This window comes from Acinetobacter sp. AOR34_HL (genome assembly GCF_027854795.1).
GTDB lineage: Bacteria > Pseudomonadota > Gammaproteobacteria > Pseudomonadales > Moraxellaceae > Acinetobacter > Acinetobacter junii.
In genome coordinates this window covers 115,344-157,873 of the sequence record NZ_JAKTID010000077.1, presented here as the reverse complement: position 1 = coordinate 157,873, position 42,530 = coordinate 115,344, and the positions used below count along the sequence as shown (strand labels likewise).

Here is a 42,530-nt window from a genome sequence, read left to right as displayed (position 1 = left end):
CGACACATCGTTTTAATCTTAAATTGATGGCTGTACTCAAGGATAAACTGATACTTTACTCGGGCAGGCTTGCAAAGTACCTTGCGGCCTTTTTTAAGATATCTCGCTCTTCTTCAGTTTGCTTAAGCTGACTTTTAAGACGAAGGATCTCTTTCTTTGCTTCGAGTAGTTCATGTTCATCAGGGTTGTTGCGTAAAGGCTGTACGGCCTTTAGCCATTTATAAATGCTGTGCTGTGATACACCTAAACGTTCAGCCACATCAGTGACAGAATATCCACGTTCGGTAATCAATTTAACAGCTTCATCTTTAAATTCTGGGGTGTATCGTTGTCCACTCATAATGTTCTCTCCTATGCAAAAAGAATAGACGAAATTTGTCTAGGAGAGTGGTGGCAGTCCACTTTGTGAAAACTTGGAACTATGTTTTAGATATTCGTCAGCCAAATAGCCAAGCCTATTTCCGTTGCCAACTTCGTGTAGATTTTGACAAGCAAAGACTTTCTGAGCGTTTATCTTGGAAGGGTGAAGCCTGTGAAGGTTTGATGGCATGGGGCGCAAACAATCAAGTTCCAGCAAATACGAACTTAAATAATGCACGTTCAGGAAGTGTTTTCTTTACTTTTGATCGTTCAAATGCCAATGCAATTGAGCGCGGGAGTGATTCTGTTACTTCAATTGCACAACGTATTAAACAGAGTAACGCGACTGGACCTGTGATTGTGGCTGGATTTGCAGATCCACTTGGCAAATTTGCTTACAATCAACAGTTGTCATCACAACGTGCAAACACCGTTGCAAAGCTATTGGTCAATGAAGGAATCGACGTGAATCGTATTCAAATTCAAGCCAACAGCCAAACAGATTTATATCAACAATGTGCAGGTCATAAAGCAAATAATCAACTTGTAAATTGTTTGGCACCAAATCGTCGAGTTAATATTATTTGGTAATTGAGTTTAAATGCAGAATGGCTACTTTGAAGTAGCCATTTTTTTTATCAAAAAACTGGTGCGACAATAAATGTCGTGCATGTCTCATCCTGCGATTAACTCTCAGTAATATTTCTTTATAATCAAAACATCAGAAAATAGTCGTTGGATGAAGATGAATTGTTATAGAATCTTGGAATTAAAAGAAATCTTATATTGATTTTTAAACCAAAAAATCAAAAGTAATTAAAAAATTGGGGAAAATAAGAGGTTATTTTATGTTTGAAAGTATTAAGAATAAAGTCGCTGAATTAATCAATCCACAGAGTCAAAACTCACTAGATTCTGAAAGTTTGGCGTTACTCACTACCATTGTTGAACCTTTATCTGAAGTAGAGGCGACGTTACCAAATCAAGTTTTAAACTTTATCGTGAATGGTCAAAAACCAGAGGTTTTATTGGCATTACAGCAGCAAGCGACAGATAAAGTATGCGCCTTACTAGGTAGCCCTGGAACTTATGGATGGTATTGGCCATCAACTGAGCTTACTAAAGCACAAGAAAAACTATGTAAAGCCTCACAAAATGCGCGTTATAAACTATATATCAATATCTTTTCAAAACTGAGTAGTGATCAGATTATTCGCTATGGAAAATTCTTAGAAGCCGCAACTCAGCAACGTAATTATTCTCAACTTTCTAAACAAACTCCAGTTTGGTTTAGCTATGTACTGGTAGATGGATTATTAACAAGTTTTAATCATCAAAGTTTTGATGATCGTCAGAAAAAATCACATCGCGATCTTTGGTCACTTACCGCATTAAAGCAACTTTATTCATATGAACCTGAAAATAATATTGAAGGGTTTATTACGACTTTATTTGAGCGTAATGGCGTAAATAGTTATCACTATGATCAATTAAATTTCTTGTTTAAGCTTTCGGATAGCGTCCAGTTCTTCACTGATTATGCACAAGAAATTCGTGAGACTTTACCTAAACTTTCTGCCGCAGCGCAGGGGATTTTCCTAGAGTTTATTGCTCAGCATCACGACTTATTACAACAGCAAACTGAACTTATCATCATGCTTGCATTAAGTTCGAGCAAAGGTGTTCGCGAGCAAGCGACTGTTTTACTTACACATCTTGACGATTGTCAAAGCCAGCAATATTTGCAACATTTCTTGATCAATGGCGAGAGCAAACAACGTAGTTTTGCTGCTGATTTGCTAGCACGTTTAGGTGAGCAAAATCGGGAAATCTTGCAGCAAGCAGCAGAAAATGAAAAATTAAAATCTGTACAGGCGAATATCCTTTCCGCTTTACAACGACTCGAATCTTTGGGTCAAGTGGTCGAGCTTGAATATACCTTACCTGATATTGAAGTGATTGAGGCTCAAGACATTCCTGAAAGTTTTGTTCAGGTTCTACAGGATAATTATTTGGCAGTAAAAGAAAAATATCGTCAAGCTGCAGAACAGGAAGTTGAAGATAATAAAGCTGTTGAGAAAGGTGGATACAAAAGCCATTGGAGACAGAATAACTACCGAGACTTCTGCAAATCATATGACAAAGTTGAAAATGTTGGGCAATTAATTCTTGGTCATCTAAATGGTCAAAAAAACTATCGTTCCTATATTGAAGAAATTGCCAATTATCAAAAAAAATTACAGCAGTTACCTGAGTTTAGTTTGATTCATGCAGCGCGTTTGGTGCTAGGGCATCGAAACAATGATTGGATCAACTGGTATCAGTTTTTCCAGTTTTTAGAGACTAAGAGTTGGGAAACAATTGAGTTACGTCAGTTAGCCCAAGTTTTGCAACAAGTCGGTATTTCAGAAGAGAGTAGTAAACGTTGTATTGCAAATGAATACCTAGAAAACTATAGCGGTGATGAACTAAATACTCGAATTGCTGATGATGAAAAAGTCATTCCTTTTTTTATTGAGAACATTGATTTAATTGCTGAAGCTTTAGGGCTACTACCAAGTAAAAATCAAAATTCATGGCGCTATTATGATCCAATCAAGGCATTAGCTCTATTACAACGTTTTCCACAAGTACCTAAACAGTTTATTCCTCGATTACTTGAGTTTGCTTTGGGGGATGGAAAACGTTTACGTTTTGACGCTCAGGAAGTATTAAAAAAACTCCCTGATATTCATTTAAGAGCGATTGAAGCTTTAGAAAATGGTAAACAAGAAATTCGTATTACAGCAGTCGAATGGTTAGCGCGTTTACAACATCCCTCTGCGGTCACAGCGCTTTATGATTTATTAAAAAAAGAGAAAAAAGAAGTTGTTATTGCTGCAATTCTGACGGCTTTAGAGCAGTTAGGTGAGGATATTAATATTTATCTTTCGCCAAAAGCATTGCTCAAAGATGCTGAAAAGGGTTTGAAAGCTAAGATTGCTAGTAGTTTTACTTGGTTTGATTTACAGCATTTACCTCAAGCGCAGTGGCAAGATGGTACAACAGTTGATCCTCAAATTATTCAATGGTGGGTCGTTTTAGCAGACAAATTGAAAGACCCTGTGCCCAATGCATTGTTACAGCGTTATATGGGACTGTTAAATGATAAAAGCCAACAAACGCTTGCATTGTATTTACTGCAAAGCTTTATATATCAAGACACTCGTAATCCAACCTTAGAAGAGGCGATGGAGGTTGCAACGAAAGAAGCACCGAGTCGTTTAGCATCTTATCAAGATTCATTTAAACGCTGGGGACAAAAGTACCCTGAATATTATGGACGTTATGAACACATCACATTGGAAGAAGTGGTTGAAGAAATTAAACGTGAGCGTTTAGCAATTTATTTAGGTTCTGCAATTAAAAGTAAAGGAATGTTGGCACTTACTTTTAAAACGCAAGGTAGTGTTGCGGTGAAATTATTGCAAGATTATATGAAGCAACATTATCAACGTCGTGCACAAATCGAAGCGATGTTGAGTTGTTTTTCAATCAGTGATGATCCATTGATTATTCAATTACTTCTGAGTTTGTCACGTCGTTACCGCACAGCATCTGTTCAGAATCTAGCGAAACAATTGGTTGAACAAATCGCAGAGCGCAATCAATGGAGTAGTGATGAATTGGCAGATCGCACAATTCCGACCGCAGGCTTAGATGATGCAGGTGTATTGAGTCTAGAGTACGGTTCTCGAGTCTTAACTGCCTATGTAGACGATAAAGATAAGTTCGTACTTAAAAATGAAGATGGAAAAATAATTAAAGCCTTACCTGCTGCACGACAAGGTGATGACGAAGGCTTAATTAAAGAAGCTAAATCATTATTCAGCAGTAGTAAGAAAGAGTTTAAACAAGTGATTGATCTACAAACACAACGCTTATATGAAGCGATGTGTAGTGAGAGAGCTTGGAGCGGTACGGATTGGCAAGAATACCTGTTTGCACACCCAATTATGAAACGTTTGATTCAACGTTTAGTTTGGTTGGAGCTTTCTTCAGAAGGTATTATTTTACAAAGTTTCCGTCCTAGTGATGACGGCAGTTTATTAAATCTTGAAGATGATGAAATTGAATTAGCACAAGATAGCCAAATCAAAGTTGCACATGGTGTTTTGATCAGCGCTGAAGATGCAGAAGCATGGCAAGCACATTTTAAAGATTATAAAGTGAAATTCCTATTTGAGCAGATGTCTCACCAACTTCCTGTTTTTGAAGCACATGCGGAAATTATTGAGGATCGTAAAGGCTGGTTAACCGATACATTTACTTTACGCGGAGTGATTACCAAGCTTGGTTATCAACGTGCTTCAATTGAAGATGGTGGTTCTTTTGATAGTTACTTTAAACCATTTAGCCAAATTGGTTTATCTGCGGTGATTCGTTTTAGTGGCAGTTATGTGCCTGAGGAAAATCTTGCAGCTGTATTGTACGACCTCAGTTTTGAGAAAAAGAATGTACGTTCTTGGCGTGACAGTGGAATGAATTTAGCAGATGTACCGCCAGTGTTATTAGCTGAAACTTATGCTGATTATTTAAAAGTTGCTGAGGCATGTTCTGGTTTTGATCCTGAATGGCAGAAGAAAACACCTTGGTAAAATGGTAAAGATATGAATCCACAAGACATTATTAAATTAAGTGCTGAACAACGTTTTGCAGAAGAACTTGCAATAATCAGTGAGCATGACCATGCGCCTAAACCACAAGGTTGGTTACGTTCACCACGTGCGGTACGCCAATTTATTCTCGGTGATGAGAAATTAGCGATTAGCCGTAAATTTTATGGTGATGATGCTTTAGTCGACAGAGCAATTGTGACTTTACTGGGTAAACAAGGTCTCATGTTAGTAGGTGAACCAGGTACAGCAAAATCTATGCTGTCCGAATTATTAGCAGCAGCGATTAGTGGTGACTCAGGACTTACCATTCAAGGAACAGCAGGCACGACTGAAGATCATCTCAAATATTCATGGAACTATGCTTTATTGCTGGCTGAAGGTCCCAATGAAAAGTCTTTAGTTGCATCACCTGTTTATCAAGCGATGCAGCTTGGCAAGATCATTCGTTTCGAGGAAATCACGCGTTGTCCACCTGAAATTCAGGATGTCTTAGTTTCATTAATGTCTGAAAAGACCATGATGATTCCTGAGCTTGGGGATCAAGGTCGTGTTTATGCCAAAGCAGGATTTAATATTATTGCTACCGCCAATTTAAGAGATCGCGGTGTGCATGAGATGTCATCGGCATTGAAACGTCGTTTTAATTTTGAAACTGTACGACCGATTGCTGATCCTGTTTTTGAACGTGAGCTTGTACTGACTCAGTTGAAACGCGAGTTAGGAGAGTTATCTGATCAGATTCAAATGTCTGAATCTGTGGTTGATCTACTGGTCACAGTTTTTCAAGAGTTACGTCAAGGCACAACCAAAGACGGTACATCTATTAAAACACCTGATGCTGTGATGTCGACTGCTGAAGCGGTCAATATCGCTTATGCAGCTGCTTTAGAAGGCTATTATTTAGGTGATCAATCTTTGAGTAGTGCTGCGATTGCGCGTCAGTTGATTGGCGTGGTGTTAAAAGATAATGCTGACGATGCCAAGCGGATGCGTTTTTATATGGATAATGTTGCCCGTGAACGTGCCAAACAGGATGTAACTTGGAAGGCTTTTTTTGATGCTGGAAAAACGTTTTGGCAGTAGATTTTTTGAGTCTTAACTGAGTCGTGCCGAGTTCTCATCTTATTTGAGGATAAGCCTTCGGCTCGACCTACTTTTGTTTCGACAAAAGTAGGCAAAACCATTTGTCATTCACAGAACCTGTTGACTTCTTACATTTAGTTAATCGAGTCGCAGAAACAACATTTGACAGATACCACGCAGGCTGTGAATGACGTTCCGAGTATCAGATGTTGTATGTAGTTTATATAAAAAGTGAAAATTTATTGAAATAAAGAATATGACGATACCACAACGCTTACAACTAGCATTACAACAGCAAAAGGCTTTGGCAGATAAAGGTATTCATTTTTTACCGATTCGCCATCATAGCCCAGCGTGTGCTTATGCTGCTTTACAATCGTTGCAGCAATTACAGCCTAAACACATATTGATTGAAGCACCACGTTCATTTAATCGTTTAATTGCAGATTTACAGCATCCAGATAGTCAGCCACCACTAGCTGTACTGTGTCAAACCGAAATCATGGAAGCAAATAATAATGCTGCTGATGATGAAAAGACGGAACAGAAACAAACGCGTACTGCTTATTATCCATTTTGCGATTATTCACCTGAATGGGTTGCGCTGCGATATGCGCCAGAAATTAATGCTGAGATTGAGTTTATTGATTTAGCATGGACAAGTCAGATTGATCATGAATTAAAGACGATCACCAAACAAACTTGGCAAAGTCGAAGCTTACAGCAAGAGCGCTATTTGGCTCATAGTCAGTATTTACAAACCCTAGCACAGAAGTTGCACTGTCGAAATCATGATGAACTTTGGGATCACTTATTTGAGTTAAAGCCAAAGCTGGAGATGCATGATTGGCAAAGCTTTTTCCATGAGGTGCTCGTTTGGTGTGCTATGTCTCGTTTAGATTACGAGGATAGTGTTTTAGAAGCCGATGCTTCTTTAATCCGAGAACAATGCATGCTGCAAAGCATCTTAGAATGTTATGCAAATAAAAAGGGTAAAATCTGTATCCTCACAGGTGGTTTTCATACCTTAGCCTTAATTGAGCAATTGGCAGCACATTTACTGGTTGAGAAACCTAAGAAAATTAAAAAAATGAAGTCAGCAGATCAAGATGACCAAGCATGGTTGATTCGTTATAGTTTTGATCGTCTTGATGCTTTAAATGGTTATGCTTCTGGTATGCCATCGCCTGCATTTTATCAACGTTGCTGGCAACATATGATGGAGAAATCCTTTGATGATGCTGAACAGCGACAAGCCTTAATCGTTGAGTTACTGTCTGATTTTTCTACGCAATTACGCGACCAGCAGATTTTAGAAAGCAGTTTTATTACGGTTAAAAATGCGACTGAACAGGCGATTAGATTAGCGACTTTAAGAGGACATCATTTAATTAGTCGTTTTGATTTGATTGATGCCTGTCAAAGTAGTTTTGTCAAAGGCAGTTTAGATGAGGGACAACAAGCATTTCAAAGCCTATTGAAGCAAATTCTGGGTGGTGCGCGTCTAGGACAAGTGGTGCAATCCACGCAAACACCGCCACTGTTAGCTCAAGTTTATGATTTAGCAAAAGTTCATCGTTTTAAATTGGATGAAACGACCACCAAACGCGCAAAACTGGATGTCTTTCGAAATCAGAAACATCGTTTGCGCAGTCGTTTTCTACATTTACTTGATTTCTTGCAAGTGGGATTTGCCAAGTCTGTGACTGGCCCAGATTTCTTAGGTGGTGGGCGCTTACATTTATTATTTGAAGAATGGGATTATGCATGGACACCCCATGTTGAAGCTCAGTTGATTGAATTATCCGAGTTAGGAAGTGAGTTAAATACTGTTGCAGTACAAAAACTCTTGCATATCAAACAGACTTTTTCTCAGGCAGGACAAGGAAGGTCATCACATCTTGCAGTACAGCTTTTAATTCGAGCAGCATTGATGGGATTGCACAAACAAATTCCAATTCTGTTTACTGAAGTTCAACAATTCTTACCCACTGATCCTGATTTGGATTCGGTGATTCAATGTGGACAAAAATTATTAAATTTATGGACAGGCAAAGATTTTTTAGCTTTTCAGCAACAACCTGAACTTAAAGCACTGATGCAGCAAATCATTCCCACAGCATTATTTTTACTGTCTCAGTTGGCAACGCCACCAGCAGACCAACAACAGCAAATTCTGAATCAAGTTTTGCAATTACGCAATTTGTCTAAGCAGATAAATCGTGTAGTAAGTGGTGAGCTAAATTTTCTAGCGCAATTTTATAATGCTTTAGCACGATTAAATACGGACTGGCAAAAGCTAGATGTGTTGGCGGGTGCGGTTGATGCCTTACGTTTTATTGATGGTGATTTGACTGAACAGGATTTACAGCAATCAGTTCAGCGACATTTTGGTTTGGGTGCTAACCCTGAACATGCGGTCGCTTATCTATCTGGAATGATGCAAAGCGCACCTGAATTATTATTGCGTTATCCTGCAATGGCACAACTACTGAATCAACTGTTATTAAAATGGGACGAGGCTGCCTTTGTGGCGATTCTGCCTGATTTACGCCAAGCATTTACTCATTTTAAACCGAAGGAAACAGCGGCTTTTGCTGAGCAGATTGCGCAGCTGAATGATGTTTCAAGTTTGGATATCTCTCAATATATCAGTGAGGTTTCACAAGCTGAAATGCTACAAGGTGTTCAATTAAATCAACAACTACAAGAATTTTTGATCGAGCGAAATTTACAAGGTTGGTTAGTATAATGAATGATGCAAACTCTAATAACCTTGCAGCACGTTGGCGCTTAATTCTGGGTCGCTATAGTGATCGAGCTTTGGATCAGGTACAGCTTGATGCAGAACAATTACGTTTGGAACGTACTCTCGATTATTTATACAACCGTGAGTATGAACAACGTGGTCATGTTGCAGGGGGGTCTCGTCATGGCTCATTAGATGACTCACAGCTCACTGCAATTAATTGGCTCAATCAAGCGCGAAAATTATTTCCGCAAAGTACCTTTGAACGTATTCAAACTCAAGCAGTTGAACGCTACCAATTAGATGCATTACTCAAAAATCCGCAAAGCTTAAAAAGTTTAGAGCCTACACCTCAGCTTGCTAAAGCCTTGTTGACGATGCGTGGGCGAATGAATGCGCAAACTCGAGATGCTGTCCGAGAGATTATTCAAACCGTAGTAGAGCAAATCGTTGCACGATTAAAACCTAACTTTATCAATGCGATTCATGGTCGACGCAATCGTTTTCGCCGTTCTTTGATTGCGAATAGTCAGAACTTTGACTGGCGACGTACGATTCGAGAAAATCTAAAACACTATAATGCTGATTTAAATAAGCTCATTATTCAACAACCATTCTTCAATGCGCGGGTACAACGTCATTTACCTTGGACTGTCGTGTTGTGCGTGGACCAAAGTGGTTCAATGATTAACTCTGTCATGTACAGTGCGATTTGTGCAAGCATCCTCGCAAGTTTACCTGCTGTAAAAGTACATCTCGTATTATTTGATACCAATATTGTTGATTTATCTCATATGGCACATGACCCCGTTGAAGTGCTATTGACTGTTCAGCTTGGTGGTGGCACAGACATTGCCAAAGCGGTGAATTATTGCGAACGTTTTATCACACAACCAAATCGCACGATTTTTACGTTAATCAGTGATTTTGAAGAAGGTGGTTCTGTAGCACATTTACTCAATGCAATTAGTCGCTTGCAAAGTCAACACGTAAAGTTATTGGGCTTAGCTGCTTTAGATGAACAAGCTAACCCTGTCTATGATATTCAAATGGCACAGAAGCTGAATGAGAGGGGCATGTCTGTTGCAGCGCTCACCCCTGAACATTTTGCTGAATGGATGGCGGAGGTGATGCAATGAGCTGGCAACACCAATATTTGGCTTATGATCAAGACAGCCTTTCCACTTATGCAAATGCAGGTTTAGTTCGTCGTGCCTTAAAAGATATTGAGGCAGGAAAGGTTATTTTACAAACGAAGCGATCTGAACACATCACCATTGAGAGTGATGGTCAACAGGTTGGTTTATCATCGGCAGGTTTAGTCAATGCATCATGTAGTTGCCCTGCAACAGGTGCTTGTAAGCACATTGTCGCAGCCGTTTTATATCTGCAACAACATTTACAAAATTCAGTTCAGCAACCAATCGAAAATCTAACAACAGACTCAGCTGAGGATATTCAAAGTACGACTGTTGAATTGGTTGAACAACTTGAAAATAATTTCCAACCCAATCTGATCGAAGAAATATTGAGAGTTGATCTCAACCAAATCGCAAAGAAAATAGGTAAAGCTCAGACTCAAAAAGCCATCAAACTCGCTCGGCTTTGGCAAAAAGAACAACAAACGGAATTACTGGAAGAAGAATACAGTTTAAAAATTCGTATCAAGAGTCTAGCTGAAGACATTATTTATGTGGCAGGGGCTGGTTTTGCTGGAATGCTGTCCAATTTAGAAAAGGATCAGTCTGCATATTATCTAGCTGCTTTAAGTGAAGTACAGCGACTTCAAGGAAAATTCTGGACTAAGTTGGAACTCAATGAGACAGAGAATCCCGCGGTTCTGAGTGAGAGTGAAGGTCAATTTATTATTGAATTAAAAGATGATCTTGCTCAGTTGATTGAGTTTGGTTTATCGCATGTAAATGAAATGACTGCACGACAACTACATCTACTGAATATGTCTGCTAGAAGTGAGTCATTAGCTCGTTTGGCTGCAATGTTAAGGCAACTGAGCGGTCAGGTTACTCGACTTTTAAATCGTGACGAACATAGTTCTGAACACGAAACATTATTATATTTAGCTCAAATCAATGCATATCTTTACCAGTTAGAACATGCTAAGGGTGAGGTTTTAGTTCGCTTAAGAGGTAAGTCGCGTCGTCAATATGAAGTAGATCAAGAACAAGTTGATTTAGAGCTTTTACCTTTAGGCGCACGTTGGTGGCGAACATTGGGTGGTGCTAGAGGAATAACTTTATATTTCTCAGAGCAAGAAAACCCTCAAATTTTTGAGGTGACACTAGCGCGTACTGAAAATAATGACCCGAACTTTAATCGTTACAATGCATGGTCTCAGCAAAGCATTTGGATGATGACAGCTCAACAACTCATGCAAAAAAAAGTACGATTACAACAGCCACGATTTTCTGAGGATGATCGTTTATCTGCTTCAGGACAAAGTCGAGCCTTACCACTTAATAACTTAAAAGATCTTCAGGATTTTAGTATTTATCAACACATCGGATTTGATAATTGGCACAAACTACAGCAACGTTGGCAGCAACAATTACAAAGTATTGAAGGTATTGATCAAACAGTAATGCTTAATATTTCTAGCTATGACAATCCTCAAGTTGATGAAATTGAGCAATGTTTGTGGTGGACGGTCTATGATCAGAATCAATCAGCGATACATTTACGTTTAGATTGGAAAACGTCAGAAATAGAAAAAATTCGTCAGCTCGAACGCTTGTGTAATCAAAAAACTCAAATTAACTCTGTTTTTGTATATTGCCAGATTAAAGGACATACCTTGGTGTTATCGCCAATTAGTTTATTGATCACGCAAAATGAAAAAACACGCTTGTTTAACCTAGATTTTGATCAATTAAATGAACCAAAAAAGACTTTGAAAGAAAGTATCGTTGGACGGATTGAACAACTCTTAATGATGAAGCAACAACAGAGAGCAAAATTTTCATCTATTCAAATGAGTTTAAGTCAAAAAGTGTGTGAACCAATTTTTGATGTATTACTTAGTCTGAGTTGCTCTGGGCGTATGATGCTGAGTTCATCACAGATCGAAACATTGCAACAACAACGTCAGTTGGCATTAGATGCAGGAATGAACATACTTGCAAAGCAAATCACATCACTTTTAGCCGAGTCTAAAATCAATGTTGAGTCAATTTTACGGCTTATTTATCTCTGTGATTTAATTCTACGAATGCAAGTGGAGTTACCAATTCAACTGAATCAAAACTTGTAATATGTTTGATATTTGATTGTAGTTAAAGAAAACTCGTTGGATTAATTCTAGATTTTTCATACTTTATGTTGTTTGGATAAGCAGATTTGGGTTTTACTAAGGTATAGACGCTGGTTTTAGATTGTTTTAGTCGGATAAATATTGTCTCTCGTATTCTATAAACTTCGAGAAAATATAGACTATTATCAAATAATGAGAGTTTTTATACTTTTCTTGACTTAATTGACATCATCTAAGTAAAAGCAGTCAATTCTATTTTGATTTAATGACCTTAACTTGAATAAAAACTATTGGGAAATAGCTAAAAATGGATCGTTTAATCCATAAAAATAAGTGCAGGATGTCAATTAAATCAATTCTTATCTCAGGAATGTTGGTCTCGTCATTCGTGATGATGAGTCCAATCTATGCTGCTCCTGAAGGGAAGTTAGATCTAACGCTTTCAACTCATTCGCAGAATAAAGTTAAAAAACTACTCAATGACCCTAAAACTTGGCAGCAGATTCCTAAACAGGTCACTTTATGTGTGTATTCGCCTAATGGTGAGCATAGTGAAGCATTTGAACAAGCAACTAGCTATATCACTGAAATTCCAAGAATGGTAAACGTCGCCAAGCAGTTTGGTGTCAATATGAAAGTTGCTCGTCCTTCGCATTTACAATTTAAACTGGATTTTGATTATCCTAAACTTAAAAAGACAGCATCTACATTGGTGAACCTAAAGGTTTATACCAATGAAGCTGTCTTAACCGAAGATTTTCGCAGTAAACGCTGTGATGGCGCAGGTATTAGTAATCTACGAGCGAAACAATTTAATAAATTTGTTGGAAGTATTGATGCAATTGGTGCACTACAAACATACAAACAATTGAGCGCAGTGATCCAAGTCTTAGCAAATCCAAAGTTTGATGAAAAGATGGTGAACAAAGACTATGAGGTTGTCGGAGTTGTACCATTAGGTGCTGCTTATATTATGGTCAATGATCGAAATATTAATACTCTAGCTAAAGCAGCAGGTAAAAAGATTGCTGTATTCCAATTCGATGAAACTCAAAAGAAATTAGTTCAAAATGTAGGTGCTCAACCTATTTCGGTAGATTTAGTAAGTGTCGGTGGGAAATTCAACAATAGAGAAGTCGATATTATGGCTGGACCTGCGATATTGTTTGAACCACTAGAGTTACATAAAGGGATGAGTGATAAGTCTGGCAAAGTTGTTGGTGGGATTATCAAGTTCCCTGTCATTCAAGTGACAGGCACATTGATCATGCATCGCAATAAATTCCCAGCAGGAATGGGATCAATTGCGCGTGAGGTCATTTCTAAACAGCTCAATCCAGCATTTGAATTTGTCGATAAATTGGAAGCTAAAATTCCAAGTAAATATTGGTTAACACTAAATGAAAGTGATAAGCCTGGTTATGTTCGTCTCATGCGTGAAGCACGTATCCAAATGACTAAAGAAGGCTATTACGATCCAGAGATGATGAAGTTGCTGAAACAGGTTCGTTGTTCGCAAGCGCCAAGTCACTATGAATGTGCCTTGAACGATGAATAGATCTTAAAATTTTGAACTGATAACGCCATAGTGCATATCACATGTGCTATGGTTTTTTTATTTGAAATGTACTAAAAATAAGCAGAGTTTAAGAGGTAATAAAAACAAAGAACGATTTGATTTAAAGGGAATTATAAATTGAATTTTCTTTTGGTGAGAACCATTAGAAAAGTAATGCTCCAGAGGTGCCGCTGCATGGTCGTTACCCTGAACCCGATGAGTTCAAGGTGGAGGTGACGTACACTTACTGGGTTTCCTACTCGAGGCAGGCATACACTCAAAATGTACAGGACACATCCATAAATTTAAGTATCGGCAGGGGACTAGACGTACTGGCGAACACCCTAGAGACAGTTTTAGTATAACTGATCTTTACACGATGACAATCCTTGCAGATCACATATCTGTAAAGATACTTACTAATTGATGGGGCTTTGTGCAATTTTACTCAACAGTTTGTTCGACATCTTCCAAGATGGTTTGAAGTAGGCGTTCACAGTGAGCATATTCCTGCAAAGATTTATTCAAACTAAACACATCTTGTGCCATCTGTAAGGCAACCATAATGACTAACTTATTGTGTTCTACACGAGGAGCGTTACGTCGCATATCCTGAAACTTTTGATTCAGTAGTTCAGCTGCACGCTCTAATTCTTCACGTTTATCTTCAGTGGTATTTAAGCGAAAAGTCTGTTCAATTAAACGAAGTTCTACTGTCACTTGTTCACTCATGATCAGTTTTCCTCTTGTAGTTCAGCATTCGGGTGAGCAAGTTGCTGAATTTCTTGTGCATGATGATCTTGCGCAGTACCTAGGATGGCAAGACGCTGAATAATTGCTTCAACTTTTGATTTTGCAAGCTCATTTTTTTGCAATAAACGATCACGATCTTGCTGAAGATCTTGGATTTCTTGCTGGCTATGACGTTGTTGCGCTTGGAGCTTCTCTTTAGTCACACGTAAATCATTACGCTCTGCCAAAATCTCTTGAAAGCGATTTTTTAAGTCAGTGGTACTTTTTTCCAAGCGGCTATAGCGTTCAGCAAGTGTTGTTGCATCTTGATTTAGCTGCTTAAATTGATCTTGTAACTGAGTTAATTGTTCAGTTAAGTTATCAACTTCGTCCTGCTTTTGCGTGATGATGCTATTTTTTTGCACGATTTGTGCATGATGGTCTGTTTCAGCTAAAGCTTTAGCTTCAGTGAGCGAAGTGTTTTCGCGCTCTAAATGATGTAAACGTGTTTTTAAAACACCAATATGCGCTTGTAGACGCTGTAATTGTTCTAACATAACGAGGTCGCACAGAGTTGCAATCAAAGGTAATATATACAGCAGTATAGAGATTGGATAAACGAATGCAAGACGATATTTCAGGTTGGACGGATTGGAATGCCCATTTTGATGGGATTGAAGAGATTTCAAGTCCAAGTGAGTTACATGGATTACTCACAGGTATAGTTTGTGTCACACAAGCACCAACCAAAGACGAATGGTCACAAATTTTAAATACTTTAAATGTTCCTGCATTATCGGAAGAGGCATTAGAAAGCTTAACTGACGAAAGCGAAGATGTTTCTCATGCCTTGTCTGACGATGAGTTAGATTATTTGCCGATGTTGCCAGATGATAGTCATCTACTTGTTGATCGAGTTCAAGCTTTGGCAGATTGGTGTGCTGGTGTGGTTCTAGGCTTTGGTTTAGCATCGGGACATATTCGTGCTGATGAACAAGAACTCATTGAACACTTACAAGATGTTGCAGCAGTAGAGTTTGAAGATTCAGATAATGATGACGAAGGTGAAGCAAGCTATGAAGAGTTATACGAGTTTGTTCGTTTAATTCCAGTGAGCTTATCGATTGGTCGCAAAAAGATTTCTGTTAGTGAAAGTTCACTCTTAAAAAACTTTCATGCCAAAAGCAGAAATCAAGAAAGCACAGCTGATCCACAAACTATTGTAGAAATGTTTACACCGCATCGTCCGAGTTAATGCGGTATTAAATCTCCCTAATAAATCCCTCTTACTTTTTAGAGGGACTTTCAAGCTGCAGGATAATATGAAACTAACTCAAGCTGATTTTAAACAACGCCGTGATCATTTAGCTCAGAAAATGGGTGCAAATAGTGTTGCTATTATTGCGACACGTGCAGAAATGTACCGCAATCGCGATGCAGACTATAAATATCGAGCTGACAGTAGTTTTTATTATTTAACTGGTTTTGCTGAACCTGAAGCAGTTGCGGTTTTGGAAACCTTCGCTGAAGGTGAAACGTATCGTTATTCCTTATTTTGCCGAGAGCGTAATCGCGAAATGGAGATTTGGAATGGTTACCGTGCTGGTGTGGAAGGAGCTGTTGAAATCTATGGTGCAGATGAAGCATTTGCAATAGATTTATTGGATCAGGAAATTATTGCTAAGCTCTTAAATAAAGATCGTCTGTATTTTCGAATTGGTCATCAAGCTGAGTTTGATGCCAGAGTAAGTCAATGGATTCAAAAAGCTGATGCTCAACAACGTCGTGGATCAACCTCTCCAGCAGAGGTCATTCAACTTGATCGCCTTATAGATGAGATGCGTCTGAAAAAATCAGCGCAAGAAATCGAGCTAATGCAGATCGCATCAAATATTAGTGCAGATGCACATACACGTGCTATGCAATCAGTGAAACCAGAAATGATGGAGTATGCACTTGAAGCAGAACTCAATTATATTTTTGGTAAAAATGGTTGTGTACCAGCCTACAATAGTATTGTCGGTGGTGGAGAGAATGCGTGCATTTTGCATTACGTAGAAAACAATAAACCATTAAAAGATGGTGATTTGGTTTTAATAGATGCTGCTTGTGAATATGAATTCTATGCATCTGATATCACTCGCACTTTCCCAGTCAATGGTAAGTTCAGTCCTGAGCAAAAAGCACTTTACAATATTGTATTAGATGCACAACTAGCTGCGATTGATGCAACACGTATCGGCAATCACTACAAATATCCACATGAAGTCGCTGTAAAAATTTTAACTCAAGGTTTGGTTGATCTTGGCTTACTTAGCGGTAATGTAGATGAGTTGGTTGAAAGTGAAGCATTCCGTCAATTCTTTATGCATGGCACTGGGCATTGGCTTGGTATGGATGTGCATGATGTCGGTGCTTATAAGCATGGCGAAGACTGGCGTACTTATGAAGCAGGAATGGTAGTCACCGTTGAGCCAGGTTTATATATCGCACCTGATGATGAAACGGTTGATGTGAAATGGCGTGGTATTGGTATTCGTATTGAAGATGATATTGTAGTCACTGAAAATGGACCGTTGGTTTTGACTAAGAATGTAGTGAAAACTGTTGAAGAAATTGAGCAATTAATGGCTAGTTAAGTCTGAAATATTGATCTAAAGGCTTATTCTAGGATAAGCCTTTTTTATTTGTCGAATTAAAATAAAACACAGACCAAACAAAGTACAAATTCCAATCCCAATTTGAGTTAGAGTAAGATAGGCTAGGGTCTGTAGATATTTCATAAATGCTTGCGACAGTGGATATTTTTTAGGTGATACAAGGCATGGCTTATGAAATTTAGTCATTCTAAATAAATAAGCCATAACGCAGTAGCGACAAAAAATATCCCTGTCCCACAGGGTTATGGCTAAAACTTCCTTAAACTTTGTTATGAAACTTGACAAGGAGTTGCCATTGCCTACGTTTCATGCCTCGTTGAAGTTGTTTTAGCCTATAACGCAACCATAGATGAAATATCAACAGACCCTTAACATCAAGTCATGAAAAACTGATAAGGAATAATATTATGCAGCAACAAGTCATCATTGTCGGTGGGGGTATGGTTGGACTCAGCCTTGCTTTAATGTTGGCAAAATCTAATATTGCCGTAAAGCTATTAGAAGCTGTGAAATATCCAAATTACGATGATGAAAATCTAGCTCCATATCACTCAAGTTTTGATGCGCGTAACACCGCTTTGTCACGCCGTAGCGTGCAAATTTATCAAAAGTTAGGCTTGTGGGATGCATTACAACAGCATGCGACCCCAATTTTACAAGTGCATATCACAGAGCAAGGTAGCTTTGGTAAAGCACGACTAGTCGCAGAACAAGAAAAAGTAGAAAGCTTTGGACAAGTAATTGAGAATGCATGGTTAGGTCGAGTATTACTCACCCAAGTTCGTCAGCAGCCTCTGATTGAATTAATTGATGGGGTGCAAGTGACGTCACTGACACAAGATGCAGATGAGGTTCACATTGAAGCCATGCGTAATGGTGAATACATACACTCGCTCAAATCAAAGTTAGTGATTGCAGCAGATGGTCGTGATTCTTTCTGTCGTCAAGCAATTGGTGTAGGTGTGGATGAACATGATTATGACCAAGTTGCGATTGTCACAACGGTTCAAACCTCTAAACCTCATCAACAGGTTGGTTTTGAGCGCTTTAGCGCATTAGGACCATTGGCGTTATTACCTTTACCTGGTGAATATCGTCGTTCTGTCGTTTGGCCAGTTAAAAAAGGTACTGAAGCTGAATGGTTGGGTGAAGAAAATGATCAACACTTCTTAGATGCCCTACAAGAAACTTATGGCGATCGTGCGGGTAAATTTGAAAAAACGGGTAAACGTTTTAGTTATTCATTGTCACAAGTTCTGGCTCACAAGCAGGCGGTTGGTCGTGTAGTTCTCATGGGTAATGCAGCGCACACAATTCATCCTGTTGCAGGGCAAGGCTTTAACCTTTGTTTACGTGATGCTGATGTATTGGTTCGCTATTTACTAGAACAGCTAGCGAAGTCTGATGATATTGGTCATCCTGATAATTTATTGGCTTATGAGCAAGCACGTTTAACAGATCAGCAGCGTGTGATTAAGTTCTGTGATTCAGTTGTGCGTGGTTTTAGTAATCAAAATCCGCTTCTTAAATTAATAAGAAATACAGGATTGATTGCATTTGATGTGATTCCTGGCATTAAGCCTTTGGTTGCGAACTACGCGATGGGGCTAAAAGCATGAGTGAAATGTTAGATGTTGTCATTGTTGGTGGTGGATTAGTCGGTGGTTTAACAGCGTTGTTGCTATCACAAGGTGGCGTGCAAGCAACAGTATTGGATGCTGCACCAGTACTTGATCAAGACAAAACTTTAGCCGTGATGAATCCACGTGTGTTAGCTTTAAGTCAAGCAACGATTCATCTACTAAAGACGGTTGATGTTTGGAATGATTTAGCACGACAAATGCCATATTCAGGTATGCAAGTTTGGAATAAAAATGGTTATGGTGAAATAAATTTTGGGCATGCTTCCGAAGAGCAACCTCGTGCAGATCAAGCTTTAGGTTCAATGGTTGAGCCAAGTGTTTTGAATATTGCGATACAGCAAAAAATGTTACAGCAGCTCAAAGATTACCGTACCCAAGTAAAAGTTATTCGCATTGAGCAAATTGCAAAAGGTTGGTCGATTCAACTCGCCGATGGCACGATCCTCAAAACTAAGTTATTGATCGGTGCTGATGGTGCAAACTCATTTGTACGTGAGCAAGCTTATATTGATTTAGATATTTTAGACTACAAACAAGCCGCAATCAGTTGTGCGATTAAAACGACACAACCGAATCAATATATCGCACGCCAAATTTTTCTACCTACTGGTCCACTTGCATTTCTACCTATGGCAAGCTTAGATCAACAAGAAAATGGCTACTGGCAATCAATTGTATGGACTCTACCTGATGATTATGCGGATGAATATTCGAAGTTATCAGATCAGGAGTTTATGCAATTACTGACACGTGAAAGTTTGCAAATGTTGGGTGAAGTGGTCGATGTAAGATCAAGAGCACAATTCCCACTTAAAGCAAGAGCAGCTCAGCGTTATATCAAATCTGGTTTAGCTTTGATTGGAGATGCTGCACATGTCATCCATCCTTTGGCAGGTCAGGGCGTAAATATCGGTTGCTTAGACGCAGCAGTTTTATGTGATGTTTTATTGCATGATTTAAAACGTGGTGTATGGGCAAATGAGCAAACTTTGCTTCGCTATGAACATCAACGTAAAGGTCAAAACGACGCTATGATGCACAGTATGTCAGCAATCGGGTGGTTAGAAAGTTCAGAGCTATTTCCCTTTGTTTGGGCAAGGAACTTTGGATTAAAGCAAGTTGAACAATTTGAAGTACTCAAGGATCGCTTTATGCAACATGCGAATGGATTGGGTGCATTGCAACACACACGCTACGCTTGCTAAAAAATAGTAGATATTTTTTATACAATCATTTATAAATCAGAGTGAATTTGGTCGTTAAAAGTACAATTTGTTAAACATTCTACTTTGATAAATGAGAAGAGCTTGTTACATTTCACAAAGTTCTGATGACCAAATAACGATGATGAAGATTTAGTCATTGTGGGGAGAGTAATATGACGGAAATTAATGATTACGATGAAAATACTGAAGACTCTGCTGTAGACGATGAAGAGGCGAAAGCAGCAGAAAGCGGTGCAGATAGCGAAGAAGCAACGATTGATGATGCTGATCTAGCTGAAGCTGAAACGCTAACCGTGACTGCTAAACAGAAGCAGCGTCAGGCTTTGGAAGACGAAGTGGCTGCGTTCCTCGCTCGTGGTGGCAGAATTACTGAAGTTCCTCCTGGTGAACATCACGACTGAATTTAAAGCATTTGAAAGGCATCACGATTGTGATGCTTTTTTATGTTGATGTAATGTGAGATCACATTCTAGTGGCTGATGTAATCCTTTTAGAATTCCGCATTGTTCTATCGTGCGGTGTTGAGAGCATTGTTGTTTCAGTTGAATAAAGTCTTGCTTGAGGTGCTCTAAATTTTGAATTTTTTGAGAAACTTCATTAAGGTATTGATCAATCAAGTGATCAACTTCGATACAGGTTTGGTTGGGATGAGTTGATAACTCTTTCAACTTTTGAATATCTTGCAGGGTTATGCCCAATTCGCGGCAATGTTTTAAAAATAAAAGTTCTGAAAGTATCTCTTCAGAATAATGTCGATAATTTCCTGCTGTACGTTTTGCTTTTTCAAGTAATCCAATCTTTTCATAATAACGAATGGTATCTATTGAAACACCTGACTTTTTAGATAATTGCCCAATTGTAAAATTCATTATGCTTGACTCTAGAGCTACTCAAGGGTTTTTAATCACTATAAAAGATTCTTAGAGAAAAGTCATGGCAGGATGTGGTTGTAATACAGCGTGTTCCCCAGCAAAAACAATGAGTCCTAAGTTTAGAAAGGCATTATGGATCGCATTAATTTTAAATGCACTTATGTTTTTTGTAGAAATCATCGGAGGAGCGCATGCACAATCTGTGTCTTTATGGGCTGATGCACTAGATTTTGCAGGAGATGCTGCAAACTATGCTATTTCATTAATTGTGCTTTCTATGAGTTTGTATTGGCGAGCAACGGCAGCTTTACTGAAAGGAATCACAATGGCTGCTTTTGGTATCTTTGTGATCATTAAAGTGATTTGGTCATGGTGGATAGGTGTGATACCTGAACCTATGCTAATGGGAGCTATTGGGATATTGGCATTACTGGTTAATGTATTTGTTGCCATCATGCTTTATACATTTCGAGATGGTGATGCCAATATGCGTTCCGTATGGTTGTGTAGCCGTAATGATGCGATCGCAAATATTGCGGTAATTTTCGCTGCAGCAAGTGTTTGGGGAACAGGAACCGTCTATCCAGATTTATTGGTCGCTTTTATTATTGCTTATCTCGGTGTGAGTTCAGGATTGAGCGTAATTCAACAGGCGAGATCAGAGCGAAAAATGGATCAAAGTAAGGTTATGTCAAAAGCTTAGCAACATTGAAAAAATTACTGGAGTCTCCGTGTGATATGATTTAGGTAGTATTCAATATCAATTTCTCTATAACCCAATAACTGACCGATTCTACGTTCGATTGTGGGTTGAAAACCTTTTTGTAGTAAAGACTGCTCTAGTATCGATAGCAATTCATTAAGATGAGATTTTGGAGCATTCTTATAAATTAAACAAAATGTTATAGTTTTATTCGCATGTTGAGTTGGGAAGGTCTTCATAATCTTTTTTAAATTGCCTGAATTTAAATGGGATAAGAATTCATCTGGAACTTCCTCATAAAAAAGGGCAATAGGCTTTTCACCCGAAAGTAGTAACTCAAGTTCTCTACCTTCGTGTGGGCCTAAAGTAGGTGATAAATCTATTGCCATTTTTAGTCTGTTATGATGTTTTAATTATCATTTTGTGTTAATTCCAAAGCACGCTGATATGCTATTTTCTTTTTAATACCAGTCAAATCAGCTGCCAATTGTGAAGCTGCTTTGACGGAGAGATCTTGTAGTAATCGTTTCAATAAGTCATCTAGCTTATCTTGTTCCATATCTTTTTCAGTCGTAGCACCACCAACGACAACAACGATTTCACCTTTTTCTTGGTTGTGATCATTTTGGATAAACGTTACGAGTTCTTTTAACGTCATTTTTTTGATCGTTTCGAAAGTTTTGGTAATTTCGCGAGCAAAACCTACAGGTCGATCTTCACCAAAGACCTGAACCATGTCTTGAATACATGCCAAAATTCGATGAGGTGCTTCGTAGAAAATTAATGTTTGTGTTTCATCTTTTAGCTTTTCAAGTTGACTAATGCGTTGAGAAGCTTTGGATGGAAGAAATCCTTCGAAACTAAAACGATCGCTAGGCAAACCAACAGCACTTAATGCTGCGATCGCTGCGCATGCACCAGGCACAGGAATAACACGTATTCCATGTTCTTGAGCAGCACGAACAAGTTTGAAACCAGGGTCACTAATTAATGGCGTTCCAGCATCACTGATTAGCGCGACGTCTTCACCATTTAACATTTTTTGGAGAAGTTGATCAATTTTGTTACTTTCATTGTGATCATGACACGCAGTTAATTGAGTTGAGATATTATAGTGTTTAAATAACTGTGCAGATTGACGAGTGTCTTCTGCCGCAACTACCGATACAGACTTTAAAATATCAATTGCACGATAGGTCATGTCATCTAAGTGCCCAATCGGGGTTGCTACAACAAATAATTGAGCACTCATAAAAGGTAACTCCCTAATGTATATAAAAAAATATTGGCTGCCGCTTTTTTTTGCAGCATTTGTGAGCCCAGCTTACGCGGACATCTTGGTGATTCTACCTGAATCTGGTGCTATGGCGCGAGCGAGTGAAAACATTAAACGTGGTTTCTTGAGTGCTTATGCAGCATCTGGCAGCCAAGAAAAAATAATTTTTGCCGATTCAACTAAAAATAGTATGGATTACATCTTTAAGAAGAAGGTGAATAACAAAATTAAATTGGTCGTTGGTCCTTTGGCTAGAACTGATATTGATGCTGTCATGCAACTGGAGCCTAAACTTCCTGTGCTGGCACTAAATGATGTGAATCAACATGCTGAAAATGTGTGGCAATTTAGTTTGTCGAAACAACATGATGCAGCTGCTTTGACCCAATTATTAAAAAACGATCGGGTAAAAAAATTATGGGTTCTGCGTGAAACTGGTACTGAAGCAGCCACAGAATTATTTATGCAGGCTCTTTCGGTAGAATTTGGTTCAGAAATACAAGTTATAGACACTCTGCCTAAAAAAATCTCGAGAAAGGAAGGGTTGTTATTGCTGGGGCATCATCAATGGATTCAACAACTAGGTGAGCTACCTGAAAAGAAAGTCTATGCAACACCATTAAGTATCGAGCAGGGACAGACTATTCCTTTAGGACTTAGCTTTTGTGATACGCCTGCATTGTATAATGGACAATGGGTAGATCTTATTGAAGCGTATAAAGAGCAGCCTGAAAATATGGCATTTCAACGCTTACTTGCTTTTGGTGGTGATGCATGGACAATCACTCAATATTTATTGAGTAATCAGAATCAGCAAGAAACTTCATTTATGGGGCGAACTGGTGCAATAAGTTTTAAAGACAATAAAATTTTCAGACAACCAACTTGCTACCAGCAACAAGAGCACGGAATCCAAATCTTAAAATAAGAAATAAATGTCATGACAGAAAACGCAAATGAACTCGGACATTGGGCTGAGCAACAAGCATTAATCTATCTTCAACAATTTCAATATGAATGTGTCGCTCAAAATTACCATTCACGTTATGGAGAAATCGATTTAATTGTAAAACGACAGAATGAGTTGATTTTTGTTGAGATAAAGGCACGATCGGCAGGGAGCTATGCGGAGTCATGTGAAGTGATTACACGCTCGCAACAACGAAAAATAATAAAGACCGCGCAGCAGTTTTTACAGAAAAATCCTGATTATGAGGATTTTGATTGTCGTTTTGATGTGATTTGTTTTGATTTTCCACAGAAAATTGCAAAAACAGTACAACCAGACTTTTCAAAATTGCAGTATGATCAGCAGTGGATTGAACATGCATTTACTTTAGATTGAGCATTAATTTGGTCTTTTTGAGATAAATACCTAAGATTGAACAAGTTTGTAGATAGGGAGTCTTGCCAAGTGTTAAAACGTTTAACGATTACGTTACTTTGCGCTGCAAGTTTATCAGGATGTGCGAGTTTTATTTCGGGTGGAACAGGAACTTCACCTGTCGGCACAGATAGTGGGGAACGTAGTCTCGGACAAGTATTTATTGATTCGTCTATCAAGCGTACGGCTAATATTAATTTGTATAAATTAGATCACCGTTTTAAACAGTCCCGCATCAATATTGAAAGTTTTCATAGTAATGTCTTGTTAACGGGTCAGGTACCTGATCCATACTTGAAGCAATTAGCTGAAGATAATCTTCGAGCAATGAGTGATGTCAAAGCTGTACATAACTACATTACTGTTGGTGATAAAGTTGGCTACAACACGATTATGCAAGATGCAACAGTAACCGCAAATACTCGTGGTTTACTGATGAAAGCACCTGTAGTTTCAGATAGTAAAGTATTGGTACACACTGAAAATGGTGTTCTATATGTCATGGGACGTCTAAATACTGCAGAAATAAGAGATTTGGATAACGTCTTACAAAAAGTTGGTAATGTGAGTAAAATTGTTACTCTGATTGATAATATTGAGCAATCATCTGGAACGATGGCGAGTTCAACCACAGCAACTTCTATGGTGGGTACAGTGACGACACAACCTCTCGTTGAAACTCCAGTAGCAATTGATCCCGATCAGGCAGAACCTGCGACTTCTACACCGACTGTACCCTAATTTATGAAGCAACTTATTCAACAAGTTCAAGAAAATGTGACACGGGCGAAAAGCTTTTATCAAGAGTTTCGTCTGTATGATCTAGCCAGTTACTCAATCAATTATCTGACACCAAAGGATACCTTTGAAAAGGAAGAGCATCTTGCCTATGGTTTAAAGGCAAGACATCGTTTAGACCTTTATCGAACTAAAAATCCTAAAAAGCAGCGACCATTGATTGTGTTCGTGCATGGTGGTTCATGGCAACATGGTAATAAACGTGATTATCTTTTCGTAGGCGAAAGTTTTGCTCGAGAAGGTTTTGATGTTGCTGTTATTAATTATCAACTTGCCCCAGAACAAATTTTTCCTGCATTTGTTGATGATCTTGCTCAAGCAATTCATTATCTAAATCAAAACCAAGCAAAACTTAATATTTCTACTGAAAACATTATTTTAATGGGGCATTCCGCGGGTGCTTTTAATGTAATGTCAGTGGTGTATTCTCCGTACGCTCAGCACTTCAAATATACTGATAAGATCAAAGCAATCGTGGGAATGGCTGGTCCATATCATTTTGATTATAAAGATGATCCTCTTTCTGAACATGCCTTTGATCAGCATGTACCGTATAAGCAAGTGATGCCATATTATTTTGTCAATCCGAACAAGATTAAACACTATTTGTTGATGGCGGAAAACGATCAGTTAGTAGGTAGTCATAATACATTTGATCTGGATAAAGCACTAAGAGAAAAAGGCAATCATAGCCATGTGATGGTGATTCCAAAAACAGGACATATTACCATCGTGGCAACACTTGCAAGTTTTGTCAGTCATTACTTCAAAACGAAACGCACCATTATGCATTTCTTGGAAGAGGCTTTAGAAGACTAAATAAAAAAGCATCTTAATTAAGATGCTTTTTTTTGACCTATGATTTGAGTAATCATACTGTGGGCAATACTGCCTTTGAATGGGATTTCAGGTAATTCATTAAACTTGAAGAACTGAGCGTCACTAATTTCTTCTACTTGCAATTCAATGTCACCCGATTCGTATTCAGCATGAAACGCTATCATTAAGTTACTAGGGAATGGCCAAGGTTGGCTAGACATGTAACGAATATTTTTGAGCTTTAAGCCAACTTCTTCAAGTGTTTCACGTTGTACAGCTTCTTCAAGAGTTTCACCAACTTCAACAAAGCCTGCAATCAAACCATACATATTTGATTTGTTATGAGCGGATTTTGCTAGAAGAATCTCGTCAGTGCCTTTAGTGATGACTGTAATAATACAAGGCTGAACGCGAGGATATTGGTGGTACCCACAAGCAGGGCAAACCATCGCATATTCTCTCGAATGCACTTCGGTCATATGACCACAATGACTACAGAATTTATGGTTACGACGCCACTCAAGTAATTGGACAGCACGGCTTGCTTGTAAGAAATCCGAAGTATCCCATGATTGTATGAGTTCTCTGATCGGAACTAATTGATAGCCCTCTGGAATTGGCTCGTCATCAAGAAGATCACGTGCAATTACTTGGTCATCGTGATGAATAGGCAAATCACTTGCTAACTTTTCAACTTGAGGTAACTGTAAATTTTCATCTACTAAGAGCTTTTGATGTTGAAAAATATAAGCAAGTGATAGTTGGGTCATTATGCCGCTGCGCTTTGTAACTGTTGACTGTTTGATAATGCCACATCAAACATAGATTGCAACACAGGTTGTTTGTTCTTTAAGTTATCAACCAATAGATCAAGTCCTGCGACAACATTTAAAATACAGTTAATGTGTTCAGCCTCAAAAGTTTCATTTTGAGCAAATCGATGTTCTGCAAATTGAACTGCACCTAACAAAGCAGTTTGTTGTGCAGTACTTCCCAAGAATAGGGCAGCACCTGATAGTTCTTTGAGATAAATAGGCAGAGACTCTAAATTGTGTGCTGTAGAGTCTTGAGCGTAAAGACTAAGTGTTTGAGTCAGTGTTTCAATCAGAGTTTTGGTTTCGCTTAATAAAGCTTTGTGCGCTTCATCTAAACGATCCAAAGAGATTTGCATGTTATTCACACGTAATTGTAAACGACTTGAAGTATAGTTACGTTCAAGAATCCCAATAGAATTCATCGAAGCCAAAATACTATTCATTAAATGTTGTACTGACGCTGCATCAGTCAATGTATTTGTTTGGCTGAGTTTTTCTGCTTGCTGCGTCAGTTCTTTTGCCGCTTCATTTAGATTGAGAATTTTAAATACATTTGAGAGCTGATGAAGTTTTTGCTGAAGTTCTTGAGTTTTTTCAGCAGACATATTTTCATGGTTATATTCAATCTCGTTGCGGATTTGAGCCATCTCATCCGTCATTAGTTGGCTAATGGTATGAATTGTTTCGTAGTCTGGTCCGTACAAATGGCGACTCAAAACTTGTAGCTGAGTATCACTGAGTAACTCATCACCAATATTAAGTTGTTCACGAATATGATGAGAAAGATCATCTTCTTGACTGATACAAATACTCAAGATATCTGCTAAATCATTTAAGTCAGTTTGAAATGCATTTGGATTAGCAAGAAATTGACCAATATTGGTTTCAATTTTAATAAATGTACGTAAGCGTGCTTCGGTAATTAGTAGATCTTCAATATGTCCTAAACCTACATTCACAAGTTGCCAATATTGTTGACTTGGCAAACCCGCTGCTAAACCAGCCATATAAACCGCAACAAGTTTTAAGCCCTGTAAATCCAAAGGTGTTTCTGCTTGTTTAATCAGTTTATTTAAGCACAATTTATATAACTGATGGACATACTGTGATTTTTCTAAATCAGGGGTCTTTGGCAAATCAAAATTTGGCGTAAAGCAATCCAATAAAGGTTGAATCGTTTGACCTTCTTTAGTGATTGGCTTGCCTAATGCTTTTTCTAAACGATTGAGTGTATCTAATAGGAACTGTGGAACTTTAACTTCACGTAAACAAATGAATTCGATATAACGTTTCAGCATGGTTGTGCCTTCGCTCAAAGCCACAACATCACTGGTTTTAATTTGTTCAGGTTGAGCCATGATTTTACGCATAAGCTCAGCAGAGTATTGCGTAATCTGCGATAGGTGTGGGATATCAATCAACGCTAGAACATTCGTGCATTGTTCAAACTGATTGAGAGCATCATCAATCCCAAATGGCAAGACTTGTTCTTCGGCAAGAGTATTGACTGCAGTCTCTACCAATTTAATCGAATTATCGATCTCATTTTTTATTATTAATAATGCCGTTGGGTCGAAATGAATCGAGGTTTGGTAAGACATATGACCTACACCTTTCCTAAGTTGTTATATCCATGAACCCTCTATGGAGAGGGTTTAAATCTTTAAGAGTTAATATAACTTAACTTTGAAAGCTTGAAACAAAAAAACCTGAACTTATAAGCAAATTTATTTTGCAAAAAAGCATGGTTTTCCATGTTTTTCTTCGAATTGTTTGACCCAAGTCTCATGTTGCTGAAGTTCATCATCAGTCGGGTAAATAATTGGCAAATCAATTTGTACGCGTTGGCGAGTGGTTTTATTCTGTTGCTGTTCGGTTTGGGATAAGGCATCCATATCAAATGAGACTTGTCCACCTGTCATCGCCAAGTAAACATCAGCCAAAATTTCAGCATCGAGTAATGCACCGTGGAAGGTACGATCGCGAGCAGGAATTTCATAACGACGGACTAAGGCATCAAGTGAATTTTTTTGACCAGGATGCTTGTTTTTAGCAAGGGCGAGTGTATCCGTAACTTCACAAACTTCAGATAATGCTGGAAGCCCCGCGCGTTTAAACTCCATATCTAAGAAGTTCATATCGAAGGTCGCATTATGTGCAATAATTTCAGCACCTTTTAAAAATTCGAAAAGTACATCTGCGATTTCAGCATATTTAGGTTTGTCCGCTAAAAACTCATCAGTGATACCGTGTACATCGACTGAGTCGCCAACGGGTTTTTCTGGGTTAATATAAATATGAATTGAACTACCAGTAAGCTTACGATTAATCATTTCGATTGCACCCACCTCAATGATTCGATCGTTGTCTTGATAATAAAAACCTGTCGTTTCTGTATCTAGAATCAATTGGCGAGGGCCTTGTAGATTTAATTTTGCATCTGTAATTACAATGTATGGGTTTGAAGATTCATTTACAGATTTAACCTCTATATTTTCTTCGATTTGCTCTGTAACTTGTAAATCAATTTCAATCTCTTCAATCAACTCATCTGCTTCTGCATCAAGGTCCAAACCGAAGGGATCATCGAGCAGCCAATCAGATTCAGGCTTTTTTGTATCAGCGTTAGCCTGCGTCATTTTTGAGCTTTGTTTTGCAGTTTGTTCAGCACCCATGTTTGCTAGTTGATCAGCCATTTCATTTCCTGGATGGCCCGCATGACCTTTGATCCAGTTCCACTCGATATTTCTATTTGCGCACACGGCGTCTAATTTTTTCCACAAATCAGGATTTTTGACATCTTTCCAATTTTTCTTTTTCCAACCATGTATCCATTCAGTGATACCTTGTTTTACATAGTTTGAATCTGTCCAGATAATGAGGTGAGCATCGACTGGGCAAAAAGAAACACCTTCGATCGCTGCAGTTAATTCCATTCGATTATTGGTTGTTTCTAGCTCACCACCATAAATTTTATGTTCTTCGGTTTCTGTAATGATATAAGCTCCCCAACCACCTAATCCTGGATTGCCTTTACATGCGCCATCTACATAAAGTGTGATTGTTTGAGACATAGTTGAACCTAAAAGTTTAAACGAGAATGGTAGAGCGGATCATCATCAAAATAAGCAGAGTACTTTTTAAAAAGTACATGCGAAAACAGTGTATCACCCCTTGATTACGGGCGGTATTGTAAAGCTAAATTGCATTGATGAACGTTACAAAACTCATCTTTTTTAATTTCTTGTAACATTTCGATGCGAATCACGTTAAATTATTGCCTTGTCTAAGTGACATGCTTTACTACAATGGCAAATCGAAGAAATAAACTAGCGTGAGTTGACTGGAAGTTTTTATGTATAAATCGACCACATTGGTGTGGCAACAATCTGCAACATCATTATTTAAAATTACTGTACTGACTTCTGCTTTAGCTGCGCTAGGAATCACAACAGGGTGTTCATCTACACCTCAGTCTTCTAAAGTCTCATCATCAAAACAATTAGGTTCTGGCTATCTGGATGCTAGTAGTTTGGATTCGTTAGAGGATTTACTATCAGCAACCGACATGCGTGCAGTTGAGGGTGATCGATTACTGGTTTTAAAACACGGTGATGTGTGGAAACGTATGACTGTTGGATTCAAAATGGATTTAAACCATTGGGATTCACGTATCGAAGCACAGCGTGGTTGGTTTATTTCTCGTCAACCTTATTTAGATCGTTTGAGTGCGCGTGCCAGTCGATATCTTTATCACACTGTGAAAGAGGCTGAACGCCGTGGTATGCCAACGGAATTGGCTTTGCTACCAGTTATCGAAAGTTCTTACGATCCAGCAGCAACGAGTAGTGCAGCAGCAGCAGGATTATGGCAATTTATTCCAAGTACTGGACGTATTTATGGTTTACAGCAAACCAGTCTTTATGATGGTCGACGTGACGTAGTTGAATCTACGCGTGCTGCATATGAGTTTTTAGGCAGCTTGTACAATCAGTTTGGATCATGGGAGTTAGCATTAGCTGCTTACAACGCAGGTCCTGGACGTATTCAACAAGCGATTAACCGTAATAAGGCAGCTGGCTTACCAACTGATTATTGGTCATTAAAATTGCCACAAGAAACGATGAACTATGTACCTCGTTTCTTAGCAGTTGCTCAAATTATCAAAAATCCAAGTGCTTATGGCGTGGCTTTACCTCCAATTGCCAATCGTCCTCACTTCCGTGAAGTCAGTTTGTCAGCACCTTTAGATCTGAATCAAATTTCATCTATTACAGGTCTAAGCCGTGCAGAGTTATATGCGCTCAACCCTGCATATCGTGGTGAAACGGTTGATCCAACAAGTCCGATGCGTATTTTGATTCCTGCAGACTTGAGTCCATCAATTGATGCAAAACTTCGTTCGGGTAAATCAAGTTCTGGTGGCTTCTGGGCGAGCAATCAGACTCTGCCTGCTATGAATAATACATTGAGTACTTCAACGACAACGCGCACAAGTACTGGACAGGCAATTAGTCCTTCGACAAAAACACCTCCGCCATTAACGGCAAGCACTACAACGCGTACAACATCTACCACAACGACGAAGATGAGTACGCCTAAAGGTGCTGATGCATTGGCATCTTTTGCTGCTGCTGCTGATGTACCAAGTGCACCTCGTATTCCAGTGGCGATTACACCTGCGCCTAATGTCAAACCTGTGAATATTGAACCACCAATTTCACTAAAAGAGCGTGAGCAAATCGTTGCAGCGGTAAAAGACGAAGGTGAGAAGAAAACTGTTGCTCAAGTTTTAGAGCCTCAACCTACGCAGGCTGAAAAAGACCAAGTTGTTGCTGAAATTAAAGCAATTGCACCGAAAGGAACTGAAATTGTTGATCCTTTTGATGGCAAGATTAAGCTCACTGCGATCCAAACTAGCCAATCAGTTGCTGATGAAAAAGGTCAAGAAGTCACTAAAGGATTCGCTTATCCAAAAAACTTGGTTGAAGACGAAACGACTGCGAACAGTGATGATGCTAAACGAAACCAAGGTAAACCTTATATTAAAACGGACACCGATGTTGTTGTTGTAGCACCAAAAGGCAAACGTAGTACTTATGTCGTATTACCTGGTGACACATTGGCTGTGATTGCACAGAAAAATGGAGTGAACTGGCGTGATATCGCGCAGTGGAACCAAATTGATCCAAATGGAACCTTGTTTGTAGGTACTAGCTTGTATCTCTATGATGCAAAACCACAAGCTGAAGTTGTGAAAGCAACAGAAAATAAGCCTGATAGCTATGTCGTACAATCAGGTGATAGTCTTACCAATCTTGCTGCTCGTTTTGATTTGAGTATCAAACAACTAGCCGATTTTAATAATTTATCAGTTACTGATGGATTATTTGTAGGGCAAAAACTGAGCTTAAAAGAGCCAAAAAATTCAATACGTAGTTCTCAACAAAATAGTCGTGAGATTGATAAAGTTTCCACTAATAAAAAAGTGGCAACAAAATCATATACTGTGAAACGCGGTGAATATCTCAAATTAATTGCTGATCGTCATGCATTATCAAATCAAGAGTTGGCGGACCTAACTTCAGGTTTGACGGCTACGAGCGATTTGATGGTTGGTCAAAAAATCAATGTACCTCTACATGAGGTATCTAAAGTAGATGGGCCTACTGAATCAAATGCTAAGGTTAACTATAGCAATGTGACAGCTTCAACAAGTTATAAAACTGAAAATTATACGGTTCAACGTGGTGATACCTTATCCAGTATTGCCAGTAAATCGAAAATAACATTGAGTGAACTGGCTGATCTAAATAACTTGAAGTCCAACAGTGGTGTGCGTTTAGGTCAAACCTTGAAGATACCAGCAGGTTCATCTGTTCCAGAACAGTACGTCGTTCAATCAGGTGATAGTTTAAATGCAATCGCTGGAAAATATGATTTAAGTGTAAATTATATTGCTGATTTGAATGGATTAGAGCGTACTGCTGGATTACGTGTAGGACAACGTTTAAAACTTGCTGGAGATGCACCTTCCAAGTCATCAAATGTCACAGCGACAAAAGTCAAAGATAAAGATGAAACGACACCTGATATTTACACCGTAAAATCAGGAGATACTTTAAGTAATATTGCTAGTCGTTATTATCTACAGCTCGATTATGTAGCTGCATTAAACGGCTTGTCACGTAACAGTACAGTTCGCATTGGTCAGAAGCTCAAACTTTCTGGTGATGTACCAAAAACAGAAACAGCAAAAGTTGAGTCAAGTAAAACGAACTCTAGATCTGCTTCTAGTAAAAATACGGAAAAATATACTGTAAAAGCTGGTGAATCCCTCAACAGTATTGCAAATCGTTTTGGTATGTCGAGTCGTGAATTAGCTGATCTTAATGACTTGAAAGCAAATGCTGGCTTGCAGCGTGGTCAAACGATTTCTGTTCCTAAAGTTGTCACTGAATACAAGGTGAAGCGTGGTGATACCTTAATTGGTTTAGCAAGTAAATATGGTATGGAAACTAGCGCTTTGGCTGAGATGAATGATTTAACGCCAAGTACACAATTGCGTATAGGTGATGTTATTAAAGTGCCAAACCTGTAAGTACTGATGCTTTCATTATCTACAACTCAAAAGCTTAGTCTGTTCGGGCTAAGCTTTTTTGCTCAAACCACATTTGCAGCCCTTCAAACGACACCATACTTAGCGATGCATGTGCAGCCTAAATATGCCAATTTTTCAGTCATGCCATATGCGGATGTTAAAGCACCTAAAGGTGGTTTATTTAGCCAATCTACATTAGGCACTTTCGATAATTTAAATAGTATGAATGGAAAAGGGAGTGCAACAGAGGGCGTGAACTATCTTTTTGATAGTTTAATGGATCGCTCTTTGGATGAGCCACGAGTGATGTATCCACTACTTGCCGAAAAAGTAACTTACGATCCTGACAATCTGAAGTCCGTAATTTTTCACCTGAATCCTAAAGCACGATTTAATAACGGGCAGGCATTAACATCGGATGATGTGAAATTTACTTTTGACACATATCAAACCAAAGCAAATTTTGGTTTGCAGATGTATTTATCAGATTTGGCAAAAACCGAAATTCTATCAAAGCACCAAATCAAATTTATATTTAAATCCAACAAAAATGTTGAAATGCCATTAATTGTGGCGAGTCTTCCAATTTACTCAAAAGCAGATTGGAAAAACAGAGATTTTACTCGCATTACGCTGCAACCTATTATTGGATCAGGGCCTTATATAGTTGATCGTATCGATGCGGGTCGGAGTATTACTTATAAACGCAGTCCAAATTACTGGGCAAAAGACCTTGCTGTTAACCGAGGGCGTTATAATTTTGATCGACTAAAATATGTGTATTATCGAAACTTAGAAGTGAGTTTCGAGGGATTTAAATCTCAACAATTTTATTTCTATGAAGAAAAAAATATCCGTAATTGGATGATGGGGTATAATTTTCCATCTTACCGATCAGGTTGGGTTAAAAAGTATAAGGCTCAATTAAGCACCCCACTGGATATACAAAGTTTAGTATTTAATACACGACGATCACCATTTCAAGATATTTATTTCAGACAGGCATTAACTTATGCCTATGATTTTGAATGGCAAAATAAAGCACTTTTTTTTAATCAAAATAGACGACTACAGAGTTTTTTTGATAATACTGACTTAGCCGCAGTTTCTAAACCGAGTTCTGCTGAGCTGAAGATTTTAAAACCTTATCTAGCGAAGCTTCACCCGATCATCCAACAAGGTGTAGTCGCAGATTGGCGTTATCCTAAGTCGGATGCTAGTGGATTTAATCGTAATAACTTACTACACGCACAAACAATCCTGAAACAAGCAGGATATAAGATCGTTAATGGTAAATTGCATGATCCTCAAGGTCGATTGATTCAAATAGAATTATTACTTCAGCAAGAGAATCCACAACGTGAGCTGATGCCATTTGTGCGTAATTTAAAGCGACTTGGAATACAGGTCAATTTGCGTCAAGTGGATGTCCCGCAGTATATGGAGCGGATACGTCGTCAAGATTTCGATATGATGGTTTTTAAAATGCCGCAGACTTTGACCCCTGGAAAAGAGCAGGCACAGTTTTGGGGAAGTAGGGCTGCAAATGAAGCAAATAATTATAACTATGCAGGAATACAATCTCCTGTAATTGATCAAATTATTGGAAAAATAATTGCAGCTAAAAGTCGAGATGAAGTTGTACTCTATACTCGAATTCTAGATCGCTTACTGCGTGCGGGCTATTACCATATTTTGACATATGGTAAACCAGATCGTTGGTTTGCTTATTGGGATATTTATCAGCAACCAAAAACTAAACCAAAACTTTCTGTCGGGTGGGAATATTGGTGGGTTGATGCAAAGAAAGCCAAGATGCTCAATCAATCTTCGATTAAACATTAAATCAAATAATGAAGGATTAAGTTTATGCTTCACTATATTCTGAAAAGAATGATTTTGATGATTCCGACATTATTTTTAATTCTGTTAATCAATTTTATCATCGTACAAATCGCACCTGGCGGCCCAGTTGAGCAAGCCATACAACAAATACAAAATGCTCAAGGATTGGGTGTAAACGTAAATAATTCAAATACGCTGGGTGAATTGGCTCAGTATGAAGGCGCTCGCGGCTTAAGCCCTGAGATGATCGAAAAAATTAAAGCGCAATATGGGTTTGATCAGCCTGCTTATGAACGGTTTTGGATCATGCTCAAAGGATATTTAACCCTTGATTTTGGAACAAGCTTTTTCAAGGATAAAACAGTTGTACAATTACTGTATGAAAAACTTCCTGTTACCTTGTCCTTAGGTATATGGAGTACTTTCCTGATCTATATGATTGCAATTTCGCTAGGGATCAGCAAAGCCAAACAGAATGGTTTGCTTTTTGACCGTGCGACCTCATTGTTATTGGCAATTAGTTACGCCGTCCCATCATTTGTATTTGCTATTGTACTTGTGGTTTTTTTTGCAGGTGGAAGTTATTGGCAGTGGTTTCCTTTACAAGGATTAGTGTCGGAAAATTTCGAGCATTTAAGCTTTATAGGAAAAGTTAAAGATTATCTTTGGCATATGTGCTTGCCGATTATCAGTATGGTATTGGGAAGTTTTGCTGCTTTGACGTATTTGACGAAATATTCTTTTGTTGAAGAACTTAATAAGCCTTATGTGCTGACAGCAAGATCAAAGGGATTGAATGAAAATCAGATACTTTTTCGACATGTATTCCGCAATGCGATATTGATTGTTGTTGCTGCTTTACCTGAAACCTTGGTTGGTATTTTCTTTGTTGGTAATTTATTTATCGAAATCATTTTTAATTTGGATGGCGTAGGATTATTGGGTTTTGAAGCGATTACGCAACGTGATTATCCTGTGATTTTTGGTACTTTATTTCTATTTACATTCTTCTGTTTAATTCTTCGCCTTATAGGGGACGTACTTTATCACTGGATAGACCCTCGCATTGATTTTGAATCACGAGGTGGGCGTTGATGTCACCTTTAATGAGAAATCGACTATATCGTTTTAAGCAAAATAAATTAGGATTTTTCAGTTTAATCTTATTTTTGATTATTTTTAGTCTTTCTATCTGCGCTGAGTTTATAGCAAATGATAAACCTCTGCTTGTTAGTTATAAGCAGTCACTCTATTTTCCATTATTCAAAGATTATCCTGAAACAACATTTGGTGGCGTATTTGAAACATCGACTGATTATCAGGATCCTGCTGTAAAACAATTGATCCAACAGCATGGCTGGATGATTTCACCAACTGTAGCTTTTTCATATCAAACTCCAAATTTATCTCTCACTGTTCCTGTACCATCTCAGCCGACATTACAAAATTGGTTAGGGACAGATGATCAAGGTCGTGACGTATTTGCTCGCATCTTGTATGGTCTAAGGGTTTCACTTTTATTTGGAATCGGGCTAACTATAGCGGCAGCTTGCATCGGAATAGTTGTAGGTGCAGTACAAGGGTATTATGGTGGTTGGATTGATCTAATTGGACAGCGACTCTTGGAGGTGTGGGGGGGCTTACCCATGCTGTTTATTGTGATGATATTGGTCAGTATGTTTAGCCCAAATGTATATTGGCTCTTTTTAATTATGTTGTTATTTGGATGGACTGAATTAGTAGGATTAGTAAGAGCTGAGTTTTTGAGAGCACGAAATTTTGATTATGTACGCGCTGCTCAGGCTTTAGGTGTCAAAGACCATAATATTATTTTTAAACATATTTTACCAAATGCAATCAGTTCAAGTTTGTCGCAAATACCATTTATGCTTACAGCAAATATTATTGCTTTAACGGCATTAGATTTTCTTGGGTACGGATTACCTGCGGATGCAGCATCGTTAGGCGAGCTGTTGTTGCAAGGGAAAAATAATTTAGATGCACCATGGCTAGTATTGTCTGGCTTTTTTACTTTGGCAATTGTGCTATCACTTTTGATTTTTATTGGGGAGGCTGCTCGTGAAGCATTTGACCCCAAACAATAATACTGCCTTGTTGAAAGTTCAGAAATTAAGTATTGAAAACCAATTAGGCACTAAGCTTGTTGATAATTTCAACTTTGAACTTCATCATTCACAGACTTTGGCGATCGTTGGTGAAAGTGGTTCAGGAAAATCAATAACTTGCCTTGCAATATTAGGATTGTTATCTGATAGCCTTAAAGTAAAAGGTGAGATCCTGTTTGATGGTGTGGATTTGCTTAAAATGAATCAGCATCAATGGCAGCAAATTCGTGGCAAAAAAATTGGGATGATTTTTCAGGAACCGATGACAGCACTTAATCCATTACATCGTGTCGAAAAAATCGTTGGAGAGAATTTGTTGTTGCAAGGATTCTCTAAATCTAAAGTCAAAGAAAAGACCCTCGACTTATTAAATGAAGTCGGTTTAGAAGATGCAACTCATCTCTTGAAACGATTTCCACACGAGCTTTCTGGTGGTCAACGGCAGAGAGTCATGATTGCTATGGCATTGGCATTGGAACCTGAAATTTTAATCGCTGATGAACCGACTACAGCTTTGGATGTTGTTTTACAAAGACAAATTCTTGATTTGCTCAAACAATTACAACACCATCATAAAATGGCAATTCTCTTAATTAGTCATGATTTAAGTGTTGTTAAACAATATGCAGATGAAGTTTTAGTTGTTAATCAAGGACGAATTGAACAGCAGGGTGATATAAATGAAATTTTTCAACATCCCAAAAACGAATATACCAAAAGCCTGTTGCACCATGATTTTGGGATTGCACTAGAACAAAATAGTGGAAAAACGTTGCTTGAAATTCAAAATCTGTCAGTACGTTATCCGATTAGAAAAGGATTATTTAATCAAATAAAACAATATAAAACAGCTGTTAGTAATATTAGTTTCTTATTAATGTCAGGTGAGGCTTTAGGTATTGTGGGGCAAAGTGCCTCAGGTAAAACATCGCTAGCACTAGCAATTGCTCGACTTATTCCTAGTGAGGGAGAAATAAATTTCGAGACTCAGAATTTCAATCAACTAAATCAAAAACAGTTAAGACCTTTGCGTCAGCAATTTCAAATTGTCTTTCAAGATCCTCTAAGCAGTTTGAATCCTCGATTATCAGTTTTTCAAATTATCGCAGAAGGGCTTGAACTGAGTGCAGTAAAATCAAACCTGATCGAAAATATGATCGATGAGGTGTTAATAAAAGTTGAATTAACTCCTTCTGAAAAATTTAAATACCCACATGAGCTTTCTGGTGGGCAAAGGCAACGAGTCGCTCTGGCTAGAGCCTTGGTTTTGAAACCAAAGTTGTTGATCTTAGATGAACCTACATCAGCTCTTGACCGCATTACACAACAAGCAATTATTTTGCTTCTGCGACGGTTGCAACACCAAGAGCAGATCAGCTATTTAGTGATCAGTCATGACTTACAAGTCATAAAATCCCTCTGCCAAAATGTTTTGGTAATGCATGAAGGTAAAGCTTTGGAATATCAAGCTTCACAAGATTTATTTCGTGATCCTCAAAATGAATACACAAAATTATTGATTGAGGCGATTTGTATATAGCATTGTAATTAAACTGACATATGTTATTGTCAACTTATCGGAAGATATCTTGACATCAACAATAATCAGATTAAATTAGAGCAATTACTCTAATTTGTAGCAGAGGATGACCATGAGTCAGATTGCAGACAGTATCCAAATTCGCAACACAACATTCAAAAATCGTATTATCAAAGGTGCTATGAGTGAAGCTTTAGCTAATCACGAAGGTCAGCCGAATGATTTACATATTAGATTGTATGAAGCTTGGGCTAAAGGTGGCTTGGGTTGTGCAATTACAGGAAATGTAATGGTTAATATTGCGGCTAAAAATGAGCCAGGTGTCGTTGCGATCGAAACTGAACGTGATTTGGCGAAGTTGCAACAATGGGCTGCGGTAGGCAAAAAATACGGTATGGTACAATTAATTCAGTTGTCACATCCGGGTCGTCAATGTCCAAAAGGATTAAACAAAGAAACAGTAGCACCGTCTGCTGTACCTTTTAGCCCGATGTTAGCAACGATGTTTGGTACTCCACGTGAGTTACGACATGAAGAAATTCTAGATATCATCCAACGTTTCGCTACAGCTGCAGCAGTCTGTGAGAAGGCTGGATTTGAAGGTGTACAGTTACATGGTGCTCATGGTTATTTGATTAGCCAATTTTTATCACCACTAACCAATAAGCGTACTGATGAATGGGGTGGTTCAATTGAGAACCGTATGCGTTTCTTAATTGAAATTTATAAAGCCGTTCGTGCTGCGACTTCAGAAAACTTTATTATTTCGGTAAAACTCAATTCAGCTGATTTCCAACGTGGTGGTATTACTGAAGATGATGTGATTGCAGTATTTAAAGCAATCGATGCTGCAGGAATTGATATCATCGAGATTTCTGGTGGTACTTATGAAGCACCTGCAATGGCTGGTGCAAAAGCAGAATCACGTAAAGCAAGTACTATTGCACGTGAAGCATATTTCTTAGAGTTTGCTGAAAAGATTCGTCAGCATGTCACATGTAAGTTAATGGTGACAGGTGGTTTCCGTACAGTTGCAGGTATGAATGCTGCACTGGAAAGTGGTGCTTGTGATTTTATCGGGATTGCACGACCATTAGCGGTTGAAACAGATTTAACAGATAGCCTAATTGCAGGTAATGATGTGCGTTATGCTGTAAACCAAATTAAAACAGGCATTCCTTTTGTTGATAAAATGGCAATTATGGAAATCATTTGGTATGCGGCACAATTCAAAGCAATTGGTCAGGGTAAAAAACCAAATCCTAAATTATCACCATTACTTGTTTTCTTGAATTATGCCAAAGGCAATATTAAAGCGGTTGTTAAAGGTCGAGTGAATTCGCGTAAATCGGCATAACTGAATTACCACGCAATCGTCCAATAGGACTGAAACGTAGAAGCAGACCATTGTCCTTTGATTAAAGATTTTTTAAAGGCGGGTCTGTTTTCTATTTGGGCTAAATAACGCTGTATATGTTTAAATTGATGGTCATTTGCCGAGCAAGCCAATAATGGAAACCACATCAAAATATCTGCAACCGTAAATTGATCCCCAGCAAACCATAAATGATCTTTTAAATGCTTATCAATCATGGTCATTTGTTGCTGTAACGATGGATTTAAATAGCTTTGATCAAATCCATATTTTAAAAACTTTGAAACGAAGCGAACAGGAAATGGTGTACGTTGTACAATCTGGTGAAAAATTTGTTTGAGTAATAGATCTGGAATAAATGTGGCTTCACAATAATTTTTCCAATAATAAAAACTTTGAAGTTGCGATCCTAATAATTTACTTTGCCCTAATTGAGGGTATAGATAAGATAAGTAATCAATAATCGCTGAAGTTTCGGCTAAGATAAAAATTTGTTCTTGATTTATTATTTCAACGGCAGGAAATTTCGATAATTGATGCGGTGAATTTTTCTTTTCATCTAAGTCTGAATGATGGTTGATGACTAATTCGTAGGGAAGTCCTAATTCTTCTAAAAACCAAACGATGCGTTGAGAACGTGAATTTTGTAAGTGGAATAAACGGATTTGCATATTAGGTTTAAATTTATAGTTTTGATCAGTTTTCAGTATAGGGTAGAAAATATGCTAAGGATAATAAAATAGATTTTTCAAAATAATTATTTTTTAGCAGCTCTACGTATAAAAAACTAATAAAAAAGCCACTGTCTGAATGATGCAGTGGCTTTTTTGAATTTGGCGTCCCTACGGGGATTCGAACCCCGGTTACCGCCGTGAAAGGGCGATGTCCTAGGCCTCTAGACGATAGGGACTTCTTGAGGTGGGTGTATATTAGGGTTCTGTCACCAAACTGTCAAGAAGGTGGGGTGATAGTTTGTTCAAAATATAGCAAAACAGTTCTGCTGTCTTTTGCGTATCGTATAAAGCAGAGTGAGCTTCTTTACCATCAAACTCAATTCCAGCTTGAATACATGCTCTTGCCAATACAGTTTGTCCAAACATCACCGCGCTAAGCGTGACCGTGTCAAAAACTGAAAAACTATGAAAAGGATTTTGGTTTTTAGTTCCTGAACGTGCGATAGCAGCTTGTAAAAAACCTAAATCAAAGTGTGCATTGTGTCCAACCAGTACAGCATGTGTGCAATGCTGTGCTTTTCGGACTTCATTCAATGATTTAAAAATACGGCGTAAAGCACCGCGTTCATCTTCAGCCATTGCAACACGCATAGGATTGAAAGGATCAATTCCAATAAAGTCTAAAGAACGACGATCGAGATTAGCACCTTCAAATGGATTAATGTGTGCATGAAAAGCAGGACCAGGTATAAATTGTCCCTGTTGATCATAGACAATTGGGATACATGCTATTTCAAGCAAAGCATCAGTTTGTGAGTTAAAACCTGCTGTCTCAACATCGACTACAACAGGTAAGAATCCACGGAAACGTTGACCAATGACAGGAGCTTGGTTTTCTTCGTGTGTCACACTTTTCTCCATTGCAGTGTCTTACCTGCATGAAGTGGGATAATTTTTTGACCATCAAGATAATCAAATGATTCTGCAACGGTATTTTCTTCTTTCACCAACGTAATGGTTGATGTATTTCTTGGCAAGCCATAGAAATCAGCACCGAACATACTTGCAAAACCTTCCAAGCGCTCTAACTTGCCAACTTGATCAAATGCTTGTGCGTAAAGCTCAATCGCATTTGGTGCACTATAGCAGCCTGCACAACCACAAGCATTTTCCTTGGCATTTTGAGCGTGTGGCGCACTATCAGTACCTAAGAAGAATTTTGGACTACCGCTTGTTGCCACTTCTAATAAAGTTGTTTGGTGTGTTTGACGTTTTAAAATCGGCAAGCAATAGAAATGAGGCTTCACACCACCAACCAACATATCATTTCGATTAAAAAGTAAATGTTGAGGTGTAATTGTTGCAGCTACATTACGATCTTGTTCAAGAACAAAATTTGCTGCATCACTGGTCGTGATATGTTCAAGTACGACTTTGAGCTTAGGGAATTGTTTCAATAAAGGAGAAAGAATTTCATCCAAGAAACGTTTTTCACGATCGAAAATATCTACATGGTTATGAGTTACTTCACCGTGAAGTAATAAAGGGACTTGGTGTTCTTCAAGTTGTTCAATGACAGCATAAACTTTGCGAATATCACTAACGCCATTATCAGAGTTTGTCGTTGCACCAGCAGGGTAAAGCTTGATTGCATTTACAAATTCTGATTCTTTGATTTTTCTAACTTCATCAGGCGATGTAAAGTCAGTAAAATAAAGCACCATGCGAGGATCAAAATTTAAGCCTTCAGGTACATGAGCAAGAA

The 42,530-nt window shown here is 38.3% G+C and carries 33 protein-coding genes, 1 tRNA gene, 1 other RNA gene and 2 pseudogenes (1 of these 37 only partly in view); 23 read left to right on the top strand and 14 right to left on the bottom strand.

The window, feature by feature from the left end:
* A pseudogene (locus tag MKL32_RS13065) lies at positions 1-340 on the bottom strand (transposase); the annotation flags it as partial.
* A 56-nt stretch (positions 341-396) separates the two neighbouring features.
* Between MKL32_RS13065 and MKL32_RS13060 the strand changes: the two are divergent.
* The 7 genes and pseudogenes from MKL32_RS13060 to MKL32_RS13030 form a co-directional block, all read left to right on the top strand.
* Positions 397-951 (top strand): annotated as a pseudogene (locus tag MKL32_RS13060) (OmpA family protein); the annotation flags it as partial.
* Between the two features lie 257 nt (positions 952-1,208).
* A complete protein-coding gene (locus tag MKL32_RS13055) occupies positions 1,209-4,997 on the top strand; it encodes a DUF4132 domain-containing protein (protein WP_270900641.1) in 3,789 nt (1,262 codons plus the stop codon).
* A 12-nt stretch (positions 4,998-5,009) separates the two neighbouring features.
* The gene (locus MKL32_RS13050) at positions 5,010-6,101 is read left to right on the top strand and encodes an ATP-binding protein (RefSeq protein ID WP_125272296.1); all 1,092 of its coding nucleotides are present in this window, start codon (positions 5,010-5,012) and stop codon (positions 6,099-6,101) included.
* 256 nt (positions 6,102-6,357) lie between these two features.
* Positions 6,358-8,853 (top strand): DUF5682 family protein, encoded by a 2,496-nt coding sequence (locus tag MKL32_RS13045; RefSeq protein ID WP_270900640.1) that lies wholly within the window; start codon positions 6,358-6,360, stop codon positions 8,851-8,853.
* Positions 8,853-9,989, top strand: coding sequence for a VWA domain-containing protein (locus MKL32_RS13040; protein ID WP_270900639.1), 1,137 nt, complete (start codon positions 8,853-8,855; stop codon positions 9,987-9,989). The genes MKL32_RS13045 and MKL32_RS13040 overlap by 1 nt, the downstream gene beginning before the upstream one ends.
* Positions 9,986-12,118 carry an SWIM zinc finger family protein gene (locus MKL32_RS13035; protein WP_270900638.1) on the top strand — a complete coding sequence of 711 codons (2,133 nt, stop codon included), beginning with the start codon at positions 9,986-9,988 and terminating at the stop codon, positions 12,116-12,118. Before MKL32_RS13040 ends, MKL32_RS13035 begins: the two co-directional genes overlap by 4 nt.
* A gap of 370 nt (positions 12,119-12,488) precedes the next feature.
* Positions 12,489-13,676, top strand: coding sequence for a putative solute-binding protein (locus MKL32_RS13030; RefSeq protein ID WP_374761238.1), 1,188 nt, complete (start codon positions 12,489-12,491; stop codon positions 13,674-13,676).
* A 172-nt stretch (positions 13,677-13,848) separates the two neighbouring features.
* On the opposite strand, the gene ssrS is transcribed toward MKL32_RS13030, so the two are convergent.
* The 3 genes from ssrS to MKL32_RS13015 form a co-directional block, all read right to left on the bottom strand.
* Positions 13,849-14,030: non-coding RNA, 6S RNA (ssrS, locus tag MKL32_RS13025), on the bottom strand.
* A gap of 90 nt (positions 14,031-14,120) precedes the next feature.
* Complete coding sequence (locus MKL32_RS13020; RefSeq protein ID WP_004912439.1) at positions 14,121-14,408, bottom strand: cell division protein ZapA; 288 nt, start codon at positions 14,406-14,408, stop codon at positions 14,121-14,123.
* Positions 14,409-14,410: 2 nt separating this feature from the next.
* Entirely contained in the window at positions 14,411-14,965 is a 555-nt protein-coding gene (locus tag MKL32_RS13015) for a hypothetical protein (protein ID WP_004912436.1), read from the bottom strand.
* 65 nt (positions 14,966-15,030) lie between these two features.
* Here MKL32_RS13015 and MKL32_RS13010 point away from each other — a divergent pair, with 65 nt between their 5' ends.
* The 5 genes from MKL32_RS13010 (at position 15,031) to MKL32_RS12990 (ending at position 20,338) form a co-directional block, all read left to right on the top strand.
* A complete protein-coding gene (locus tag MKL32_RS13010) occupies positions 15,031-15,663 on the top strand; it encodes a UPF0149 family protein (RefSeq protein ID WP_004912433.1) in 633 nt (210 codons plus the stop codon).
* 67 nt (positions 15,664-15,730) lie between these two features.
* The gene (pepP, locus tag MKL32_RS13005; protein ID WP_270900636.1) at positions 15,731-17,047 is read left to right on the top strand and encodes a Xaa-Pro aminopeptidase; all 1,317 of its coding nucleotides are present in this window, start codon (positions 15,731-15,733) and stop codon (positions 17,045-17,047) included.
* Between the two features lie 428 nt (positions 17,048-17,475).
* Entirely contained in the window at positions 17,476-18,687 is a 1,212-nt protein-coding gene (ubiH, locus tag MKL32_RS13000; RefSeq protein ID WP_125272302.1) for a 2-octaprenyl-6-methoxyphenyl hydroxylase, read from the top strand.
* Positions 18,684-19,916: an FAD-dependent monooxygenase gene (locus MKL32_RS12995; RefSeq protein WP_270900635.1), complete on the top strand. Its 1,233-nt coding sequence runs from the start codon at positions 18,684-18,686 to the stop codon at positions 19,914-19,916. The genes ubiH and MKL32_RS12995 overlap by 4 nt, the downstream gene beginning before the upstream one ends.
* Positions 19,917-20,089: 173 nt before the next feature.
* Positions 20,090-20,338: a hypothetical protein gene (locus MKL32_RS12990; RefSeq protein WP_004912421.1), complete on the top strand. Its 249-nt coding sequence runs from the start codon at positions 20,090-20,092 to the stop codon at positions 20,336-20,338.
* A gap of 21 nt (positions 20,339-20,359) precedes the next feature.
* Here MKL32_RS12990 and MKL32_RS12985 read toward each other — a convergent pair whose 3' ends face one another.
* On the bottom strand, positions 20,360-20,809 hold the full coding sequence (locus MKL32_RS12985; protein ID WP_171053783.1) for a MerR family transcriptional regulator: 450 nt from the start codon (positions 20,807-20,809) through the stop codon (positions 20,360-20,362).
* Between the two features lie 61 nt (positions 20,810-20,870).
* Between MKL32_RS12985 and MKL32_RS12980 the strand changes: the two genes are divergently transcribed.
* Positions 20,871-21,512: a cation transporter gene (locus MKL32_RS12980; RefSeq protein WP_212388323.1), complete on the top strand. Its 642-nt coding sequence runs from the start codon at positions 20,871-20,873 to the stop codon at positions 21,510-21,512.
* A 14-nt stretch (positions 21,513-21,526) separates the two neighbouring features.
* Here MKL32_RS12980 and MKL32_RS12975 read toward each other — a convergent pair whose 3' ends face one another.
* Complete coding sequence (locus MKL32_RS12975) at positions 21,527-21,901, bottom strand: hemin receptor (protein ID WP_270900634.1); 375 nt, start codon at positions 21,899-21,901, stop codon at positions 21,527-21,529.
* 20 nt (positions 21,902-21,921) lie between these two features.
* Positions 21,922-22,764, bottom strand: coding sequence for a 16S rRNA (cytidine(1402)-2'-O)-methyltransferase (gene rsmI / locus MKL32_RS12970; protein ID WP_004963095.1), 843 nt, complete (start codon positions 22,762-22,764; stop codon positions 21,922-21,924).
* Between the two features lie 16 nt (positions 22,765-22,780).
* On the opposite strand from rsmI, the gene MKL32_RS12965 reads away from it, so the two are divergent.
* The 4 genes from MKL32_RS12965 (at position 22,781) to MKL32_RS12950 (ending at position 25,789) form a co-directional block, all read left to right on the top strand.
* The gene (locus MKL32_RS12965) at positions 22,781-23,716 is read left to right on the top strand and encodes a penicillin-binding protein activator (RefSeq protein WP_075696680.1); all 936 of its coding nucleotides are present in this window, start codon (positions 22,781-22,783) and stop codon (positions 23,714-23,716) included.
* A gap of 12 nt (positions 23,717-23,728) precedes the next feature.
* Positions 23,729-24,133, top strand: coding sequence for a YraN family protein (locus MKL32_RS12960; protein WP_004955268.1), 405 nt, complete (start codon positions 23,729-23,731; stop codon positions 24,131-24,133).
* A gap of 69 nt (positions 24,134-24,202) precedes the next feature.
* The gene (locus MKL32_RS12955; protein ID WP_270900633.1) at positions 24,203-24,913 is read left to right on the top strand and encodes a BON domain-containing protein; all 711 of its coding nucleotides are present in this window, start codon (positions 24,203-24,205) and stop codon (positions 24,911-24,913) included.
* Positions 24,914-24,916: 3 nt separating this feature from the next.
* Positions 24,917-25,789, top strand: coding sequence for an alpha/beta hydrolase (locus MKL32_RS12950; protein ID WP_212388336.1), 873 nt, complete (start codon positions 24,917-24,919; stop codon positions 25,787-25,789).
* Positions 25,790-25,806: 17 nt separating this feature from the next.
* On the opposite strand, the gene nudC is transcribed toward MKL32_RS12950, so the two are convergent.
* The 3 genes from nudC to dnaQ form a co-directional block, all read right to left on the bottom strand.
* Positions 25,807-26,559 (bottom strand): NAD(+) diphosphatase, encoded by a 753-nt coding sequence (gene nudC, locus MKL32_RS12945; protein ID WP_004912396.1) that lies wholly within the window; start codon positions 26,557-26,559, stop codon positions 25,807-25,809.
* Complete coding sequence (locus tag MKL32_RS12940; RefSeq protein ID WP_212388340.1) at positions 26,559-28,205, bottom strand: chemotaxis protein; 1,647 nt, start codon at positions 28,203-28,205, stop codon at positions 26,559-26,561. Before MKL32_RS12940 ends, nudC begins: the two co-directional genes overlap by 1 nt.
* A 126-nt stretch (positions 28,206-28,331) precedes the next feature.
* A complete protein-coding gene (gene dnaQ, locus MKL32_RS12935; protein WP_270900632.1) occupies positions 28,332-29,678 on the bottom strand; it encodes a DNA polymerase III subunit epsilon in 1,347 nt (448 codons plus the stop codon).
* Between the two features lie 281 nt (positions 29,679-29,959).
* On the opposite strand from dnaQ, the gene MKL32_RS12930 reads away from it, so the two are divergent.
* From MKL32_RS12930 to MKL32_RS12905, 6 genes are all read left to right on the top strand, one after another.
* Positions 29,960-33,205 (top strand): lytic transglycosylase, encoded by a 3,246-nt coding sequence (locus MKL32_RS12930; protein WP_270900631.1) that lies wholly within the window; start codon positions 29,960-29,962, stop codon positions 33,203-33,205.
* A 6-nt stretch (positions 33,206-33,211) separates the two neighbouring features.
* Positions 33,212-35,050 carry an extracellular solute-binding protein gene (locus tag MKL32_RS12925; protein ID WP_270900630.1) on the top strand — a complete coding sequence of 613 codons (1,839 nt, stop codon included), beginning with the start codon at positions 33,212-33,214 and terminating at the stop codon, positions 35,048-35,050.
* Between the two features lie 24 nt (positions 35,051-35,074).
* The gene (gene yejB / locus MKL32_RS12920; RefSeq protein WP_270900629.1) at positions 35,075-36,145 is read left to right on the top strand and encodes a microcin C ABC transporter permease YejB; all 1,071 of its coding nucleotides are present in this window, start codon (positions 35,075-35,077) and stop codon (positions 36,143-36,145) included.
* Positions 36,145-37,155 (top strand): ABC transporter permease, encoded by a 1,011-nt coding sequence (locus MKL32_RS12915; protein ID WP_125299488.1) that lies wholly within the window; start codon positions 36,145-36,147, stop codon positions 37,153-37,155. The genes yejB and MKL32_RS12915 overlap by 1 nt, the downstream gene beginning before the upstream one ends.
* Positions 37,130-38,716: a dipeptide ABC transporter ATP-binding protein gene (locus tag MKL32_RS12910; protein WP_004963071.1), complete on the top strand. Its 1,587-nt coding sequence runs from the start codon at positions 37,130-37,132 to the stop codon at positions 38,714-38,716. Before MKL32_RS12915 ends, MKL32_RS12910 begins: the two co-directional genes overlap by 26 nt.
* Positions 38,717-38,828: 112 nt before the next feature.
* On the top strand, positions 38,829-40,073 hold the full coding sequence (locus tag MKL32_RS12905) for an NADH:flavin oxidoreductase/NADH oxidase family protein (RefSeq protein WP_270900628.1): 1,245 nt from the start codon (positions 38,829-38,831) through the stop codon (positions 40,071-40,073).
* Positions 40,074-40,078: 5 nt separating this feature from the next.
* Here MKL32_RS12905 and MKL32_RS12900 read toward each other — a convergent pair whose 3' ends face one another.
* The 4 genes from MKL32_RS12900 to pyrC all read right to left on the bottom strand — a co-directional run.
* Complete coding sequence (locus MKL32_RS12900) at positions 40,079-40,762, bottom strand: glutathione S-transferase (RefSeq protein ID WP_004963066.1); 684 nt, start codon at positions 40,760-40,762, stop codon at positions 40,079-40,081.
* A 163-nt stretch (positions 40,763-40,925) separates the two neighbouring features.
* A tRNA-Glu gene (locus tag MKL32_RS12895) sits at positions 40,926-41,001 on the bottom strand.
* 19 nt (positions 41,002-41,020) lie between these two features.
* Positions 41,021-41,686, bottom strand: a complete 666-nt coding sequence (gene rnt, locus MKL32_RS12890; protein ID WP_004912370.1) for a ribonuclease T — start codon at positions 41,684-41,686, stop codon at positions 41,021-41,023.
* On the bottom strand, positions 41,671-42,530 hold the 3' portion of the coding sequence (pyrC, locus tag MKL32_RS12885; RefSeq protein WP_005402315.1) for a dihydroorotase. The gene runs 175 nt beyond the window's last position; only the last 860 of its 1,035 coding nucleotides appear in the window; its start codon lies beyond the right edge, outside the window — the gene reads right to left on this strand; its stop codon occupies positions 41,671-41,673. The genes rnt and pyrC overlap by 16 nt, the downstream gene beginning before the upstream one ends.

What these genes read in the sequence shown, in the direction of transcription:
- MKL32_RS12965 (WP_075696680.1), top strand. Translation starts at nt 22,781, where the DNA reads ATGTATATAAAAAAATATTGGCTGCCGCTTTTTTTTGCAGCATTTGTG.
- MKL32_RS12930 (WP_270900631.1), top strand. Translation starts at nt 29,960, where the DNA reads ATGTATAAATCGACCACATTGGTGTGGCAACAATCTGCAACATCATTA.
- nudC (WP_004912396.1), bottom strand. Translation starts at nt 26,559, where the DNA reads ATGACCCAACTATCACTTGCTTATATTTTTCAACATCAAAAGCTCTTA.
- MKL32_RS12980 (WP_212388323.1), top strand. Translation starts at nt 20,871, where the DNA reads ATGGCAGGATGTGGTTGTAATACAGCGTGTTCCCCAGCAAAAACAATG.
- MKL32_RS13040 (WP_270900639.1), top strand. Translation starts at nt 8,853, where the DNA reads ATGAATGATGCAAACTCTAATAACCTTGCAGCACGTTGGCGCTTAATT.
- MKL32_RS12950 (WP_212388336.1), top strand. Translation starts at nt 24,917, where the DNA reads ATGAAGCAACTTATTCAACAAGTTCAAGAAAATGTGACACGGGCGAAA.
- MKL32_RS12915 (WP_125299488.1), top strand. Translation starts at nt 36,145, where the DNA reads ATGTCACCTTTAATGAGAAATCGACTATATCGTTTTAAGCAAAATAAA.
- pepP (WP_270900636.1), top strand. Translation starts at nt 15,731, where the DNA reads ATGAAACTAACTCAAGCTGATTTTAAACAACGCCGTGATCATTTAGCT.
- rnt (WP_004912370.1), bottom strand. Translation starts at nt 41,686, where the DNA reads ATGGAGAAAAGTGTGACACACGAAGAAAACCAAGCTCCTGTCATTGGT.
- MKL32_RS13010 (WP_004912433.1), top strand. Translation starts at nt 15,031, where the DNA reads ATGCAAGACGATATTTCAGGTTGGACGGATTGGAATGCCCATTTTGAT.
- MKL32_RS12995 (WP_270900635.1), top strand. Translation starts at nt 18,684, where the DNA reads ATGAGTGAAATGTTAGATGTTGTCATTGTTGGTGGTGGATTAGTCGGT.
- MKL32_RS13020 (WP_004912439.1), bottom strand. Translation starts at nt 14,408, where the DNA reads ATGAGTGAACAAGTGACAGTAGAACTTCGTTTAATTGAACAGACTTTT.
- MKL32_RS12905 (WP_270900628.1), top strand. Translation starts at nt 38,829, where the DNA reads ATGAGTCAGATTGCAGACAGTATCCAAATTCGCAACACAACATTCAAA.
- MKL32_RS13045 (WP_270900640.1), top strand. Translation starts at nt 6,358, where the DNA reads ATGACGATACCACAACGCTTACAACTAGCATTACAACAGCAAAAGGCT.
- MKL32_RS12960 (WP_004955268.1), top strand. Translation starts at nt 23,729, where the DNA reads ATGACAGAAAACGCAAATGAACTCGGACATTGGGCTGAGCAACAAGCA.
- MKL32_RS12925 (WP_270900630.1), top strand. Translation starts at nt 33,212, where the DNA reads ATGCTTTCATTATCTACAACTCAAAAGCTTAGTCTGTTCGGGCTAAGC.
- MKL32_RS12940 (WP_212388340.1), bottom strand. Translation starts at nt 28,205, where the DNA reads ATGTCTTACCAAACCTCGATTCATTTCGACCCAACGGCATTATTAATA.
- MKL32_RS13035 (WP_270900638.1), top strand. Translation starts at nt 9,986, where the DNA reads ATGAGCTGGCAACACCAATATTTGGCTTATGATCAAGACAGCCTTTCC.
- MKL32_RS12990 (WP_004912421.1), top strand. Translation starts at nt 20,090, where the DNA reads ATGACGGAAATTAATGATTACGATGAAAATACTGAAGACTCTGCTGTA.
- MKL32_RS13015 (WP_004912436.1), bottom strand. Translation starts at nt 14,965, where the DNA reads ATGTTAGAACAATTACAGCGTCTACAAGCGCATATTGGTGTTTTAAAA.
- MKL32_RS12900 (WP_004963066.1), bottom strand. Translation starts at nt 40,762, where the DNA reads ATGCAAATCCGTTTATTCCACTTACAAAATTCACGTTCTCAACGCATC.
- dnaQ (WP_270900632.1), bottom strand. Translation starts at nt 29,678, where the DNA reads ATGTCTCAAACAATCACACTTTATGTAGATGGCGCATGTAAAGGCAAT.
- rsmI (WP_004963095.1), bottom strand. Translation starts at nt 22,764, where the DNA reads ATGAGTGCTCAATTATTTGTTGTAGCAACCCCGATTGGGCACTTAGAT.
- MKL32_RS12975 (WP_270900634.1), bottom strand. Translation starts at nt 21,901, where the DNA reads ATGGCAATAGATTTATCACCTACTTTAGGCCCACACGAAGGTAGAGAA.
- yejB (WP_270900629.1), top strand. Translation starts at nt 35,075, where the DNA reads ATGCTTCACTATATTCTGAAAAGAATGATTTTGATGATTCCGACATTA.
- MKL32_RS13050 (WP_125272296.1), top strand. Translation starts at nt 5,010, where the DNA reads ATGAATCCACAAGACATTATTAAATTAAGTGCTGAACAACGTTTTGCA.
- MKL32_RS13030 (WP_374761238.1), top strand. Translation starts at nt 12,489, where the DNA reads ATGTTGGTCTCGTCATTCGTGATGATGAGTCCAATCTATGCTGCTCCT.
- MKL32_RS13055 (WP_270900641.1), top strand. Translation starts at nt 1,209, where the DNA reads ATGTTTGAAAGTATTAAGAATAAAGTCGCTGAATTAATCAATCCACAG.
- ubiH (WP_125272302.1), top strand. Translation starts at nt 17,476, where the DNA reads ATGCAGCAACAAGTCATCATTGTCGGTGGGGGTATGGTTGGACTCAGC.